The following is a 57,671-nucleotide window of genomic DNA, read 5'->3' as shown; positions in this document are numbered from 1 at the left end:
TTCATCCGAACAAAGTTATCAGGCAGGCTGCTGGCCTGCCACATCGTTTTATCACATTAAAAAGTGATTTTTATTACTTCTAAACCTTCGGGGTGAAAACATGAGTATAAGAGGGATCTTTCCGATAGACAAATGGGATTTCAAGAGTGAGTCGATACTCGCCAACCTGATGGAGGATGATTACAATATGCTAACTGCCAACAGCACCGAACACGTGTATGGCAAGGGTGAAACGATCTTCAAGGAAGGCTTCTACCCTACCGGCATCTATTATATCAAAAAAGGAAAAGTAAAAAAATATAAAGCCATCGAACGCGGCGGCGAACAGATAATATACGTTGCCAATACAGGTGAACTGATAGGCTATCATGCCATCTTATCTGAAGAACGGTTCCCTGATTCCGCTGCTGCACTGGAAGACTGCATCATCGATTTTATTCCCAAAGAGGATTTTCTGAAAACGATCCAACATTCAACTATACTGAACAGCCGCTTACTGAAAACCCTGAGCCATGAATTCACAGTTCTGGCAAACCGCCTGGCATTACTGGGCCAGCACTCAGTGCGTGAAAGACTCGCGCTTCAACTGATTGTACTTCGCGAAAAATACAAACAGAATTTTCAACCGGGTATGAGCGTAGAGATCAATCTGTCAAGGGAGGACCTTGCTAATTTTGTAGGAACAGCCAGGGAAAACGTTGTACGTATTCTTTCTGAATTCAAGGACCAGGGTATCCTGTCAACAAGGGGCAGGAAAATCGTGATACATGATATCAATAAACTGATCGAACTCACCAATTTCAAATAAGGCTAATTCAGGATGGTAAAAATATCCACTGTAGTAATTTAACCAATACTTGCGCAAAAATAACCCCGTCTTGCACAAGACGGGGCTCCTTTCATTCAAAGCTGGTTCCCGGCAGGAATACCGGCAACCGTACTAATCAATTCCAGTAACCTTACTTATCCTAGTTGAAAAAAATGACTGGTTGAGAAGGAGCCACCTAAAAAACTACGGGGTGCGCTCCGCAAATTTGCCCTGAACCGGTAGTTGCGATACCTCTAAAGGAACAAATTTGACAGGAGCGCACCCCATATTTGTGTTGCAAATATATAACGGGTGCGCTTACACTATCACTTGTCCTTTAGGAAAAAAACGCAACTTTTGTCCAGGCAAGTAAATAGCGAACAGCACAGGTTCGCATAATTACATTGAAGAAGGAACTCCTGAGAGTTCTCTTCAATCAGATCATACTACAGCATAAAAATAAAGTATTTCATAATTAAAGTACACTTTAATGAATTTTATTTTTGAATATTTATCTAATAGGCTGATTATAAAGGATTTTACAGACGGGGTTTATTAGGCAAATTCGTAGAATGGCACGTAAGGCAAAACAGAAAGTAGTTATTCCAACCATCACAGAAAAAGAGATTGACGCAATCCATCTTGCAATTGGCAAAATGCTGAAAGAAAGAAGGGAAGCGCTCAACGCTACCATTGACGATTTTGCCTACCAGATCAATATCTCCCGCAGCGGCCTCATCCGCATTGAAAAAGGACAGGACCTCACACTCAGAAGCCTGCTCAAAGTGGTGAGAGGCCTGGGCACCACTCCTGAGGAATTATTCAGCTCTATCCCCCACAAAACTTCCAAATAAGAAAAATATCAGCGCTTTATGAGAAAGTAAAGTTAAGATAAACAGATTGATAAAAGTGTCATATATGAATCTTTATTTTTGACCTCTCAAATAAGTGTCTCCAAACATAGGATTTTACAGGTTGTGTTATTTGGGCAAATTCGTGGTATGGCAAAGAGTGATAAACAACCGACTGTAAAACAATTGTCGGATAGTGAAATTGATCAGATCTTTTCCCGCATCGGAAAGATCCTTAAAGAGAAAAGGATACAGATGGAAATCTCACTGGACGATCTCGCCTATGAAAGCGGCGTGTCCCGCAGCACTCTTACACGTATGCTCGATGGCGAAGACGTGAACGTCCGCAACCTCCTCAAAGTGGTATACAGCCTCAATCTCAGCATCGACCAGGTGATCAGCTTTAAGAAATGACCTACCTGACTGCTGGCGAATTTAACCGCTTAAATTTTCCCGTTAATTTCTTTCACGCCTTTTGTTGACCGGAATCAAGAAAAACCAGCCGGCTTGATTGAGCGCTTATTTTGAAAGGATGATCTATTTGTTGGAATCTGCATTAGCCTGCGGCTGATAAGTACTCACCCCATAATGCTTCAGCGCTGTCACCTTCAGCTTGCTCCCTGTCACGTAAACCTTCTTGTATTCGCGGAACTGTTTGTCTTTATCCATAAATCCAATGATAGCGGAATATTTCTCTGGTCCTTTTTTGATCACAGGCTCAGGCATGACGCCAAAATTGGGCAGTCTCAATGTATCTTTTCCTTCGATGGTCTCAAATTCCAGCTTCATCAGGTAGTGGAAAGTTTTTTTCGTTTCAAACAATTCCACTCCAAAGAAAAAATCGTTCAGCGGATCATCCGTCCTTACACGATAACTGGCCACCGCTTCTTTTTTCACTTCTTTTCTTTCAGTAGGTATATTATCTGCGGGATTGACAACTTCTTTTGCTGCCGGAGCAGTTGGCTCTTCTTTCTTTCCGGGTGCGGATTCACAAGCCAAAACTAAAAAAGGGATAAGGACAATGAGAACTCTCTTCATACTGTAATTTGATCTTTATATTTCAATCTGGTTTATCCGGGGAAAACAACTTTATGTTTCGGGTAACGGTGGGCGTATTGATACACCAGTCCGCGTATATAGTCGTTCTCGGAATAGCGTGTGAGAAAATTCTTCAGGCTTTCCAGATCGTTTACGGCTGCATCACCAGGCAGGTAGCCCATTCCATAGAAGCGCCCCTTCTCCATCAGGATGCAGCTCTGCTCGTCACGGTTCTTTCCTTCCCCAACAACGGCAAAGCTGGGCAATAATTGTTCCAGGTAGGCAATGGCCTCTTCCACTCTTGCATTGTAAACATCCACGGGTTCTTTCTGTTCACAGGCGCCATTGCAGGGTTGCCCTTCCACGCCCACACAGGCGCTGTGATCGGTTTGAACAAAGCAAAGCTTTGGACAAAGATGATAAGCTTCCATCATCCTTCGCATAAGCCGGTGCCCTTCAATCAGGAGGTTGAAAGTGTACAGTGGCTGCAGGTGTTTTTTTTGTTTATCGATGGCCAGTCGGATATAACCATTCCTGTCTTCATAACGGTATAAGCCAAACGAAGGTGTGAATCTTTTCTGGCTGCGGTTGTATTCAGGCCATAACCGCTTTATCTCCACGCTTTCGAGAATGAAGGCCATCAGTTCTGTGCCGGTCTCTTCAAAACTGATATCATGGATATTACGGAGGAAATCCTGCCGCTGCCTTCCCGCGCCATTATGTGTGAAGTGGCTGCGAACGCGGTATTTGAGGTTCTTGGCTTTTCCAACATACACCACTTTGCCTTTGATGTCGTGAAAGTAATACACGCCGGGTGTATAAGGTAACCGGTCAACTACCTCTTTCGACAGATGAGGCGGGAGCGATTGTTCAGTTGATTTTTTACGGATAAATTGTGCAATATGCGGTCCGGCATTGTTCTGAAGTAAACGCTCGAACAGTTTTACGGTGGCATCGGCATCTCCTCCTGCCCTGTGTCTTTGTTCATTGCTGATCCCGAATTCCCGGCAAAGATTGCCCAGGCTGTAACTCGGCAAGCCGGGAAATACTTTCCGGCTGAGCCTTACAGTGCAAAGTTTCTGGGCGTCCAGGTTGTAACCGGCAGCGGAGAGATGATGTTTGACGAAGGAATAATCGAAATTAACATTATGTGCAATAAACACCCGGTCTTTCAATAATTCATGTACAGTGGCCGCCAGCTCTTCGAACCGTGGCGCATCGGCCACCATTTCCGTGGAGATGCCGGTGAGCGATTGTATATAGTATGGAATAGCTCTATCCGGTTTTACCAGACTTTCAAAGCGTTGCACGATCTTTTAACCATCGTGCAATACAATGGCAATTTCTGTAATATCATTGCCAGCAGCATGTCCTCCGGTAGTCTCTATATCAACAATGGCATACATAAGGGCTATAAAGGTAGCAAGAAGAAGAAAAAAAATGAGGCTTGCACCGGTAAAAACCTTGTACTAACTTTACATCCAACCCTTCCTGGAAAGACCCCGTATATCTGACTGTAGAAACCCCGGACAAAGACACAAAAGCCTGATTCGTTCTCCTGACTACGTATCCCATGAACACCGCTTAAACTTAAATTTTATCGGTTATGACTAAAAACGTGTTAGAAATGAAAAAACAGAATCAATTAGGGGAAAATCTAAAGGTTGCTCTCATTGCGCTGGGATTCCTGGCCCTGATCATGTTCCTGACCTACCTGTACTGGTACGGCCTCTAGGACCTCTGTTACACGCTTACTTGAATGTCCACTCAATGTATTACCGGTTTTCATCATCCGATGGGGCCGGTTTTTTCTTTTCCAGCCCCATAATGCCTACCTTTGCAATCCTTTAAAGATGCATTCACTGATATGGAATTAAGTAAGAATTATATCCCGGCTTCGGCAGAAGACAAGTGGTCTCAGCACTGGAAAGCAAAACGATATTTCAACAGCAAACCGGATGGTCGCCCGTCATTCACCGTGGTGATCCCTCCTCCCAATGTTACCGGCGTTCTGCACATGGGGCATACCCTCAATGAAACGGTGCAGGATATCCTCGTTCGCAAAGCCCGCATGAGCGGCTTCAATGCCTGCTGGGTGCCCGGCAGCGATCACGCTTCCATTGCCACCGAAGCCAAAGTGGTGCAGATGCTCGAAAAAGAGAAAGGCATCAAAAAAGCCGACCTCACCCGCGAAGAATTCCTCAAACACGCATTCGAGTGGAAAGAGAAATACGGCGGCATCATCTATCACCAGATCGAAAAACTCGGCTGCAGCGTAGACTGGGACCGTGTTGCCTTCACCATGGATACCGACTATTACCGGGCGGTGATCAAAGTGTTTGTAGACCTCTACAAGAAAGGTATGATCTACCGCGGCGCGCGCATGATCAACTGGGATCCCGCCGCCAAAACCGCCCTCAGTGATGAGGAAGTGGAATACCGCGATGTACAGGGCAAACTGTACTATGTAAAATATTTCGTGGCCGATGAAAATGGTAAACCTACTGCCGACTTCATCACCATCGCCACCCAGCGCCCGGAAACCATTATGGGCGATACCGCAGTCTGTGTAAACCCTACTGATGACCGTTATACGCATCTCCTTGGAAAGAAAGTGCTGGTGCCACTCGTGAACCGCGCCATCCCCATCATCCAGGATGATTATGTAGATAAGGAATTCGGTACCGGCGCCCTGAAAGTGACGCCGGCACACGATATCAACGACTATAACCTCGGCCTCAAACATAACCTGCCCACCATCGATACCCTCAATGCAGACGGCACCCTCAGCGCCGCTGCAGAGATCTGTGTTGGGCAAGACCGCTTTGAAGCCCGTATCAGCATCGTGAAGATGCTGGGCGATAACGGCCAGCTGATCAAAGAAGAGGAATACCAGACCAGGACAGGCTTCTCCCAGCGCAGCAATGCCGTAGTGGAGCCGCGCATTTCCACCCAATGGTTCGTGGCCATGCGCTCCCTGGCAGACAAAGCCCTCGACGCAGTTACCAGCGGCAATGTGCGCATACATCCCGGCGATAAATTCCTGGCCACCTACAAATACTGGCTGGAAAATGTTAAGGACTGGTGTATCAGCCGTCAGCTCTGGTGGGGACAACAGATCCCTGCCTGGTATGACCACAAAGGCAATTTCGTTGTAGCCGAAACGGAAGCCGACGCCAATGCCGCTTACCAGCAACAATTCGGAACGGAAGCCAAACTCACACAGGATGCAGATGTACTCGACACCTGGTTCAGCAGCTGGCTCTGGCCCATCGAAGTGTTCAAAGGAATCACAGAACCCGGCAACAAGGATATCAACTACTACTACCCCACATCCGTACTGGTAACCGGACAGGATATCATCTTCTTCTGGGTTGCGCGTATGATCATGGCCGGTATGGAGTATATGAACGAGAAACCATTCAGTGATGTTTACTTCACCGGAATGGTGCGCGATAAATTAGGTAGAAAGATGAGCAAGCAGCTCAACAACTCTCCCGACCTGCTGAAACTGATAGAGGCTTCAGGAGCCGATGCCGTTCGTTTCGGCATCATGATCTCCGCCCCCGCCGGTAATGATCTGCTGTTCGATGAAACTTCGCCTGAGCAGGGCCGTAACTTCAACAACAAGATCTGGAATGCACTGAAGCTGGTGAAGATCTGGGAAGCCAACCAGGCGCCCGGTGGAGAAATCACTGATCATTTCGCCATCAACTGGTTCGATAACCGCCTCCAGGATGCTAAAGCAACAATGGAAAAACTGTACAAGGACTTCAAACTGAGCGAAGCCCTGAAAACCGTGTACAGTCTAATTTGGGACGATTTCTGCAGCTGGTACCTGGAATGGGTGAAGCCTCCTTTCGGAGAGCCGATGCCTTCAGCAGTTTATGACAAAACTGTTGAGTTCTTCAGCGAACTGATGCAGTTGCTGCATCCTTTCATGCCATTTGTTACAGAAGAAGTATATCACCTGCTGGCAGAAAGAACAGATGATCTCTGCGTGAAGCAATTCACCGCCCCCGGTTCCATCAACGCCAATATCATCCGTCAGGGTAATATCCTCAAAGATGCGATCAGCGGCATCCGCGATCTTCGTCAGAAGAACCAGATGAAACCAAAAGACCCGATCACTGTATACATTCAAACCAATGAGCAGGCCGCATATGAAGCGGTGAAGCCTATTCTGGTCAAACAGGCAAACGCTACGGAGATGCAGTTTGTGAACGAAACTGTTGCCAATACCATTACCATCGTGATCGGTAAAGACAGGTTCTGCATCGCTACTGAAAAACCAATGGAAACAGGCAACCAGAAAGAGCAGCTTCTCAAAGACCTGGACTACCTGAAGGGCTTCCTCGTTTCTGTAGAAAAGAAACTCGGCAATGAAAAATTCGTTGCCAATGCAAAACCGGAAGTGCTGGCCAATGAACAAAAGAAGAAAGCCGATGCATTGGAAAAAATGAAGATCATCGAAGAGAGCTTATCGCATTTGCAATAAGTAGAAAAATAAACGAAGGATATCGGGAAGCTGCCAGTCGCTCGCCTCCCGGCGAGTGACTTCTATTTGTTCGCCTCCCGGCGAACACCGCGTCGGCAGAGGCGACTAAATAAAACTCACTCGCCGGGAGGCGAGCGAGTGGGCTCCCCGAAATTATAAAATGGTAGCTTTTTAATCAGCCCCCTAACCTCCTGCATTTTTAGTTCCCCCATGCCTTCCAGAATTATACATTTCGGGAAATTCAGACAACAAAACGGGAAGTACGGATACGGCAGCTACTTACTCCCCGCTTTATCTTCGTTATATGATTTCAAAAAAAAATTGTGCAACCAATCAAGATCGTAAAATGAGGATAAACAGAAAAAGTATCGCGCTCGTTGTAGCATTGTTTATGCTTTATTCAATGGGAACAATTCATGCACAGGTGAAAAATGGGCCCGTGGATAAAACGGAAATGAAACAGGGTACTAACACAATTCCACAAAAGCCGGAAGACATCAGTCCATTACTTTACGGAGAAAAGATCCCAGCTGCAATACTTTCAGATGCAGCGGGTAAAAGCTTTGACCTGAACAAGGCCATTTCCGCGAAACCTTCCATCCTGGTATTTTACCGGGGCGGCTGGTGCCCTTATTGCATTAAACAACTTTCAGCTTTACAGGAAGTACTTCCTGATCTGGAAAAGCTGGGTTACCAGTTGATAGCTGTCAGTACAGATGCTCCTGCAGGGCTCAATCAATCGGCAACAAAGGAAAAATTGAATTATACCCTGCTGTCCGATCCGGACCTTGCACTGTCCAGGCAGGTAGGCATCGCCTACAAAGCCCCAAAACCCTACTGGGAATTGCTCCCAAAAACAACCGGCGGTAAAGACGTGGACTTGCTGCTTCCCGTACCATCCGTATTTATCCTGGATAAAACAGGAACGATACAATTCGAATACATCAACCCGGATTTCAAAGAAAGACTAAGCCCGGACCTGCTGAAAGCGGCGGCAACCAGCATCAGGAAGGATCTTTAGGAACATGAATTAATGTAAGCCGTATTGCATTACTTTTATGATCCCCATGACGAAAGAATATAGCGAAAAGGCGACTTCTGCACGATTTGTTATGCACAGCGGCAACAAGTCATTAACGGGAAAGGGACTAGAAAATCCAGGCCCCTTTCCCGTTAATACCTTTGCTTATAACAAAGGAGAAGCACAGGAAGTGGTGATTGATGAGATCGTATATACCATGCCATCCCGGAGTATTCTCCCGTTGGTTTCCAATCAGCATTTTGTATTCGAGCGTCCAGAGGAACTCACAGCCTGGCAATTCAACAGGGAGTTTTATTGCATTCTTCATCACGATGCTGAAGTGGGTTGTGCAGGTTTTCTTTTTTATGGGATCAGGCACCCAATGTTCATTACACTGAACGAAGAGGAAGTCAGTGAACTGACCCACCTGGAAAAAGTGTTTTCCAATGAGCTGATGTTGAAAGATAAGTTTCAGGGAGAGATGTTGCGAACCTTATTGAAAAGAATGATCATAAATACAACCAGGATCGCCAGGCTCCAAAGCGAAAGCTACCAGCAATTTCCCGATGAAAAAATGGACATCGTCCGAAATTTCTCGATACTGCTCGAAGAGAATTTCAAGAACCGGCATGAGGTCAAATTTTATGCTGCTGCACTCAATAAATCTCCCAAAACCTTAAGCAATGTGTTTGCCATATTGAAACAGCCCGCACCGTCTGTTCTGATCCGCAACCGGATTGTACTGGAAGCCAAGCGCTTTCTTCATTATACGGAGAAGTCTGCAAAAGAGATAGCTTACGAACTGGGATTTGAAAGTCCGGCCCATTTCAGCAGGTTTTTCAAGATGTATTCCGGAACAAATATTTCAGATTTCAGGAATTACTGAGGCCATTAAGCAGAAGCGGTTGCTGATCTTTTGAACAAAGCAATTCGGTCTTTAAAACAAAGCTGCCCGGGATGCGGCGCTCTACTTTTGTATCAACAAAACAAAATCAAAATGATACAGAACAATTACCAGGGCGCTCTTCAACAGCCAATCAGGACAGGCTTCAATGCTCAATCCACCACTTCTGATGTAATAAAAGGAATTGACCTCACAGGGAGGACCGCCATCGTAACCGGGGGCAATGCAGGTATCGGTCTCGAGACCGCCAAGACACTGGCGGCAGCAGGCGCCACCGTGATCATTCCGGCGAGGGATGTGGAAAAAGCGAAAAAGAACCTGGAGGGGACCGCAAACGTTGAGATTGAGGCGATGGACTTTATGCAGCCTGCATCCATCGATGCTTTCGCGGAAAAATTCATCGCTTCACACAGGCCGCTTCACTTACTCATCAATAATGCCGGTATCATGTGGGTGCCTTTCCGCAAAGATGACCGTGGCATCGAATCACAACTGGCCACCAATTATATCGGGCAGTTCCACCTCACAGCCAAACTCTGGCCGGCTCTCAAAGAGGCCAACGGCGCAAGAGTGGTGAATGTTTCATCACTCGGACATCATATGTCGCCATTCAATTTTGAGGACCCTAACTTCCGGCATCGTACATACGAAACTTTGCAGGCATATGGTCAATCCAAAACAGCCAGCAATCTCTTTGCGCTGGAACTCGACAATCGCGCCAAACAATTCAACGTACGGGCTTATTCAGTACATCCGGGCTCTATTGGTGGAACAGAACTGGCCAGGGAAGCCCCGGTTGAATTATTCCAACAAATGGGCTTCCTGGATGAGAACGGCAACCTGCGACCGGAGGTATTGGCTTCCCTGAAGACAGTTCCCCAGGGCGCTGCCACAACAGTATGGGCAGCCACCAGCGCTGCCCTGAACAATATCGGCGGCGTGTATTGTGAAGATGGGGATATCGCTGAGCTCATCTCCTCCGATCCATCCATCCCTTCCAGAGCAAAACTTCACGAAAGCGGCGTACAACAGTATTCCTTAGACGAAAACAGCGCCAGGCGCCTGTGGGATCTCACTGAAACCATCACTGGCATCCGCTTCAGGCTCCAATAAATCAGTAACTTCGCATTATGCAATTACAGATCGACGCCGTACTTCTGGATATGGACGGCACCATCCTGAACTCTATCAAATCTGCTGAGCGCGTCTGGACCGCCTGGGCCTTGCGCAATGGCATCGATGTAGAAAGTTTTTTACCAACCATTCACGGTATTCAGGCTGTTGAAACCATTCGCCGCCTTGCTTTGCCCGGCATTGACCCGGTAGCTGAAGCAGCCGCGCTTACACTGGCGGAGATCGATGATGTGGCAGGTATTGAGCCCATCCCCGGCGCTGCGGCTTTCCTGGCAGCGCTTAGTCCTTACCGGTGGGCTGTAGTTACATCGGCGCCCAGGGAACTCGCCACACGCCGCATCCAGGCGGCAGGATTGCCACTGCCTCCATTGATGATCACAGCGGAAGATGTGCCCAACAGCAAACCTGCACCCGACGGCTTTCAACTGGCTGCCGTAAAACTCGGCACCTCTGCAAACAAATGCCTGGTACTGGAAGATTCTCCTGCAGGCATACTGGCAGGTGAAAGAGCCGGTTCACAGGTTCTTGTGATCACTGCTACCCATCACAAAAAAATGGAAAACGATCACCCGGCCATTGCCGATTACACCGAACTCACTACTGCAATCACCTCAGACGGAGCCTTGAAGATCAGCAACACCCGTCAGATCACATATCTCTTGAAATGAATAAAAAGCATTAATTACTGCCAGACATACATAAAACCGGCAATTTTCATTGCCGGTTTTGTCAACAACACCGGGGCATACGTATAAAGGGGTTACCAGAAGCTTCAATTGAGAATTTCCTGCTGCTCATGCACTTCCCTGTTCTTTTTCCACCGCCTCACCAACAGGATCATTTTATTATTCATGCTACCAAGTAGTCTTATCTGCTGAACTGTGGACCGTACTTCTTCCAACACCTGTTCTACCAGTAAGGGATGTCCGTATTTTCCAGGTGGAGCCGTGAAGAGATTGTCCAGGGAATTGTTCCTCCTGCCCATTGACCCTATCGTACTCTCCATAATATTTTCAATACCCGCTAACTGTTGTGAACTTATTTCCATTTTGGACACCCTATCGCTACTATTCAGCAACTGCTGTAATTCCTTCGCCATAGGCGTCAGGAGATCTAACCTGTACATCACCAATAATAAATGAAGTTTCTCTGTGGCATCCATTTGTTGCTTTAGCAAGGATTGATCGTAATCAGGCAATCCCGTGAGTTTCTTCAAAGCTTTTATGGTGAGGGCTACTTTTTTGATGGTCTTTGAGATAAATGGCAACAGTTTGGTTTTCAAGTCCCGCAAAATATCAACGGTATAATTCCTGTCCAGCACTTCCTGGTTGAACGGATGTTCCAGGAGTTGCCTGATGTATTCCTCCTTTGGCGAATACAATTTGTATACAAAACCATTGTAATGCTTCATATCCTGAACATACAGGGTATTGAAATCACTATAAAACTCCTTTTGTTTTTCATAGCAATACTTGTTGGCCCTCATACTCCTTGATTTTAATTATTGTTCAAATTTACCCCGCTGACAGGGCTATACCCAATGACGGTCATCAGGATGAGACTGACAAGGAGCAGCACTACCATCAAAAAACTATCGCCGGAAATTTCATGGTAAGTTTTGAGCAATTTTATTTATATTGGAATATCGAAAGCGTTTGCGGTTGAACGAATATGTAACGCGGAAGATATTCCCCAGCTCCCCGTTCAAAGGGCGGAGCATTTGCTCCAACAATTTAGTTGCGCATTCTTCAGGTAAATGAACCGGCATGCAGATATCACCTCAATTCAATAATGCGGACTTCCATTTATTACTCATTCAGGTGATCTCCCGGAACACCACTGCATTCCTTGGAGTTATCGATAAAGAGAGGGACCAGTATGTGTATGTGAACAAGCAGGGTTTGAGGATTTTTGAACTCACCGATACCGGGGAACTGAACAGCAACAAGAACTTTTTCTTCTTCAAAAACCACCTTACGGAGAAGGAGACCTCAGAGATAATATCAATTGCCGTGCAGCAGGGAACATGGAAAAGCGAAACTGAGTTCATTACCAGTACAGGTAAGACTTTTTGGGGAAGGATCGATATCAGTCCGTTTGAGTATGAAGGAAGGCAATTCCTTTTTGTTCAAATCGGGCATATGGACCGGTCGAAGCTGGCTGAGGATCGTCTTGCCGGTGAACAACAGCTATCCGTAGCATTCATAGATTATGCTTCAATAGGGATCGTGATAGGTAATATTCATGGCCAGATCGTGCGGATAAATCCTTTTGCCCTGCAATTGTTCGGGTATGCAGAACAGGAAGTACTGGGAAGGGAAATCGAATTGTTGATACCATCCAGATTTCATGCAAAGCATGTTAATCACCGTACCCGCTTTACAAACCGGCCGCAGAACCGGCCGATGGGAACCGGCATGGACCTGTATGCTGTAAGAAAAGATGGCACTGAATTTCCTGTGGAAGTGAGCCTGGGAACCTATAGCGTGAATGAAGAAAAATTCGTGATCGCTTTTGTAAGTGATATTACCATCCGAAAAAGCGCAGAAGTGGAGATCAAAAAACTGAATGATGAACTTGAATCGAAAGTGTTAGACCGGACCAGGCAATTGACCGAAGTATTGAGGCAACTGGAAGCATCGGAAAGTGAATTAAAAAAACTTCTGGAAAAGGAAAAGGAATTGGGTGAGTTGAAATCGAGGTTCGTCTCAATGGCCTCCCATGAATTCCGGACCCCGCTCAGTACGATCCTCTCCTCCGCTTATTTACTGGAAAAGTACGCTACAACAGAGAGTCAGCCGAATCGTGTAAAACATATCGAAAGGATCGTTTCCTCTGTTAATATGCTAACAGATATTTTGAATGATTTCCTTTCAGTAGGCAAGATCGAAGAAGGGAAGATCGTGGTGCGGCCTGTTACATTCAATATCAAAGACGAGATTCTTCAGATCATCGGGGGTTTGGGAAGCTTGTTGAAAACCGGGCAGAAGATCAATTACCGTCATACCGGCGCCGCAACGGTTACCAGTGATCTTTCTTTACTTAAGCACGTAATGCTGAACCTGGTTGCCAATGCAATCAAGTTCTCCCCGGAACTTTCCCATATCGAAATATCAAGCACATCTACACCTGAATGGCTGATCATAAGTGTACGGGATTATGGAATAGGTATAGCTAAAGAAGACCTCGAACATTTATTCGAACGCTTTTACCGCGGCGCCAATGCCGTGAATATTCAGGGTACGGGCCTCGGCCTGCATATTGTGGCGCGTTATGTAGAATTGCTGGAAGGTTCCATTCATTGTGACAGTGAGCTGGGAAAAGGGACTTTGTTCACTGTGAAAGTTCCGTTACCGCCCATTACAGAACCGTATAATGAAAATCAAAAGTAAACTGACCATAACTTTCTTCCCATGAAAAAAATCCTGCTTATTGAAGACAATAACGATATCCGTGAGAACACCGCGGAAATCTTGTCGATGGCCAATTACCAGGTGATCACAGCCGAAAATGGCAAATCAGGTGTGGAAAGCGCCCTCAGGGAAAAACCAGACCTGATCATTTGTGATATTATGATGCCTGTTCTGGATGGGTATGGAGTGCTCCATATGCTTCACAAACAACCCGGTGTTCAGCATACACCCTTCATTTTCCTCTCTGCCAAAGCCGAAAGGTCAGATATCAGGAAAGGTATGGAACTTGGAGCGGATGATTATATCACCAAGCCATTCACCGGAACGGAATTATTGAATGCTGTGGAAAGCAGGTTCAAAAAACTGGACCTGTCAAAGCAGGAATTGCCTGCCGATCTTTATGGACTGAATACATTGCTTAAATCAAGCAACGGCAAAGATCTGCTGAAGAATCTTTCGGAAGACAGGAATATCAACAAGTATAAAAAGAAACACCAGATTTACGCTGAAGGGTATACGCCTTCCAAATTATTCTTCATTCAGAAAGGAAAGGTACGCACCTTCAAGACCAATGAGGAAGGTAAGGACCTGGTAACTGGTTTATTCAATGAAGGTGAATTTTTAGGCTATCTGGCGCTATTGGAGGGCACATCCTACAAGGAAACTGCAGAGGCCCTTGAAGATACTGAGCTGGCCGTGATCCCCAGGGAAGATTTTGAAGAGCTGATGAACAACAACCGGGACGTGATGCACAAATTCATACAACTGCTGGCCAGGAACATTACTGAAAAGGAACAACAACTCCTGGGACTGGCATACAATTCCCTAAGAAAGAAAGTAGCGGATGCACTTGTGACATTGCAAAAAAAGTATAAGAGCTCGGGAGAAGAAACCTTCACAATCGACATCAGCAGGGAAAACCTCGCATCTATTGCAGGCACAGCCACGGAATCACTGATCCGGACACTCAGCGATTTTAAATCGGAGAAACTGATCGATATCAAAGAAGGAAGGATCACTGTTCTCAATGAAAAGAAGCTTGGGCAAATGCTGAACTAGCAACCTGCAAAAAAATAAGCCGGATAGACATCCGGCTTCAGGATTGCTCTGATGAGGTTATCTTATTAACCTATTCCACTTATGAAAAGTGCTGTTATGACATTGCTGTCAGGAACGTGTTGAATTTGAATTTTAGCGCGTTGAACTCTCTTTCCAGCTTTTCCATTTCCCTGTTCAACTGTTTATGTTTTTTATCGATCCTTTTGAATGTTGTTTCCTGCTCAAAATTTTCCCTCGTCAATAGTTGTTCCAGCGCTGCGATATCTCCCCTGGCTATATGGATCACTTCATCCTGTTGCGTAAAAAGGACCATGTATTGTTCAGCGTCTTCAATCAATGTAGCCGATGTGGTTGTGTCTTTAATGAACTCTCCCAGCCTCAGTTTTGATTCATTATTTTCATTTGTGAGGAATACCAGCATTCTTCTCCAGGTATGGATCGCCTGACGGTATCTTTTGATTCTTAATTGTATTCTGACCATTTGATTCCTTTTCCAAATAATGATTACAAAACGCGTACAGGCAAAAATAACAGCCGTGGACCCGGCAGGAAATGACAATGGTAAGGAATTTGAGTGACCGTGGTCAGTGAAAGAGAACCATGCCGCGTCCAGCATGGTAAGAGTTGCTATTTGCCAATTTGCTACTACATGCCTTTGGTTTTAGAAATGGATAATTGGATGTTTTCTTACGGTTTAACACAAGGATTATTGAACTGCAGTTACGGATTTCAAAACGCAAACTTACATCAGGCTTAAGCCAGGATCAATGACCTACGACCGCATTTTATATGATCGGGGTCAGCTTCCCGGTGACCACCATCAGTACCATTGTTGTAATGAAAATTTCTTATCCTGGCCTACCGCGCTCCCAGCAGGTTCACCGGCATGATGAACTCCCACTGGTTGGCTCCCAGTCCCTGTAAAGCTCCATCCTGCAGACGGCTGTAACGGAACCCGAAAGTTACATTGTGCTGGTTCCACCATTTTGTATCGAAATAAATTTCAGTACCATAGGAACGCAGCTCATTGGAGTACCTGGTGCCTTTGCTGTGAAAGCTTCCATTGGTATGATCGTAGAAAAGATTGGCGCGCACGCGCATGAAGTACACGATATTGGCGATCCCGAAATCAGGATACAATAATGGAATATGATAATTCACTCCCAGCTTCCACATCTCGGGATAGTTCACGCCATTGTAGCCACGCGAAAAAGGAAAACTACTGGAGAAGATATAATTCCGGAGCGTATCCCTTTTCTGAAAGCTGGTGTTGAATACGAGGTTATGCGTGGGTGCAAGACCCGGAAAATACCAGTAACCGGTTGCGAGGAACTGGTTGGCATCCAGCCTGCTCACAGCGCGGTTGTAACTGAGCCGGATATTCTGCCCCCAGCGCGGAAGGATATGCATCCTGGCAGTTTGAACCTGGTTCACGAAACTTACATACGGTCGGATATATGCGAAACCTTCCGTATCGAAAGTATCTTTATACATCCCCTGCACATATTGTTTCTTGTAAGCGATGTCTGCTCCAAAATTCAGCGAACGCAAGGACCGGCCCTTACTGAAGTTCAACGGAATGCTCAGTCCTGCATAGGTGTTCCATTCATTGAAGTAGAGTGAGCTTCCGTCATAATCAAATGGTCGGTCCATGATGAAATTGGAACCCAGCCTGATCCAGGGGAAGAGTTGCGCGTAGGTGAAATTCAATCCTACTTCCTTGTTCTTCTCATTGTTGTTGTAGTTGAAATAAACTTCCGATTGCAGGGTATTGAGCACGTTCTCACCGATCACTGAAATGGTGTAGTCGGGGTCATCCACAAAAGGGCGCCAGCTATGGATATTCAGAAGACGGAATCCTTTGGAGTAATGAGTCACCGGCAAGGCAGAATCCGGTCCCATAGCCGTGACGGGTTTGTATTTGTTCTGCGCTATTTCCTTTACACCCTGTGCGGATGCAGGCGTGGTAAAAACATTCGCATCAACGGGAATGATATTATTGGCGCTTATGCGTCCGAGTTGGAGCAGATCGCCGGCGGCTGTGAAAGCGGAATAAGTATACTGTCCGTATGCCACCTGCGCCTGGTATTGGCCGGTGAAGCCGGAAGCCTGTTCAGGCTGCAGGCGATAGAGCTGTGAGCCTGCGATCATGAAGAGCCTGTCGAGCGTTCCTTCGGATGCCGTAAAAACGATCGTGTCTTTATGCACTGCCGGAAACCCTATCACGTTATGCGAAAATGGCGTCAGGTATATCATATTCCCCGATCCAAGGTCTACTGAGCCCAGCGCCATCTCGCCTGCATTGTTGCGCACGGCGGTGATCACTGTATTATTGCCGGCAAATTTTGGAAAAGTGTAAAACAGTGTATCCGGATTGGGAAGGCTGCGCAGCAGACTGCCATCTGCACTGCTGATGAACTGCAATTCGGGATTGGCGCCCGGCTCCACTTTTACGGCTACGATAGTATTGCCGTCTTCACTGATATCGGGAGCAAATAATTGCGTACGGCGGGTGAGCGTTCTTTGTTCATTACTGGCCACATCCAGCCATTTGATCACGGAATAGTTATGCCAGCTCCAGCGGATATCAGGTTCATACGCAGCGTAAACGATCTTTCCGTTGCGGAGCGAGAAACTGGCATCTATTGAAACATCCTTTATACGTAATCTGGATTCATCGCCGGTAACAATATCCTTCTTCACAAATGCAGGTATTTGTTTGTAGCTGCTTTTTACATACACAAGCGTATGATCGTTCAGCCACTGCGGGAATTCAGCATTGCCGGAAAAATGTTTTTGTGAGTCAGCCCAGTCATCCACGGCAGTACGGTTACTATCATTGAATGGCTGCCGGAATTTTTCCAGGGCATGTTGTCTGAACTGCGCATAGTCTTCCCCGGTATATTTCTTTACAGCGCGTTGTAACGGGTAGAACAGCCCGCGGAAGCGAACGGCATCGCTGGTGATCTTCTGCCAGACATCTTCCCCGTATTTTTCGCGGCCATAGGCCACCATCATATAACCGAGACGGTAATGATCGGGAACGAAATCGCGCAGCGATCCATTGCGCAGTTTCATCCAGCTGTATTGTTTCTTACCGGCCCAGAGCGAGCGGTAATCATTGAAGAAAGCGGGTACCCGTCCCCTGCCCTGCGGGCTGAGGATCGTTTCCTGGTATACTGCATCCCCTTCGAAGAACCAGTTGGGAACGGCAGCGCTGTTCACCAGGTCCTGCGCCTGTTCCCCGAAAAGAAGGTAAGCAAGTTTGGAAATGCCTTTCCTGAAATTGGCGTATTGTTCAACATGACGGTATTCATGCAATGCCAGGCTCTGTTCCCATTGCAGGCTGCCGAGCTGAAAACTGTTCTGTGGTGGTGTAAGAAGGAATTCACTGCGCCAGGGGCCCAGTCCAACATAACCATTGGAGATGGTGGTATTCGGCTGCAGCACAATGCTGATCTTGCGAAGCCTGTTGCCCAGCAAGCCCTGCGGCTGCTGGCCTATGCGGTGAATGATACCGGCCACTTCCTTTCCGCTCCGCTCGAGGCCTGCCGGAAAGATCACCCGTACAGAGTCTGTATTTACCTGACGCCAGCGGGTGGAAGGGGGATGGCCTCCGAACTGTTGGGCAAATATTACGGAGCAGTTACTGATAAGGAAGGCCAGGAACAGTGATTTACGCATGAAAGGAAAATTAAGACATTTTGGATTTACACCATCGGCCCTTTTGTTTATTTTTGAATTATGGTCCTTTCTCTTCTGGCATTAGCGCTGGCGCCCGGACTGGCAATTGCATTTTTCATTTATTCCAGGGACAAATACGACAGGGAGCCGCTAAGGAACCTGGTGATCTCCTTTATGCTGGGGGTTGCCAGTACAATTCCGGCAATCATCTTCCAGACAAAGTTCCAGCCAGTGCTGGATGCAAGCTTCTCTCCCTATTCCATTTCTTATTATGTTGTTTTTGCATTTGTGCTGGTGGCATTTAGTGAGGAAGGCAGCAAATTCCTGATGCTCCGGTTCTACGCCTACCGGCAACCTGCATTCAATGAGCCCTTTGACGGGATCATTTACAGCGTGATGGTCAGCATGGGCTTTGCTACTTTCGAGAATATATGGTATGTGCTGGAAAATGGATTTGCTACCGGCGTACTGCGTATGTTCCTTTCCGTTCCTGCACATGCTGCCTTTGGGGTGCTGATGGGATTCCATGCCGGGCTGGCTAAATTCGATCACCACCGGCCGGTGCTTAGACTGCTGACCGGCCTCCTGCTGGCCATCGTTTTCCATGGCGGTTTCGATTTCTTTTTATTCCTCCAGAAGAATCCGAATGTTACCAGGTATGTGTCTAACGGCATACTCGCCTTCGGGGCTGTCGTCTGCTACTGGATTGCCATGAGACTGGCCTGGAGAGCCATTCGCATTCATCAGAATTTATCCAAAGAAGTTTTTGAAAATCCATAATATTGTCCTTATGAATACAAGTGCAGAACTGGTGATCCGCTTCGCCGATCTCGATGATATCCCCACTATCGGCTATCTGGCTCAACAGATCTGGCCTGTTACCTACGGCGAGATCCTCACTGAGGCACAACTGAATTATATGCTGGACATGTCTTACAGCCCGGAATCCCTGAACGACCAGATCACCAAACAACATCACCGCTTTCTCATTGCAGAAATGGATGAAGAAGCTGTTGGTTTCGCTTCTTTCGGTCCAATTGGGAACATGGGCATTTACAAACTCCACAAGATCTACGTACATCCCAAAACACAGGGACTGGGCGTTGGCCGTGCATTGCTTGACTTCGTTATAGAACAGATCCTGGATGATGGCGGACATACATTACATCTCAATGTGAACCGGCAGAACAAAGCCAAATCCTTTTACGAGAAACAGGGCTTCAAAGTGATTGAAGTAGTAGACATCGAGATCGGCAATGGATTCCAGATGAATGATTATGTGATGGAAAAGCTTTTATAGAGATCAGCCACTAACCTTCACGCATAGCTGCATTCTTCATATCCCGGGCAAGGTCCTTACCCAGATATCTTTCTATCAGTGCATGCACCAGGTAGATCACAGGCGTCATTACAATGGCGATGAGGAATTTGTAGGTATAATTGACGATGCCGATGGCAGTCACTTTTGCAAAAGAAAATCCCAGTGATATATAAAGATATAGATACAGCACCACGATAGTGTCTATCAGTTGCGACACCAGTGTGCTGAGTGTGGCGCGCATCCAGATATTCTTTTCACCGGTTAATTTTTTGATACGTTTGAAGATGGTGGCATCCGTTACCTGCCCGATCATGAAGGCAGTTAGCGATGCCACGATGATCATCATACCCTGCCCCAGGATCTGCTGGTAGGCAGCCTGCATATCAGGTACGCCATTCTTTTCCTGCGATGGGATCCACCAGTTGGCGGGCGTTGTTCTGATGGCAAAAAAGAAAACGAGAAAAGAGAACGCGATCAGTCCTGCTGCAATGAAGCTGAGGAACCTGATCCCCTTCACGCCATAGTATTCGTTGATGATATCCGTCATGATGAAAACGATGGGCCAGGTAAGCACGCCTACGGTAAGATCGAAACTCAGTCCGCTCTCTCCCAGCAAAGTAAAATTCACTTTCTCGAAACCGAGTGTTTCCTCCAATGAAAAAAGCTTTACGCCGATCACTTCGGCAATGATGGCATTGGCAATAAAAAAACTACCAAGAAAGAGGAAGAGACGGGTGGATTTATCACGGATAATATTATGGATCATGAATAAAGAAGGTTAATTGAAAAGTAAAATGACCATCTGTAAAATGAGAAAAAGAAAATTAGCGATTATCAGCCAGCGGGGGAATACTGACCAGTCCATTTTTTTCTGCAAAAGTGAAATAATTACAAAAAAGTTCACCACAATGTTCAATATCACCGCCAGTCCTGTTCCCAGCACCACGATGGTTGACGCAATATACCCGTGAGGTGATACAGGCAGGTATTGAATGAGCCAGGCCAACATGAAACAAATATTGCAGAGAAAGGCCACCCTGCAGAAAAATAATAGTTTACGCATATCCCAAGTTGGTGTAAAATTGCATAATTTTTGTTCAACCCGAATTCAATTTAGCGGATATAGCATGATAAAAGTGTTGAGCCTGGTCTCCTATCAGTTTTTACCTCCACGTATGGGTGGCCAGAAAGGGATCGCCCTTTTTTACAAGTATTTCTGCAAACAGGTTGATCTCACTATGGTAACCACGCAGAACAACGATCCTGCGCTGGCCGAAGAGTATGAATTGCTCAATGTACTTTCCAACAGTGCCACACGATACCTTAATATATTCTATTTTTTTACGCTTCGTTCAATCATACGCAGGAAAAAAATAACGCATCTCATTTTAGAACATCCCTATTACGGATGGCTGGGACTGTTATTGAAATGGTTCACCGGCGTGAAGCTGGTTGTGCATTCCCATAATATCGAAGGGCTTCGCTGGAAAACACTCAATAAATGGTGGTGGAAAATATTATGGCGGTATGAACGCATCGTTCACCGTGCGGCAGCGCATAATTTTTTCATCCAGGAATCCGACAGGCAATATGCGATCCGCGAATTCGGACTGCAGCCATCAAAATGTACTGTAGCCACTTACGGCATCGAATGGGACCAACCACCATCCCAAACCGAAAAGTCAGTATCGCGCGCATACCTGCAGCAACAGCATGGTATTCCCCAGGATCATTGCCTCCTCCTGTTCAATGGCGCGTTCAATTATTCACCCAACCTGGAAGCCCTGGACCTGATCATTGAAAAGATCAATCCCCTTTTGCAGCAATCATCTCTTAAGTATACCATTCTTGTATGTGGCAAGGATATTCCTGAACGCATTTCAAAAGCCGGTACGCCCAACCTGGTGATCGCCGGGTTTGTGAACGATATCAACCCTTATTTCAGAGGGAGTGATATATTCCTGAATCCTGTAATTTCCGGCGGCGGTATCAAAACAAAATTGGTAGAAGCCCTGGGGAACAATATGAATGCCGTGAGTGTGGAGAATGGCGCTGAAGGTGTGGATCCTGCCATTTGCGGCGGCAAACTGGTGGTGACGGGGAATACTGACTGGCCTGCTTTTACCAACGCCGTTCTGCAACTGGTTTCGAGACAGGATAATATACCTGCAGCCTTCTACCGGCATTTCTACTGGGGCACTATTACTGAAGATGCAGCCCGGGCTTTGAACCCGCTTTAAAACTCAGTGCCTGATCAACTTACCAAATAATTGCCTTATTTTGTCGCATCTTTTAACCATCCTGAAATAATGAACAAAACAATCTGGCAGCAGTTAAAGCCGCATGTTATCGCGATAGGGATTTTTCTGATCATCTCCATCCTCTTCTGCTTACCCGCGTTCCAGGGTATGATATTGAACCAGCATGATACTTTGGGCTGGAGAGGTATGATTGAACAATCCAACCTGTACAAGGAAAAATATGGGCACTGGCCTTTGTGGAGTAACAGCGCTTACAGCGGTATCCCTGCTTTCCAGATCGGGATCGAAGCCAAATACCTCGTTACACTTGCTTACCTGAACAATGTATTCTCACTATGGTTACCGGCGCCTGCCAGCTTTTTCTTCCTGGCCTGCGTTGGTTTCTACATCCTGACTGTAGTGCTGCGGCTCCGCAGTATGGTGGGAATATTCGGATCGCTCGGATATGCATTCGCGTCCTACAATGCCATCATTGCTGCAGTTGGTCATAATACGAAACTCATGAGCATGAGTTATGCACCTGCATTGCTTGCTGGCCTGATTCTGCTCAGTCAGCGAAAATATGTACTGGGCTTCATTGTTACTCTACTGTTCAGCACCCTGCTTACCTGGCAAAACCACGTACAGATATTGTATTACACTTTCCTCATTGCAGTATGTTTGGGCGTGGCAATGCTGATACGTGCCATTAAAGAAAAAGATTTCAAACCAGTTATCTATACAGCAGGCCTCGCCGCTGTTTCATTAGCGTTGGGAATTGCCAGTTATGCCGTGATATTGATGCCAACCAACTCCTACGCGAAGGAGTCTATGCGTGGCGGACGTTCCGAGCTAACTGTGGGGCCTGATGGAAAAAAACTGAATGAGAATAAATCAAAGGGTGGTCTCGATAAAAGCTATGCCTTTCACTGGAGTTATGGTATCGGTGAGACCATGACGCTGATCATGCCCGCATATGCCGGCGGCAGTGATGGTCCCCGTGAACTTCCTGAAGACGGCAAGGCCGTCCAGGCATTGCAGGAATCACAGCTGCCTCAGGAATTCGCCAATTATATTTATCCCGCACTTAGCTCCTACTGGGGCGCACAGCCCGGCACATCCGGCACTGTTTATCTCGGCGCTTTTATTTGCCTGTTCTTCATCGTTGGGATCTTTGTTGTAAAATCCTGGCATAAGGGATGGTTAATTGCAGCAAGCATCCTGGGTATCGTACTGGCCTGGGGCAGCAATTTCCAGGCATTGAACTATTTTCTATTCGACTATCTTCCCTACTACAATAAATTCAGGGCTCCAACAACTGCACTGGTAATTCCGCAACTTACGTTTGCCGTGCTGGCCTGCATGGCATTGGATCAGCTTCTTTTCGGAGAATACAACAAAGCAGAGATGCTTAAAAAACTGAAGGTTGCAGGTGTTGCAGTTCTGGCAGTAGTAGCCATCCTGGTGGGCACCTATTTCACCGGTAGCTTTAAAGCATCCGGAGACAACCAGCTTCGCGAAGGTATTTCCGGTGCTATCATGCAAATGGCCTCACAGGGCGGACAACCGAACGAACAGGTGCAGCAACAGGCGCGGACCATCTCCTCTTCCATCATGAATGGATTGAGCGCCGATCGAAAAACATTGTATGAAGGCGATATGCTACGCACCATTCTCTTCCTCGTGCTTGGCTCCGCACTGATCTGGCTCGGTGTTCAGAAAAAACTGAAACCAGAGTATATCATGGCTGCTCTCATTGTTCTCAACCTGGTTGACCTGCTTCCTGTTGACCGCAGGTACCTGAAGGATGAGAACTATGTAGCTAAAGATGATTTCCTGGCGCCTTATCAGGCAACAGCTGCTGATATGCAGATCAAGCAGGACACTACATTCTATCGCGTGTTTGATCAAACAGCCGGCAATCCGTTTGCTGATTCCAGAGCATCTTTCCATCATCATTCCATTGGTGGTTACCTGCCCGCCAGACTCGCCAATTATGATGACCTGATCACGCACCAGCTGAACAGGGGTAATATGGAAGTGTTCAACATGCTCAACACCAAATATTTCATAGCTGCCAACCCGCAAACCAGGCAGCCGATGGCCCAGATGAACCCCGGCGCTCTCGGTAACGTATGGTTTGTAAAAGCACTCAATTATGTTCCCAATGCAGATGCTGAAATGGCAGCGTTGAACGACTTCCACCCTGCAGACACTGCGGTTATTGATCAGCGTGAAAAAAACAAGGTGCAGTTTGAACCACAGTTCGATTCACTGGCTACCATCCGCATGACCAGCAACCTCAATGATCTGGTTTCCTACGAAAGCAATGCTGCCAGCAACCAGTTTGCAGTATTCAGCGAAGTATACTATCCCAATGGCTGGACTGCCACAATCGACGGAAAGGAAGCGCCAATCGTAAAAGTCAATTATGTTTTGCGCGGCTTGAGTATTCCTGCAGGCAAGCATACGATCGAATTCCGTTTTGCACCTGCTTCCTATACTACGGGCAATATGGTAACGCTGATCTCAGGCATTATCTCCATCCTGCTGGTGCTGGGTGGCTGCTGGTGGCTCTGGAAAAACAGAGCAACCGATGCGGATTCTTCATCTGGCCCCAAAGCGCAGTAAACGAAAAGAGAAAATGGTTATTGGAAATGGCCTCGTGGCAAGGAGTTTTGAAAGTTATGCGCAGAACGAAAGGTTCCTGATCTTCGCATCGGGAGTATCCAACTCAAAATCGGGTACAGAAGGCGATTATCTGCGAGAGGCCAATCTGTTGCGCCAGACGATGGAAGCCCATCCGGAAAAACTGCTGGTATATTTCAGCACCACCAGTGTGGAAGACCCAGACCTTCAGCAAACAACCTATGTTCAGCATAAACTGAACATGGAAGCACTGGTGCGTTCCAACGCCCACCGCTATGCGATCTTCCGATTGTCGAACCTGGGAGGCCGGTCAGATAATCCCAATACGATCCTTAACTATTTCTACCAGCATATCATGCAGGGCATTCCCTTTCAGATATGGCAGCATTCGGAGCGGAATATCATTGATGTGGAGGATGTTTTCAGGATCGCCGATCATATGCTGCAGCACCAGATGGCTACCAACAGAACATTGAATATTGCCAATACTGTCAGTTATCCTGTGACCTATATCGTAGACACGATCGAGGAGTTCTGTGGCAGGCAGGGGCTCTATACGTTGGCCGACAGAGGTGGTCCGGTGAACATCGATACCCATGAAATTGCTGAAGTCTGCAAATCGCTGGGCATTCAATTCGGAGAAGGATATCTTCAAAAAATCCTGCATAAATATTACGGAGCATGAGTCATCGAAAGGGAGTGTTGAAAAGAAGACTGGAGTACATCGGGATGTTCCCCTTTGTGCTGGCGGGTATCATTTATGGACGGCTCTTCCCCCTGAAAAAAAAGACCAGTACTTTTCTTTTTTTCCCTTCCGCTGATATCGGCGGCGCCATCAAGGTGAATGCTGATATTGCAGCCTGCATCAGGGACCAGAATCCGCTGATCATTTTTTCCAAGAAGCCAAAGAACAATGGCCACCTGGAGCTGTTCAGCAACTTCGATTGCATCGATCTTTCACAACAGATCGATAACAAGCTCTATCATTTTGTCAATTTCTTTTACCGCGGTGTACTGGCTTCATGGATCAACAGCGCACCCAATGCAGTGATCTTCGGAGGAGAATCGCTGTTCTTCTACAAGATGCTGGCCCATGTGGGCAATAATGTGCGTCGCATTGAACTTTGTCACCTCGATACATGGTTCCCCTACTCCATCGGCTTTATCGATCTTATCACACTTCGCATATTCAGCACCGTGAAACTGATGAAGGATGTGGAGGAACAGTACAAGCAATGCGGCGTTGATCCCTCCTGGGCAAAGCGTTTGCGTTTTGCAGAAAATATGATCCCCATTCCAGCTTACAGACCCGTACATAACAAGCAACTGGAAGTGGTGTTCATCGGCCGCGGAGCACCACAGAAGCGGGTTCCGCTCACAGCTGCTATTGCAGAGAAGCTGCACCAGTTAAATGCGCCTGTTCATTTTTCCTTTGTGGGTGACGTAGAGAACGTAATCGATCCTTCAAAATATCCTTACTGTACCTTCTATGGTAATGTTCGCGACGAAGCGAAGATGTTGCAACTCTATCACAATTCAGATGTACTGATCCTTACTTCGGCTTATGAAGGCCTTCCACTGGTAGTGATGCAGATGATGGCTCATGGCCGCATTGTGATGAGCACCGCCGTGAATGCCATTCCTGATTATGTAAGGCATATGGAAAATGGATTACTGATCAAATCCACCGATGAAACGGCAATTGTGGAAGAAGGCGTCACCATGCTGCAATGGCTGGTGGAGCATCCGGAAGCAAAGGAGGGATTCGGTAAACGCGGGCGTGAGATCGCCATCGAAAAATTCAGCGGGGAAGTGTTTTGCAGGGAATACAGGAAGTTCCTGTATACAGATAATGATTTCTGAAAAAGCTCAGCGGTTCAGCCACCAGCTCAGCAGCATCGATACTTTAGATGCAGGCCCCCACTTCAATATAACCCGGGGGAATATACGCTGGAAGCTCAGCATTTTTTTAATGGAAGCCGGTACGGGCACCGGCGACAATGATTGCAGCTCTGCCGCGTTCTTCACTTCATAGTTGCGCAGCAGGCGCCAGAAATGATCATATGCCTTCAGGTTATTCAAAAACTGCACACCGAGCTTATCCAGGAGCAAAAGGTTTTCCGGGACCACCACCTGTTTATCCGTAAAAACAGAGCGGGTGATCTGTTCTTCGTGCCAGCCGATATTGATGAGGGGCTCAACCGTGTAATTGAATGGAGCGGATTGCAGGTAACGAATATAGAAGTCAATATCCACCATCCATTTCATGCGCTGATCATACAGGATATCTTTTTGATTTCTGTGCAGCACCACGCTCGGGTGTCCTATCACGTTATGCTGCATCAGCAGTCTGGGATCCCGGCGAAGCCGCTTCACCCAGGCAGCGGATATGGCATGTGTTTCGCTGATCTGTCCGCCTTCAATAATATGATAACCGGAGAAAACGAAACCGGCGCCGTTCTGTGTAAGTTCATATAATTTACGAAGACTGTCAGGTCCGGCAAACGCATCATCATCATGCATGATCTTGATCCATTGCCCTTTTGCCAGGCGGATGGATTCATTCCAATTTTCCGGTGATCCCAATGCCTTTTCATTCCTGTAATAATACAAAGGAAAACTTGCAGCAAATTCCAGGCATAATTCCTGAACACTGCTATCGGGACTATCATCCGTAACAATTACTTCAAAATCCCGCAAGGTTTGTACCTCAATAGACTGCAGCAGTCTTTGCAGAAGCTCAACCCGTTTGTAAGCCGGGATACAGATCGAAATAAGAACCGGACTGCTCATTAAAATAAAATATTACATTAAATTCCTATTGGTATGCCGCAATATCTCATCAAATTAATACGCTACTGTCTGATAAACTGGTTTTGTTGATTTTTTTTCCGGGCAACAATGTATAATTTCCTGTGTATATTGCGCTTTCGCTCGCAAAAGTATAATAAGCGCGCAAATGTACCGTTGGTTTGCCAGAATTTACCTGAATTAAACCAGCTGTCAGAGGAATTACTCAGATAAACCAGTTACGAATTGAAAAGGCCATTTGTTTATTTGGTGCGCAAAAGAGCATTGGGCGACGTGCTTTGGATTGAGCCGGTGATACGCGCGCTGGCTGCACGAAATAAAAAGGTCATCGTGTTCACCACGGTCAATGAACTGTTTGCAAACTATCCTCTTTCCAACGTTGTTTTCAGGAACAAGCTGAGTATATTCGAAAAAGTATGCCGGACCATTGAGTCCTTTTGCAGATCTGCTGTCTTTTTCATCAATCTCGACAATGCTTACGAGGAAAAACCAAGGGAGCATTTCCTGCAAGCTTACCAGGAAAAAGCCGGATTGCCCCTGACCCGTGAGTATCCAAAACTTTACCTGAACAGCACTGAAGAAAAAAGACCACCCTTACCAGAAGGCAAATACGCAGTATTGCACCTGGAAAGTATGTCATCAAAAAATTACCGGAAGGTATATGGTGTGGATTGGGAACAAGTGGCGAACCATATTAAACAGAAAGGCATAACACTTTACCAGATAGGCAATAGTCCTCCGTCAATTCCCGGAGTGGTGCATATCAAATCCTCCATCAGGGAAATGATAAGGCTTATCAGGCACAGCTCCTTTTTCATTGGGCTGGACTCAGGCCCCAGCCATATTGCCGCAAGCCTTGGCATTCCTTCACTGATCTTCTTTGGCGCCGTAAAGCCCGAGCTAAGGCATTTTCCGGAATTGTTCAAAGGCTTTTTTTTGCAACAATACTGTGAGTTTGCCGGTTGCTATCACGAGGTAAAAAACAACCAGTCTGGTCCCGACTGCAAACTGGTGGGCAACGAAGGCATTCCGAAATGTTCCCTGCATACCAGCGGGTATGCAATGGAGCATATTGACCGATTGATAACAGAATATTCATTGATATGATCCAAAAGTTAATCCGGAAAATAAAGCGCAAGCTGGGCATTAAAGAAATGTATACCTCTGAAACCTCCAAGGTCCGTCACCTGGTGATCGGCTATTGCCAGGGAAATGGATGTGATATTGGTTTTGGCGGCGACAAGATCAGGAAAGAAGACTGCGTAGGTATCGATTATGAGCAACCTTATGCCTATACCGGAAAGGATAAAGTGGATATAGCAGTTGATGTGATGAAAGAAAAGATACCTGTTGCAGATAATACTTATGATTATGTTTATACCAGTCACCTGATAGAAGATTTTAAGAATACCACGCAGGCACTGGAAGAGTTCATCCGCATTTTAAAGTCAGGCGGTAATTTGATTCTTGTGTTCCCCGATCAGAAAGTATACGAAGCATATTGCCAGAAAACCGGGCAACCGTTAAATATCCACCATGTGCATGCCGATATGGGACTGGATTATATGACGGATAAAATTGCAGGGATACCTAACATCACGCACCAGATACTTTTTCAAAGTAATTGCGAGATCGACTACAATGTGGTAATGGTCATAAAGGTTTTAAAAAACTAAAGTAAGCTGTCCTTCATGAAAAAATTCATCCGCTATCTTTTAGGATATTTTGGATACGATATCATCAAAGTTGTTCCCACCTCCTTCTTAAAGAAGGAGCAACCTGTAAAAGTTGGCAACTATCTCATTACCCTTCCTGTACAAAACCCTCTCATTAAGACCTATGCCACTCAGAAGGATTTCGCCAGTGAGATCGGGAGGCTTGCAGGTTATGTTCTTCAAAAGTACCCAGATCTCATATTTATAGATATCGGTGCCAATACCGGCGATACCATAGCCACCGTCAAATCTGTACAGGATATACCCATCCTTGCAGTGGAAGGTGATGATTTCTCTTTCAGCTACCTCAAAAGAAATGCGGCACAGTTCAGGAATGTTCATCTTGTTCAGCAATTCCTCGGAGAAGAAACAGGTACCATCAAAGTTGATCTGCAGAAAAAAGGATGGAACACCACTATCATTCCTAATGCCGGCAACGAAGAAGTGACCATTAAAACGCTGGATACGGTAGTGCAGGAATCTTCCCTGAGTAAACATGCCATGAAACTGCTGAAGATCGACACGGAAGGTTTCGATACGGTGATCATCAGAGGAGCTGCTTCATTAATAAAGGAGACAAGGCCGGTGATCTATTTTGAATACAACCGCGACAACATGGGAGCCATTCACGAAAATGGCCTGCAAACCTTGCTGGACCTTGCACGGGAAGGCTACGAAAAAGTTCTCTTTTTTGATGACAGGGGCCGGTACATCCTTTCCGGCTCGCTTTCAGACCGGGAACTAATCCAGGATCTGCACGACTATTCCGATGGGAAAACCAGTCTGATCTATTACTACAATATTTGCCTGGTGCATAGCAGCGATGCAGACCTCGCCAACAGAATCATAACCGGAGAAAGAGGCTTCAGAAATGCCCAACAACCTTCCAAATGATCCCGTAGTTGCAATTTTGCTTTATCTTGCCTGATTTTAACCAGCACTTACAGCAGTGGGCATCATTCAAAAGCAAAGCATCAGGTCAAGTATAATAATCGTAGCAGGGTTTGCTATCGGGGCGATCAATATGATTGTTCTTAGCCCCCGGCTGTTGACCACGGAGCAACTGGGACTAACCAGGTTGCTGCTGGATACTGGTTCTACACTGGCCTATCTTTGTACTTTCGGTTGCCTGCCAATCATCTATAAATTCTTCCCTTTCTATAGAAGCTATCTTCCCGCCCGCAAGAATGACCTGCCGTTTATTACGCTTATAGTCTGTCTTGTGGGATTTGTTATCGTGAGTATCATTGGCATTTCAATGAAGGATATCATTGTGCGAAAATTCAGCGAGCGGTCACCGCTGTTTGTTGAATACAGTTATCTGGTATACCCACTCACTTTTTTTATGCTTATTTATTCCTGGCTGGAAGCATTTGCCTGGTCCTTCAGGAAAGGAGTTGTTTCCAATGCGCTGCGTGAAACCCTGGTACGGCTGGTTTTTACTGTTCTGATCATATTGCTGGCCGCTCAGATCATCGGAACGGATCAATTCTTACAATTATTCTCTGCTTCCTATTTATTACCTGTAATATTTCTGTTCATAGTGTTGCGGAAGACAGGTGGATTCGGATTCTATTCCACTCCCAGCACTGTTACCAGGAGGATGAAAGGCAAAATGATCAACTTCGGATTGTTCCTCTTCGGAGCGCAGTTCCTCAATCTTCTTTCCCGCACCGTTGACACCTTCATTCTTTCCGCAAAGTCGGATCGTGGTCTTACAGACACGGCAGTTTTCACCATCGCCACCTATGTGATAACCATTATGGAAATCCCGCAACGCAGTATGAATTCCATCACCATCCCGGTGCTTGCAGAGGCATGGAAAAACAAAGATCTGCAGCATATCAATCAGGTGTACACGAAAAGCGTTGCCAACCTGCTGGTCATAGGCCTAATGATCTTCTCGCTTACCATACTGAATGTACACAACCTGGCTACTTTTTTAGGAAGTGATTACAAGGGCATCGAGTGGGTGATCTTCCTGTTGGTCATCGGTAAACTCATAGATCTTGGCACCGGTTCCAACTCCCAGGTGATTGGAACTTCCAATTACTGGAAGGTTGATTTTATCACCAATGTGATCTATACACTCCTTGCGCTGCCACTGAACTATATCCTGATTTCCCACTATGGCCTGATCGGCGCAGCTTATTCTACATTGCTGTCACTTACTTTTTACAACCTGATGCGCTTCGGATTTTTGTGGTATAAATTCGGCCTTCAGCCTTATACCTGGAAAGACCTGCAGGCCGTTCTCCTTGCGGCATTGGTAATACCAGTTGTCTATTTTTTACCCAATGCCAGTTCCATTTACCTGGATGCCGCAATAAGAACAACGGTATTCTGTCTGCTTTTCGTGCCGGCAATTTATTTTTTGAAAGTATCTGTCGAGATCAACCAACTGATAGAAAAATATATCCCCTTCTTCAGGAAGAAGTGATGGAATTCCTGCCGGCAATTGTATGATAGCCGGCCTGTGCGGCTTGCAAAGCTTGGGTTATTGCATCAGGTAGTGGCGGACATAGGTGATAGCGTTCCGATCAATTCCAGGAACTTCGCCAAACCTTTTCTCTTCGCTTCATCCAATTCGTAGCTGATATTCTTTGTGTAATACTCGTGCAGATCATAAATGGGATAAGGATTGGCGGCCACCACTTCATCGATTTGCTTCAATCCTTCTGCATTGGCAGAATCAAAGGCCTTTAGAAAATCTTCAGGCAATGGTTTGTTGCTCACCCAGGCGGCAAACACGAAAGGCAGGCCTGTATGTGCTATCCAGGCTTCGCCCAGATCATAGATGTATTTGCTTTTGTGACGTTGCTCCAGGGCTCTGTCGCCTATCACAACGCCGGCAGTTGTACCGTTGATACGACTGCGATAATCTTCTTTCGTATCTGTGATCACCGGACCGATCTTCCAGTAATCACGCATCAGGATACGCGCCAGCGTTACGGAGGTGCGGCTCTGATAGTCGAGCAGCACTTCTTTTATCTCCTCTACCGGCACATCGCTGAACAGGCAAACACTGGCCACGGGCTGCGTACAACCAATACAGTAATTGATATCGATATAATGCTCTTTCATGCGTGGGATCACGGCCACTGGCACCAGTCCCATATCAATTTCATCTTCCAGGAGCATACGGGCAATATTCGCCGGATATTCGGGTACGGGCTCAATTGCATCAATCACCGGTGAATGCTCGATACCATACAATAATGGTTTGGTATTGAGATAATTCACGATTCCAACCTTAATCTTCTTCAATTGAATTAATTTTACGGCGCAAAGGTAAAGGAATATCCATTTTAACATCAACATTGTACCAGATCATGGAATTGAATACACTTACAGCCATTTCCCCAATTGACGGACGCTACCGCAACCAGGTGCAGCACCTCGACGAATACTTTTCTGAATTTGCACTGATGAAATACAGGGTGCTGGTTGAAGTGGAATACTTCCTGTTCCTGGGAGATAAGAAGTTCTTTTCCCTGCCCATTGCTGTAAGAAGAGGCCTGCAGGCCGCTGCCGGGAATTTCAGTCTCGCTGACGCACAAACCATCAAAGACACGGAAAAGATCACCAATCACGATGTAAAAGCTGTTGAATATTTCCTCAAAGAGAAACTGAAAGAACTGAAAGCAGAGCATCTTTCTGAGTGGGTCCACTTCGGACTGACCTCACAGGACATCAATAATACCGCCGTTCCACTTTCCTGGAAACAGGCCGTGGAATTCGAATATCTCCCCGCGGTGCTCAACCTCAATAAGCAACTGGAAATTCTCGCAGACGAATGGCGCGATATCCCGATGCTGGCCCGCACTCACGGACAACCGGCCTCTCCCACCCGCCTCGGTAAAGAGATCCAGGTGTTCATAGAACGACTCAGCAACCAGATCCAGCAATGCATCGAGATCCCCATCAGCGCCAAATTCGGCGGCGCCACAGGTAACTTCAATGCACACACGGTGGCATTCCCGAAAAAGAACTGGGTAAGCCTCGGCAATGATTTCGTGGAAGGCGTACTCGGACTGAGCCGCCAGCAATTCACCACACAGATCGAACACTACGATAACCTCGCTGCCCACTTCGACAGCATGAAGCGCATCAACACAATATTGATGGACTTCAGTCGCGATATGTGGACCTATATCTCCATGGACTATTTCAAACAGCGCACCAAAAAAGGCGAGATCGGATCATCGGCCATGCCGCATAAAGTGAACCCGATCGACTTCGAGAATGCCGAAGGCAATCTCGGCATCGCCAATGCGCTCCTGGAACACCTTTCAGCCAAACTGCCCATCAGCCGCCTTCAGCGCGACCTTACAGATTCAACCGTATTGCGCAATATCGGCGTGCCCTTCGCTCATATCATCCTGGCTACCCGCAGTATCGAAAAAGGACTGGCCAAGCTGGTATTGAACGATGAAAAGATCTATGACGATCTCGATAACAACTGGGCAGTAGTTGCCGAAGCGATCCAGACCATCCTGCGCCGCGAGAACTACCCCAAACCTTACGAGGCGCTCAAAGAGCTGACCCGTGGCAAGCAGGGCATCAATAAGCAAACCCTCCACCAGTTCATCGATAAATTAAAAGTTCCGGTAACCGTGCGTAAAGAGCTGAAGAAGATCACTCCGCACAACTATACCGGCATGAACCCCGACTTCTGAGTGAAGACGGTCCGCCACCAAAGCATATCGCCTTTCTGATCATATTGTTCAAACCCGTTCTTCTGCAATACGCGGATAGAGGCGGTATTGGTTTTGGCTGTCTCGGCCAGAACAGAGGATATGTCTTGCCTTTTTGAGGACCAGTGGATGATCGCCGCTACGGCTTCCGTCATGAAACCCTTGTTACGTGCGCCTTCCACCGTGCCATACCCGATCTCCACCACACCGGCAGGATTGGGTACGCCTTTGAAGCCCATCTCGGCCACAACAAGTCTAGATTTCTTTTCAATAACGAGCCAGAAAGTAAAAAAGAGGAAATGATCTTCCGGCGCTCTGCGCATACACGGAAGCGTGATTGTGTTCACGTAACGCTTCACATCCGTATGCACATTGCGATTGGTGAGTGTAAGCCCCTGCTCCAGTTCAAATAGATTATTGCCCTGCAGGTAGAGTTCCAGCGCAGGTACATCAAGCGGGAGGATATGCAGTCTTGAGGTTTCGAGCATGTCCTGGAAAATTTCGCAGCCGCCAGTCGCTCGCCTCCCGGCGAGTGACTTGTATTAGTTCGCCTCCGGCGAACACCGTGTCGCCGGAGGCGACGGAACAGAAGTCACTCGCCGGGAGGCGAGCGACTGGCCACAGCAAGATTATTAGCTGCATGCAAAAGATACAAACCTTATACCGTTTCCTTATGGATTTCTGAGGTGAAGTGGAATTCGATGTCTGGATTGTTGGTGCGCTCTGTATTCAAAAACCACTCACTCTGAGCGAGATACACCAGATGACCGTCTTTATCGGTTGCGATATTATTGCTCTTGAACCGGGTGAATTCATCCAGCTTCCTGGAATCGGGGCTGGTGATCCAGCAGGCTTTATAGAAAGGTTGTGAACGGAACTCCACGCTGGCGCCGTATTCCTGCAAAAGGCGATACTGGATCACTTCAAATTGCAGCTCTCCCACGCAGCCAATGATCTTTTTATTACCCCCAAACTGGGTGAAAAGCTGCGCAACTCCTTCGTCTGTAAGCTGCAATAGTCCTTTTTCCAATTGCTTGGTTTTCATTGGATCTTTATTCACTACTTCCTTAAAGATCTCAGGTGAGAAGGAAGGAATTCCGGTGAAATAGAAATTGGCTCCTTCGGTGAGGGTATCCCCGATCTTGAAGTTACCGGTATCGAAGAGACCTACCACATCGCCGGGGAATGCTTCATCGATCACATCTTTATCGCGGGCGAGGAAAGTGTATGGGTTGCTGAAGCGAACGTCCTTATCGAGACGCACGTGGTGGAAATATTTATTGCGCTCGAACCTGCCGGAGCAAACGCGAAGGAAAGCGATCCGGTCGCGGTGCTTGGGGTCCAGGTTGGCGTGGATCTTGAAGATGAAACCAGAGAATTTATCTTCATCCGGGCAAACTTCGCGAACGGAGGTCTGCCTGCATCGCGGGATGGGTGCGATCCGGATAAAGGTATCCAGCATTTCACGCACACCGAAATTGTTGATGGCCGAGCCGAAGAAAACCGGCGACACTTTACCGGCCAGGTAATCAGTCACATTCAGTTCTCCGTTCACACCGTCTACCAGTTCCACATCTTCCCGTAAAAGATTGGCATCCTTTTCACCGAGCTTGGAATCAAGTACATCACCATTCAGGTCGGTGATCTCCAGGCTATCCTCGTCATCAGATGCTTTGGTGTTGGCGGTGAAGAGAACAAGGTTTTTATCGTAGAGATTGTATACTCCTTTAAAGTCTTTACCGCTGTTGATGGGCCAGGTCATGGGGTGTAATGAGATCTTCAGTTCATTTTCGATCTCTTCGAGAAGGTCGAAGCGGTTCTTACCGTCGCGGTCCATTTTGTTGATGAACACGATCACCGGTGTGTCGCGCATGCGGCAAACTTCCATGAGGCGGCGGGTCTGATCTTCCACCCCGTTCACGGAATCCACTACGAGGATAACGCTGTCCACTGCAGTGAGGGTGCGGTAAGTGTCTTCAGCGAAGTCCTTGTGACCGGGTGTATCCAGGAGGTTCACGAGGATGCCTTTGTATTCAAAGCTCATTACAGAAGTGGCAACGGAGATACCGCGCTGACGTTCGATCTCCATGAAGTCAGATGTAGCGTGCTTTTTGATCTTATTGCTTTTTACCGCACCGGCAGTCTGGATGGCGCCACCGAAGAGGAGGAATTTCTCCGTAAGGGTGGTTTTACCGGCATCCGGGTGGGAAATGATCGCAAAAGTTCTTCTTCTCTGTATTTCTGCATTGTACTTCATGAAGGGATCGCTTTTAGGAAAAACGCCCGCAAAGGTACATTAATCCTTGCTCAATTTGTACTTTTATGATGCATGCGTTACAGACTTCGCCAATTCATTGTCAATAATTTCCTCCGGCACCGGAAAGACAACGGAGCGACCAATTCCCCAAGCCCTTACAAGATGGCGAAAAGCCTCTACCAGTTACGGAGAGCCGTACTGCAGAACTCCAGAGATGCGGTTTTGATCATCATCGGGATCCTGAGCGCGGGATTCGGGTTGAAGAGTTTTTTGCTGCCCGTGAAATTCATCGATGGCGGCGCCACGGGGATTTCCCTGTTGAGCAGCGCACTGCTCGGCTGGCCATTGGCGTTGATGATCGTACTGATCAACCTGCCGTTCATTTTGATCGGCTACAGGCTGATCGGGAAAGGATTCACCATAAAAGCGATTATGGCCATTGCAGGCTTGTCTATTTGTCTGGCCGTGGTGGACTATCCTATCGTTACTTCTGATAAGTTACTGGTGGCCGTGTTTGGTGGCTTCTTCCTCGGCGCAGGGATAGGGTTTACGGTGAGAGGCGGCGGCGTTTTGGATGGAACCGAGATACTGGCGATCTATCTCAGCCGGAAACTGGGCACTACCATCGGTGATGTGATCATGATGATCAATGTGCTGATCTTCTCAACGGTTGCTTATTTTTTGGGGATCGATAATGCGCTTTACTCCATGCTTACTTATCTGGCGGCTTCAAAAACAGTGGACTTCCTGATTGAAGGTATCGAAGAATATACCGGTGTTACTATAATTTCCCCGAAGAGCGAAGAGATCAGCCGGGTAATAACGGAGAAGCTTGGACGAGGGATTACTGTGTACAAAGGCGCAGGTGGTTATGGAAAGAGAGGATATGTACAGGAGGACCAGCATATCGTGTTTACGGTGATCACCAGGCTGGAGATCTCAAAACTGAAACATGAAATAGAGATGGTGGACCCGCATGCGTTTGTGGTGATGCATAGTATCAAGGATACGAATGGCGGGATGATCAAGAAGAGGCCGTTGAAGCATTAGATCTTGACGGCTAAAAACGAATTGTAATTCGCTTTATAACATTATTTCCGGGCAATTTTTCATAATTTTGCTTAAAAGCGAATTATAATGCGCAAAACAATACAATATTTTGGAGAAACGATACGTCAAAGGCGATTGCTCCTTGGTTTATCGCAAGACCAGCTTTCGGCGCATTCCGGGGTAAACCTACGGACTATCCAATTACTTGAACAAGGGAAAGGCAACCCTACGATTGAAACTTTATTGCAGGTGACAGAGCCATTGGGTATGAAATTGGAATTGAAAATAAAACAACCTAATATCAGCTTCGCATGAGATCAGCGCAGGTATTTTACAACGGAAAACTTGCGGGAATTATATCGAAATCCCGGACTGGTTACCAGTTCGTATACGACAAAGACTATCTCATCACTGAAGGTAGCAAACCAGTGAGCATTACATTGCCTTTACGCAAAACACCCTTCCACAGCCACACACTCTTCCCTGCTTTTATTAACAGGCTCAGTGAAGGCGCCAATAAAGCTATGCAGAACAAACTGCTGAAAATTGACGAGCAAGATTATTTCAGCTTGTTATTAGCTACAGCTGGCACAGAAAGTATAGGACCAATTACTATTAAAGAAATTCATGAGGATACCGAAGATTAAATATTGCCCCTGCACATTACAAGAAGGTTATGATACATATAGTCCACTTGGTCAGCAGCAACTTTTTGGCAGCCGGTCAAAGAAGGTATCTCACATCTTACCATTTGGTCCTCCAGGCAAAAGCACTGAGCTTACAAGGGAATATAATGAGAAAAGAAAAAGGATCAGCATTAGTGGAGTTCAGGAAAAATATAGCCTGCTTTTGAAAAGAAACACCCTTGAATTGACAGACAAAACCGGAACGCATATTTTAAAACCAATACCGGCTGAGCGACTGGAGTTGGTGAATGACTTACCTGCCAACGAGCATGTAACTATGCAAATTGCGAGGCATGTGTTTGGCATACGTACTGCAGACTGTGGAATGATCTTCTTTGATGACGGAAGCCCCGCCTATATCACCCGGAGATTCGATTATAGACCAAATGGTGATGGTAAATTTCAGGTAGAAGATTTTGCGATCTTACTGGGAAAGTCCCCGGAAATAGAAGGTGTAAATTTCAAGTACGATGCTTCTTATTTGGATATTGCAGAACAAATAGATGCAATTGTTGCCGCTTCCTCTCTGGCGATGGTGGAGTTCTTTAAATTGGTTATATTCAATTATCTGGTTGGCAACGGAGATGCACACCTGAAAAATTTCTCCCTGATAGAAACCATAGATGGAGATTATTACCTGGCACCTGCTTATGACCTGTTGTGTACATCGCTACATATCAATGACGGCAACCTGGCCCTCAGCGAAGGCCTGTACGAAAATGATTATGAAGAGGCCAGCTTTTCAAAATATGGCTATTATACCCAACACTCTTTCCTGAAATTTGCCAAACGGATTGGCATCAAAAAAGAGCTGGCCACGAAAACCCTGAATGATATGCTGGCTGCAGATTACCAGGTGCCGGAAATTGTGAACCGCAGCTTTATGAGCAAGGAAGGAAAAAAGAAATATTTAAGCGTGTTTGGGGAAAGGAAACAACGTTTGCGGGAAAAATAATATGTCAATTCGCTTATCAGTGAATCTGAACCAGGAGAAAACTATTTCAATTTATCCAAAACAGCGATCAACTTCTCATTTAAAGAAGTAACACTCTGAATCAAAGTCAACATCATTTTGGTTTGCTCGTCTGTCATAGACTGAACGTTATTGTAATAACCACCATTTGCACCAGAAGAATTAGGTGAATTATTACCACTATCGATGAAAGTTATGCCTTGTGAAGAAAGCAAACTAACCGGATCCACTTTATGAAATTCAGCCACCCTCTGAATTATGTCAACTGTGATCTTACTTTCTCCGCGCTCATACTTGGTATAAGCCGACTCACTGATCCCCAGATAATCCGCTACTTCCTGGGCTTTTTTATCGCGGATTTTCCGGTTTATGTACATGTTCCTTCCTACTGCCTTATTTTCCAACACAGAGAATTCTTGTTCCATATAACAGAGGTTTGAATTTGAAATCAATTATCAAGTTTTTGATAGCACTATACTATTCAAATATAAATAATCCCAGAAAGCTCTTAAAAAAAGGTACGCAACAAGCAGAAACCCTAACAACAGATATTAACCTATCCAGGGACTACACCCTATACCCCTCCAGGCAGTCCGGCATACCTCCCTCATACCTCCGGCAGCAACTAAACAGCAATCAGACAGCAATTAAAGTACAATTAACCGCCAACCAGGCACGCACAATCAATTGAAAACCAGCCAAATACCACAAGACAAAACAATATTTAACACTCAGACGCCTGATTATCAGTATTATACAAGAATCATTTTAATACTCAGTCCCGGTTCTTCTACTGCTCACCCCCCTTTCAGTACTTTCATACTACTGTCTCAGTACTATCTCAGTACTCTCCCCGTTTAAAAACCCATGTTTTCACTACTATCTCACTACTGTTTCACTACTTACAGACTCTGGCGTAACGCTTCTCTCACCTGAAATCAGCCTGATCTACATCTTCTTCTGCTCCGTTACTGCACTACCTGACCAGAAACAGTGATTTATGGAAAAGTGAAAAACTAAAATGATCAGCTCAACTGAACTTTCTTCACTCCTGCCCTTTTAGTGAATTTGTAGATCGGGCGGCCATCGACCATCACTTCTGAAATATCATACACGATATTATCATTCTTATAATCCAGGTCCAGCTCCTCGAAGAGCGTTCTGGCATTCAGGTAGAAATATTCACCGGCCTTGATGATCTTGAAGGTATCTTCCATAGCCATGGAAGAAATGATCACGTAGAGTGTTTTATCATCCGGGTTCTCTTCATCAAAAGCGATCCTGGCTCCTTTTCCTGCGGCCAGTTCCATCTTTTTTGCAGCATCGGCGCTGAATCCGAGTTTACCATTTTTATGCGCAGTGGCTTTAAGGGTTTTTGCTGCATCGCGGGGGTCAAAAAATTTCAACTTCATAGTTTACCATTCGATTCTATCCAATCTCCATCCCTATGCTCTCCGGTCCCAATTTATAGATTTTAGCATTATATCATTCCATTTTTTTACAGTATCCATTTAGAAAACGGACACCGTCCAGGTCCTCACAAAATTCTCCTCCGCTTCCAGTTTGTTGATCCCTTCTTTCTCTTCCCATAACTGTATCGCATCCACGCTGTCGGCAATGCCGCACCAGGGCTCGATGCAAAGGAAATCAGCTCCGGGGGCCGCCCATAGTCCCAGGAACGGGAAGCCGGGGAAGTCCATCGTAAGACCATGTTCTGTTTTACGGCTCAGCAAAGAGATCCTGGAAGAGTTGAGGTTCTTCAGCACCAGGGCATCGTTGGCAAACAAATCCTTGTTCAAGGGCAAATGATTTGTATCGTTCAGCAAGGGAGTGGAAGATGTTTTGAGTAATCCGCCTTCTGCTATGGGCCAGCGGCCGGTAGTTTCCGGCTGATCGAATTCCAGGTAATAATCGTCGTACGCCGTATCGGGGACCAGCGGCAATGCAAAGGCGGGATGACCTCCCACGGAGAAATACATCGTTTCCTTTCCTATGTTCACCACCTCATAGCTAACGGCAATGCTGCTATCCACAATGGTATAAGCGATCCTGAAATCGAAAGGGAAAGGGAATACTTTCAATGTTTCTTCACTCTGTTTCAGCAGGAATACGATCTTATCGAAGGCCTGCGATTCCACGGCAAATTGATGGTCGCGGGCAAAACCATGCCGGCCTAAGTGGTAAGGCTGCTCTTTGTAATAGTAAGTATTTCCCTTTAACGTGCCCACGATCGGGAAGAGTACGGGCGAGAATTTGCCCCAAACGGCGGGATCGCCTTTCCACATATATTCAATGCCGGATTCTTTCTGCAACAGGCTCTGCAATTCAGCGCCTTTCGGATGGATGCTGGCTTTCAGCAAGTGACTTTCGATCGTAAACATACAGCAAGTTAATAAAAAGGCTTATCAGCCGGATTGACCATTGAAATAAATCACAGGTTGCTGCGACAAATACCCGGGAACAATCACTTAAATTTGGAATATGCGTCGAGTCATCGAAATTTTAGGCAGTAGCCTCAACCTCACCTGGCAGGAGTTCAAATCGCACAAACTGCGCACTTTGCTCTCCCTTTCCGGCGTTGGGTTCGGCATCCTCTGTATCATTGGCGTGCTCGCCACGGTGAACAGCCTTGAATACGCCGTACAGCAGGATATCAAGGCGCTTGGCTCCAATACGATTTATATCGATAAATGGGATTATTCCGCTGGGGGTAACGACTACCCCTGGTGGAAATATGTGAACCGTCCCACACCCAAATACGATGAAGTGGAACTGCTGAAGCAGAAAGTTCCTGCCATCGGATATATCGCTTTCAACAATAATATCAACGCGCCCATCGAATACAATGGCAGCGTACTCACCGGTCTCAATTATTACGGAGTCTCAGCAGATTTCGATAAACTGCAGCCCGTTGAAGTGGGTGAAGGACGTTACTTCCAGCAAATGGAGTTCGAGCAGGGCACGGGCGTGATCGTGCTCGGTTACCTGGTTGCCGAGAATCTTTTCGGATCGGATGTAAAGAAAGGGATCGGACAGGAACTGAAACTGAAAGACGGTAAACGCGCTGTAGTGGTAGGCATTCTCAAGAAAAAAGGCAAGAGCATCATCGGTGGATGGGATTACGATAACAACGTGCTCATCACCCGCAATTTCATGAAAACGATGGCCAAGGAGGAATATACAAACCCGAGCATCCTCGTATCCGGGAAAGAACATATTCCCCTGGAACAGTTGAAAGATGAATTGCTCGGCGCTATGCGTTCCATCCGCAAACTTAAACCCACACAGGAAGACAATTTCTCTCTCAACGATATCAATACCCTCAGCGGCTTCGCCACCAGCATTTTCGATGGCGTGAACAAAGGCGGCTGGGCCATTGCAACCTTAAGTCTGATCGTAGGTATGTTCGGCGTGGCGAATATCATGTTCGTGACGGTCCGTGAACGCACTTCGCAGATCGGACTTAAGAAAGCCATCGGCGCCAAACGCATTACCATCATGACGGAATTCCTGCTGGAATCCTCCTTCCTCTGTATCATGGGAGGACTACTCGGATTGCTGGTTGTGGTGATACTTACTTTTGTTCTCTCGGCCATCTTTGGGTTCAGTGTGTTCATTGCTCCCGGCATCATCATGCTGGCCATTTCCATTTGTATTGTGGTAGGTGTACTGGCAGGGATCATTCCCGCTTCCATTGCCGCCCGGATGGACCCGGTAGTAGCGATCCGTTCCAAATAATCAGCGTGCCGGCACTCGCTCGCCTCTGGCGAGTGAGTTATATTTGTTCGCCTCCGGCGAACACTGCGTTGCCGGAGGCGACTAAATAAAAATCACTCGCCAGGAGGCGAGCGACTGGCCACACCCTGAGAATACTTACCTTTACCGCGACTATGAGCGTTACCATTCTTGCAATTGAATCCTCCTGCGACGAAACATCCGCCGCAGTCTGTTCAGACGGAAAGATCCTCTCCAATTTCATTGCCAGCCAGGCAGTGCATGAGCAATACGGCGGCGTGGTACCCGAGCTCGCGTCCCGCGCGCATATGCAGCATATCGTGCCGGTGGTGGACAGAGCCCTGAAAGAAGCCCGCAAACAATTATCGGACCTCGATGCCATTGCCTTCACACAGGCGCCGGGCCTCATCGGCAGCCTGCTCGTAGGCGCACAGTTCGCCAAATCGCTGAGCCTGGCGCTGAACAAACCACTCATCGCCGTTCACCATATGCAGGCTCATGTACTGGCCAATCTCATCGACGATCCCAAACCATCCTTCCCCTTCCTTTGTCTCACAGTGAGCGGTGGACATACACAAATTGTGCAATGCAACAGCCCTCACCAGATGCACATCATCGGCGAAACCATCGACGATGCCGCCGGCGAAGCATTCGACAAATCAGCCAAATTACTCGGACTGCCCTATCCCGGCGGCCCATTGATCGATAAATACGCGAAGACCGGCAACCCCGATCGTTTCAAATTCCCCGAGCCACAGATACCCGGACTGGATTTCAGTTTCAGCGGACTCAAAACCGCTATCCTGTATTTCCTGCAGGAAAACACTAAGACCAATCCCAAATTCGTGGAAGAGAACCTGGCAGATATCTGCGCTTCCATTCAGCATCGCATCATCAGCATCCTGATGAACAAACTGAAGAAGGCCACACTTCACACAGGCATCAAAGATGTTTGCATCGCAGGCGGCGTATCCGCCAATAGTGGCCTCAGGACCGCACTCAAAGAAGCCGGGGAAAAATATAAATGGAATACCTTCATTCCCGCTTTCCAGTATTGTACGGATAATGCTGGTATGATAGCCATCACAGCGTATTATAAATTCCTGTCGGGAGAATACACCGCCCTTACAGTCAGCCCCTCCGCCAAAGCCGAATGGTAACCCAAACCAGTAACCGAATTGTACAACTCAAAAACTGCAAATGGCTAACGGCTACTTTCAATTCAAACAGTTTACCGTTCAACAGGACCAGTGCGCCATGAAAGTGTGCACAGACGCCTGCATCTTCGGAGCCTGGTTTGCCGCCAAGACTGCCGACTACACCACTGTTCTCGACATCGGCGCAGGAACAGGACTGCTCTCGCTCATGCTTGCCCAAAAATCGAATTCAGAGATCCACGGCATCGAACTGGACCTCGGCGCTTTCAAACAACTGAAAGAAAACATCCAGCAAAGCATCTGGAAAGAACGCATCAAAGTATTTCCAGGAGATGCGCGCACCTACTCCTTCCCCATCAAATACGATTTCATCATCACCAATCCTCCCTTCTTCGAAAATGATCTTCCATCTGCTTCGGAAGAAGAACAGATCGCCAAACACAGTAAGCAATTATCCCTGGAAGACCTGATCAGTGTGATCAGCCGCAACCTGGAACCGCATGGAGGTTTCGGGATCTTGCTGCCCTATCACAGGTGGGAATATTTCAATAAACTGGCTACCCAAAATGGATTTTCACTGGTAGAGAACCTGCTGGTGAAACAAACGCCACAGCATGATTTCTTCAGGAGTATTTTACATTATTCCAGGACCAATGATCAGTTCAACCCAACGTTTGAATTGACAATAAAGGGAGACGACGGAAATTATACAGAAGAATTCACAGAGCTGCTGAAGGATTATTATTTGTATTTGTAACGCGGTTATTTAATTCCTTTTTCGCAACAATTCATTTTGTAAGGAAACTGCTTTGCTGAAATTATCTTCGAACAATGAGATCTGGCGGTATGACCTTAAACGTTTTATGAGCAGGGTATACTGAAGCTTCCGCAGTATGCGTTCATCTGCAGGTTTACCGGCAACAGGTTTTGTAAAGAACAATGCGCCCATCTTCCTGATATGGTACCAGAAACTTTTGAACAGTTCCCAGCGGAACCTGACCATGGAACTGTTTTTTGTTTTCAACAGGATCTTATATGGCTCCAGTACTGAAAAACAATGAGCGCTTTCTTCTATATAAGTGAGATAATAAGGCAGTGTAAGGCGGTTGGCGGTGATATAATGATCAAAGCGCAGCTTATCTTCATACCAGATCGAATAACCTGCCAATGCCAGTACATAACACAACTCATGATCGCCACCGGAACTTAAACTCATTCCCTGGCGGTCCGTCAATGCAGGCACAAAGCCACTGGCGCAAATCTTTTCATAGGCAGATTTTCTAAGAACGGCGCCCGCTCCATATACGAATTCCTCGTTCACTTTTCCACTTTCTTTGGCCTGTTCTCCCCCTGCATAGAGATTGCACCACAATAACCAGGCTGGTGCAGGTTCTTCAAAAACAAAATTGCCTTTACCTCCTAATATTCCAACATGAGGCAGGCTTTCCATCACGGCAAAAGCGGTCTTTACATAATCCGGCGCCAGCCAGTTATCATCATCGCACAAAATAATATAATCATACTGTGCGGCGGCAAAGCCGCTGTCCCTGGCAAAGGTTAGTCCTGGCTTTGCTTCTGTGATAATATGAAGATTGATTTTTGTATTGTATCGTTGCCATTCCTGCTCAATGACCTCCAGGCTATTGTCTGTAGAAGCATTGTTGACCACCAGCAGTTCACAGCCCATACCGGCAGGGACCTGTTGTTCCGCGATACAACGAAGCGTTGCCGGCAGGCGGTCCGCTCCGTTATATGTGCAAACTAGAATGGTCATACCTGCCTTCATACAGTTTATCATTTTTTACTTCGGGGAATAAATGAAGTGATGTTCAACGCCATCTTGGTATACAGTTTTGTGATCTTCCAGTACATCAGCCAGTCGCGATGCATACGCAAAGCCTCCGCTACCTGCACTTTGGCGCCCTCGCGGTTTCTCAGACCGTACCAGAGATCATTTGCAATCTTGATACCATAATGCGCATAGAATTTCATGGACTGTTCCATCACCCTTGCCTTTTCTGCTTCCGGCATATATTCCTGAATGCTTCGCATTACCCACTGGAGGTCTTTGAGGTTCCTGGCAGTGGCATAGGACTTCCCGGAAATAGAGGAATCATGCAGGCGATAAGAAGCCAGCGTCCGGGGCGTATAGGCAATTGGATAATCACGGGCAATGCGCACCCACATTTCCCAGTCCTCACCATACTCAACGCCGAAAAAGGCGCCCAGCTTTTCATAGACCTCTCTTTTTACAGTGACGGTGCAAAACTGAAGCCGTTGCCTCACCGCCAGCAACAGCAGGGCATCAGGAAGAATTCCTGCTTCTTTCATTTCTTCATCGCGATAATACAAGCGCTTGCTGCTTTCTCCTATATATTCATAACGGCAGAAGGCGGCGCCAGCCTCCGGATAGCGATCAAACAATTCATCCATTGCCTGGTAATAGCCAGGCTTGATGAGATCATCGCCATGCAATAAATGAATGAGATGGCCGCTTGCCCGGTTGATGCAGGTTTCGAAATTGCGAAGGCTGCCCTTATTTTCAGATTGCCTGAAATAGCTTATCCTTCCCTTGCCTGCTGAAAGCACCAGCGCTTCTACATCTGCATCTGTACTATGATCATCCACTACTTCTATCTGCATATCTTCCTGTGGTAAAGCCTGCGCAAGCACTGCTTCCATTGTTTCTTTCAGGAAATTGGCACAATTGTATACAGGTATCATCACAGACCAGCGCGGTCTGCGCGCACCGCCGGGGACCGGTGCGATCGTTGGAGGGGATAACGGAATTCTGTCCAAAACAAATCAGCTGTTTATAGTTCTGCCTGTTTTATTACCGGTTCAAACCTGAATGGAAATTGTGGACGCACAGCTCCTTTCCATTTACCAAACCAGGTAGTGTTCTCACGAAAATCAGCTACTTCAAAATGAAGCCCTGCTTCATAATAGAATAAGGGAATAGACGTATCCTGCACAATGATGAGTGAAATATAATACGCGCCATCATTGAGAAAGTTGCCCGGAATACGGCATTCACCCTGTACTGTACCGGCTTTGCACAATACAGGCTGCGAAGCTACATCGAAAATACATTCACCTGCATAATTGAATAAATGAAGCCCTGCATTCAATAACACATTTTCCTGCATGTTCCGGATAGTGAATTTAACTGTCAGCGCAGTTCTGATATCGATCACATTGCTTTCAGACCTTAATTCTGGCGCCAGTTCCATCGACAGGACCCGCACGTATTCATTACCGGGAGCTTCAGTAATATCATTCCATGTTGTATGGAATTTATTTTGCTGCAAGCTGCCTACGTATTGCTCCACGATATGGTTGGTATTGCCTATTGCCCTGATGGCTCCCTGCTGCAGCCAGATCGCTTTGCGGCAGAGATGGTTTACCGCCTGCATATTGTGACTTACAAATAATATCGTTCTCTGGCTGTCGTTAGCCACCTGCTGCATTTTATCGAGACATTTTTTCTGGAACTCGATATCGCCCACCGCCAGCACTTCATCCATGATAAGGATATCTGCATTTAAATGCGCTGCCACTGCAAAAGCAAGCCGCACATACATTCCGGACGAATAACGCTTTACCGGCGTATCTATGGATTTTTCCAGGCCCGAGAAATCGACGATGGCATCAAACTGCCGCTGTACCTCCGCTTTCTTCATGCCCAGCAGATAACCACTGATATAAATATTTTCCCTTCCGGAGAGCTCCGGATGAAATCCCGTACCCACTTCCAGCAGGCTGCCTACAGTGCCTCTGCCTTTCACATAACCACTGGTGGGCTGAATAATGCGGGAGATGATCTTGAGCAGGGTTGACTTTCCTGCCCCGTTGGGGCCTACAATGCCCCAGGTTTCGCCCTGATGCACCTGGAAACTGATATCCTTCAGCGCCAGGAACTGGTCAGTTACGGCATTATCCTCATAGAAGAATGCATTGTTTTTCTGCCCCGCGGTTTTGTTCATCCAGCGTTTAACATCCTGCCGGAAAGAACCTGTACCAATGGCGCCACGCCTGTAAACTTTGGAGATGCCTGCCGCTTCTATTACAATTCTGCTCATACCGGTTATGCAATATCTATTAGCCTTATGGCCTGTTTATTGAACCAAATCAATGCTATAAAGAAAGTAATGATGATGAATATTGTACTGTAAAGTAATTGCCACATCGTGAATTCGCCCTGGCCCAGCAAGGCATAGCGAAATACTTCAAACAAGGCTGATAACGGATTCACCTGCGCAAACCAGCGGATGCCGGAAGGCACCAGCGATAAAGGATAGATCACGGGAGTTACAAACATGCTCAGCCTGATGCCCAGGTGAACGATATTGCCAAGATCACGGTACCTGGCCGTGAGTACACAAAAGATAAGTCCGAGCGCCAATGCAAAGAGTGCAGTCAGCAAAATGGACAATGGCAAAGTCAGCAGCCAGAAATTTAATGGAAAACTGAAATCCCTGAAAACTGCATAGAAAACAAAAATGGCCACCAGCAACAGGAACTGGATCAGGAAACGCAGCAGATGAGTACCTGTTACAGACAGTGGAATGATAAGCCTTGGGAAATATACTTTAGTGTAAAGCGAGCTGTAATGCGTGAAGATGAAAGCAGTGCCGGTAAAGAGATCGCTGAACAGACCCCATAGCAATATACCGCAGAGATAGAACAATACAGGAGGCGATGCGCCCGTATCCACTCCCATCCACCGGCCGAAAACCAGCACATACACAATCAGCGTGAGGATGGGCTGCAATACAACCCAGAGCGGGCCCAGCAGGGTTTGCTGGTAGTTGACCAGAAAATCACGTTTGATTAACCTGAAAAGCAAATTGCGGTATGCCCATAATTCCTTCCCCGCCCAGTTGCGCCAACTGCTTCGGTTACTGTTCTCCCAGTCCCAGGGTTCATTTCTGTCTGCGGTGAGTGGCATGAGCAGCGATTAAGCATTAAAGATACTGAAGGATCCAATAAAATGACTGACGAGGTTTGACGGAGAGCTGCCAGTCGCTCGCCTCCGGCGAGTGACTTGTATTTAGTCGCCTCCGGCGACGCGGTGTTCGCCGGAGGCGAACAAATATGAATCACTCGCCAGAGGCGAGCGATTGCCGGCACACTGATTATGTTCCTGCAGCGTAATCAGCAAGGTAGTTGTAGCGCGGGGTCAGCGTGCCATTCTTCACCATGGTAGCGCGTTCTATCACATCCGACTGATTGTTCTTCACCAGGTCTTCCAGCACATATTTAATGAGTTGTTCTCCAAAATACCGGCTGGCATCACGCGGCAATTCATTGGGGAGATTGCCCACAGCCATTACGTCTATGCTTCCGGGTAAGTAAGGTGCTGTTTTTTCGAAACTGGTTTTACTCACACCATAGATGGGATCTTCAATGGTTTGATCTCCCAGGTTGATGGGCACAGAGCCAAAAGCATCATCGGTAATATCAGCAATGGTATGCAGGCGCCAGGCAGCATCCTGTACGGCATCGCGCTCAAACAATCGTGGCATGGCGGTATCCCAGTAAATGCCATTCATGAGAATATCCGACTGCATGGCATATGGCAGGAATTTGCAATTGTATTCAGACGGATGGTCATGAAAATGTACGCGGTTATATGTTCCGTCTGACTTGCGTTCGTAGAGATCCGCTCCTTTAAGCTGCGTATATACGGGGTATGAATATTTCTTACCCAGGTAATCCTCCGGTTCCACTTCCACCACGCCCATGAGGTTCATGATCTCGAGGATCCCATGCGCCACACGGCCGCTACCGGTAACAGCTACTTTCACCGCGGGAATGCGCAATCCGAAATAAGTATGGATGAGCTCGCGGAAACTTCTCTGTTTGTACACACGTACAAGATCATACGCACCGGAACGATGACCATAGCCCATCATCCCGTTATGTGCACCCACCACTCCTGCAAAAAAACCGAAACCGAGAATGCGCTGGCCATCCTCATGCTCCAGGCATTCATAATCGATCAAAGTGATCTTATCTGCGATGATCTGCTGGAACAGCTTCTGATTATAGGATTGTTTTTTGCGCGTATGAGAGAAGAAAAGATAGGTCTTGTTGGGGATCAGCTGACTTGCCGGCACTTCCTTGATACCAAGCAGGATATCGCAATCGCTGATATCGTCCACCACTTCTATTCCGGCCATCCTGTATTCCTTGTCGGAAAAGCAGCGACCAGCTGAGGATTGCGCAAATATCCGAACTTCTTCCGAGTTCTTGTGGATCCACTTGCATTGTGCAGGCGTAAGCGCCACCCTGTTGTCTGCAGGGGTCTTTCCTTCCCTGATAAGCCCGAGTTTGATCATTTTCGTAAATTTGCTTTATAAATGTACGGATCGATGCCCAATACCACCCTACTGAACAGGTTCTGGCAGGTTTTCAGAAAGATCTTCTTCCCGAAGAAAAGCTGCTGCAAATAAGTCTTAAACCCCCATAAATTCCCAGGCGCTCTTGTAAGCTTCCTGCTGTTCTGCGTAAGCGATGAACCCTGCGTAATAATCGTGCTGGCTCAGGGTGCTGCTGTCTCCTATCACCACCAGCTTTTTCCTCGCTCTTGTCATGGCCACATTCATGCGCCTGATCTCGGATAAGAACCCGATGCGGTTATCATTGTTGCTGCGCGTCATACTGATAAGCACCATATCGCGTTCCTGTCCCTGGAAACTATCGATTGTATTGATGGTGATTCGATGCTGAAAAGGCAGCAGCTCCGGTGTTTGCTGTAACATTGCTTTCAACTCATCAATCTGCCTTCTGTAGGGCGAAATGATGCCCACCGTTGGAAAGGCGGATCCCCACTGCTTTTCAGTCGCCAGCTGTTTCAGGTAACTGATACAGAATGCAGCTTCTTCCGGATTGGAAATGGCATTGCCGCTGGTCTTCTCTTCAAAACCACATCCTGCCGTATCGATGAATTGCAGCGGATGCTCATCATTGTTGAGCGTATGATTTTCCACGGAAGCATGCGCCTTCAATCCGTTCTCATAGAACGTAGCTGCGGAATAGCCCATGATGAGGCGGTTCATGCGGTATTGTTCGTTCAGCATCACTACCGATTGCGGATAGCGCTCCACCAGCTTTTCCAGCAAAGTGAGGGTGAGCCCATTCTTCGCTGCTTCATTGGATTTAACGGTGGGGGGTAACTGAAGATGATCACCGGCGAGGATCAGTTTGCGCGCCTTGATCACCGGTACCCAGGTGGCGGGCTCCAGCGCCTGTCCGGCTTCATCGATCACTACGGTATGGAATTTCCGTTCGCGCACCAGGTAATGATTGGCGCCAATCAAAGTGGCTGTGATCACATCGGCTTTTGCCAGGAGATCGTCCACAATATATTGTTCCGTTTTCTCCACCTGCTTCATGATATTGCGGGCTTCATCGAAGAGGGCTTTGCGCTGGTCGCGCTCGGCCTTGCCGAAATTCCTTTTGTATTTATGGGCCATGTCTTTGAACTCACTGGCCTGTTTCTTCAGTCTTTTGATCTCCTTGTTGGCGGTATGTTCAGCCATTTTATGGTCCATGGTGAGACTGAGCAGCCTGTCGGATACACGGGCGGGATTACCAACGCGGAGCACGTTGAGACCTGCATCGGAGAGTTTCTCACTGAGAAGGTCAACCGCAGTATTGCTGGGCGCCACCACCAGCACCTGTTGTTTGTCTTTCGCTACCAGCGCTTTGATGGCCTGTACCAGCGTGGTGGTCTTGCCGGTACCGGGAGGGCCGTGTACGATGGCCAGGTCTTCCGCGCTGAGAATTTTATTTACCGCTTCCTGTTGCGAAGGGTTCAGCGAAGGAAAGGGAACGGGCGATACATAATTTTCGAATACAGGTTCCTGTGAGCCCGTGAGTATGCGCACCAGTCTTCCTTCTTCCCTTTTTTCGTTCAGCGCGATGGCCTGGCGGAGGGCCTGCTGCATTTCATCGTAACTATTATCATCAAAGAGGAGGTCTACGCCCAGCTTGCCATTGCGGCTCCATTCGGGCAGTTCATCTGTACGGAGTGTGATCTTGATCTTGTTGGCCCCTACGTAGTTGACTACGCCTTCCACCCTGTCCTGCTCCCTGTTATGATTGCTGAACAGGGCGGCGCTGGCGCCGGTGCGGAACTGGTGGGGAATGTCCTGGTTGGTAGTTCGTTCCAGCTCCACCGTTATATAGTCGCCCTTCGTGGGCTCAGTGCCGCGGATGGCCACAGGGTACCAGCTGAGACCCGCTTCCCGCCTGTCGTTCACAGAAAGGGAGGAACTGAGTTGGCGGTACATTGCTTCATCTTCCTGCCGCTCTGTTTTCAGGAGATCGAGCAGCTTCTTGAAATAATCCATCGGGCAAAGGTACGTCGCCCAACCCGTACCGGGAGAAAAGGTGCATTTCAGGTGCACAACTAATGCGGACCAAATTCCCCGTTTTTCAAATCGTATAAGTATTTTTATGATATTCCTGACTTTAAAAATCAATATCTATGGTACAAAAATTTACGGCTGAGTTCTTTGGCACTTTCTGGTTGGTGTTGGGAGGTTGCGGCAGCGCTTTATTGTCTGCAGCATTTCCTGGTGTAGGTATTGGCTTACTGGGTGTAGCCCTGGCCTTCGGTTTAACGGTACTCACCATTGCGTATTCGCTGGGCAGGGTATCCGGAGCGCATCTCAATCCTGCAGTGAGCATCGGGCTCTTTGTAGGCGGAAGGATGCCGGCCAAAGACCTGCTTCCCTACATCATTGCACAGGTGCTGGGCGGTATTGTGGCCGCGGCAGTACTGTACGTGATCGTAACGGGGAATGGCAGCAGCATCGGTACATTTGCAGCCAATGGCTATGCAGAACATTCACCCGGCGGGTACGACATGAAAGCGGCATTCCTCTGCGAAGCGGTAATGACCTTCATGTTCCTGATCGTGATCCTGGGAGCCACAGACAGCCGTAATTCAAACGGCGGTTTTGCAGGACTGGCCATCGGCCTCACCCTCACCCTGATCCACCTGATCAGCATCCCCGTCACCAACACTTCCGTGAACCCGGCCAGAAGTATCAGCCAGGCAGTTTTCGTAGGTGGATGGGCGGTAGAACAGCTCTGGCTCTTCATCCTCGCCCCCATTGTTGGTGCAGCCCTTGCAGGAATAGTGTATAAAGCCCTCTGGAAATAGATTTCTTTTTGAACCATGATAATAGTACATTACAGTTAGCCCCTGTGAAAGCAGGGGCTTTTGTAATGTTAGACCTGCAGTCATTCCCTATGATCCCTCCTTCCGGACCTTACTGTCAGTTCACCGGACTACAGAGAAATGCCGTTCCCTCTTTAAACTTCCATCATTGCGCTCTCATTTTAATAAACAATAAAAACCTAAGCAATGAATCCAAACAAAGCACTTTGGGAAAAGGGCGACTTCACCAGGATCGCTGAAAGCATGCGGCAGAGCGGCGCCGGGCTTGTTGCTCAATTAGGCATCGAAGAAGGGATGGATGTACTGGACCTTGGTTGTGGCGACGGAACAACGGCTATTCCCGCTGCAAAACTCGGCGCCAATGTATTGGGGGTAGATATAGCATCCAACCTGGTTGCAGCAGGCAACCGGAGGGCAAAGGAAGAAGGACTTGACAATATCCGTTTCCAGGAAGGCGATGCAACAAACCTTGAAGGGCTGAACGATCAGCAGTTCGACCTGGTAGTTTCCATCTTTGGCGCCATGTTCGCACCCAAACCAATGGACGTGGCTAAAGAACTGGTGCGCGTTACACGCCCCGGCGGAAGGATCATAATGGGTAACTGGATCCCGGGCGACCCAACCCTGGTAGCGCAGATCTTAAAGATCAGCTCGGCTTATACACCACCGCCACCCGAAGGATTCATCAGCCCCATGTTATGGGGCCTGGAAGATCATGTGACCGAACGTTTTGGAGCCGCAGGCATTGAGCAGGATGATATATCCTTCAGCCGTGATACATTTAATTTCAAGATCGCCACCAGGCCTTCCGAATTCCTCGAAAGGTTCAGACAGTACTACGGCCCCACCATGAATGCTTTTGAAGCAGCTGAAAAAAATGGAAAAGAATCAGCTTTGCAACAGGAACTGGAAGAACTATTCAACAGGCAAAACCAAAGCGGCAACAACGATACCACATCTATCCCGGCCACTTTCCTGAAAGTAACTGTAGCACGCAGGTAAACCAATACCCCTTACAGCCAACTCATGATAAAAAGTACATTACAGAAAGCCCTTGTGGAAACAGGGGCTTTTGTAATGTAACAAGTCTACATAAGAGAAGACACAATATTACTCTCCTCTCCGGTCCGGCAATCCCAGGGAAGAATGAAGAGCAAAAAAACCTTCTTGAACTGTGGAAATAATCATCATAATTCATCATAAATTCGCAAACGAAACGTTACTCATTCCGCCGGAAGTAAGTTTCCTGCGCCGCCCCGGCAATGGAACAGCCCACTTATCTCCCAAGACATATCCAATAATTAAAAGTGGCTAATCGCCTCAAACCCTTCACGCACATGATGCAAACCCATCCTGTTGCAGGTGGCACAAAACTATCTGCGCCTGTAGCCCCCAAAAATGCGGGCTGGATTTCCCTGTTACTCCTGCTCCTGGTTTCCGTCTGCCTCAACGCCCATGCACAACCGCCCCTGGTAGAATGGCGCAATGCTGTAGCCTTGCCGGAAGACATCAACCAGGCCGAAGCCCTCGCAAGAAAATACCCGGACGATCCTTCAGCCATCCGGTTCATCCACCAGACCTTTACATTCGACAAGGGCGTGAACAGCTATAAAGACAAAGTAGTCACCGTTCGCGAAACCTCAGAAATGGAGCTCATCGCCCTGCAACACAGGGCCAGGGCCTGGTACCCGCAGTACTATAACAACTTCGTGAAGATCATCAGCCTCAGGGGTACCGGCAGCACCAAGGGCAAACAACTGCCCGGACTCTTCTACCAGTGGGAAGACAGATCGGTTACCGATGATGGCATCTTCTTCGACGATAACCGCATGCGCTTCTCTGCCTTCAGTTTCAACGGCCCCGGCAACCTCGGCCAGATCAATGTGGTCAAAGACTATCTCGATTCAAAATATTTCACCCGCATCTTCTTCCATGAACATTATCCCCTCCTGGAAAAAGTGATCACCTTCAAGGTCCCCGAATGGCTCACCATCGATATCAAGCCTTTTAACATGACCGGCTTCAAAGTGGAGAAATCAGAAGAAACAAAAAAAGGATACACTTACTATACTTATAAGGTCGCCAACCTGGAAGCATCAAAATCAGAAAGCAGGCAGATCGGTCGCGCCTTCTCCGACCCGCATCTCGTGATCAGGGTGAAATCATACGAACATAAAGGAGACCTTATCAAAGGTTTCGATAAAGTGGACGATGTATACAACTGGAACAACAGGATGTACACGATGGCTAAAAATGATCCTGCTAAACTAAAAGCCACCGTAAGTAAGATCATTGCCGGAAAGAATACGGACGAAGAAAAGATCAAAGCCATCTACTATTGGGTGCAGGACAAGATCCGGTATATCGCTTATGAGGATGGCTATTCCGGCTTTATCCCCTCCAACGCACAGGATGTGCTGGAAAGTAAATTCGGAGATTGTAAAGGCATGGCCAACCTGCTAACGGAAATGCTCAAACTACAAGGATATGACGCACGCTTCACATGGATCGGCACCAGGCAGATACCTTATTCACAATCATTGCCCGCACTCTGTGTGAACAACCACGCCATCACCACGCTCTACTTCAAAGGCAAAGCTTATTTCCTGGACGCTACCGAAAAATTCGTGCCCTTTGGAGAAGACGCTTACCGCATTCAGGGCAAGGAAGCGCTGGTCAGCAAGGGAGATAAATTCGAGATACTTCCCGTTCCACTTACCGATGGCAAAGCCCATAAAGTGAGCACCAAAGCAGACTTCACGCTCAACGCACAAAACATGAAAGGGAATGTGCAGGTAACCCTCACCGGTAATGAACGCACAGATTTCCACCAGCTTTACCAGGACCTCGCATCGGTTGACCGCGAAAAATTCTTCAAAGGCTTCCTGCAACTGGGCAACGACAATATCGAAGTGTCCAATATCACCAACAGCGATCTCTCCAACCGCGAGATCCCCGTTCAGCTCAGCGGCACAATCGACCTTTCCAACCATGTTCACAAGATCGATAAAGACCTTTTCCTGAACCTCGACTTCTTCCCAAAGACCCTCGAATCCTACATGCCAGACGAGAAAAGGAAAAGAGGATACGAGTTCAATTCCGTTCTCACATATGAAGATGAATTTTCTCTCACCATTCCTGCCGACAGAAAATTCACGGATGTGCCGGAAAAACTGCAACTCAATTTTCCGGGATATGAATTCAACGGGGAATATGTAGTGAACGGCAACAGGATCACGCTGAAAAAATCGCTCACCATCAGCAACAGCACCATCGATAAAGCTGATTTCGATAACTGGAAGAAATTCCTGAAGTCCATTAAATCTTTCAACAGTTATTATTTCAGCATCACCCAAAAATAAGGTCCGATGAAACTCAACATATACACTATAGCAACCACGCTCCTGCTGGCGCTGCCTTTCAGCCAGGCAAACGCACAGAGCTATATCACGGAGAAAGTGATCAAATCCCTTGCAGAGAACTCCGCAGAAATGCTGAAAGATATGCCAGCCCCATTCAGGGTAACTCAAACGCCTTCCAAATGGGACAAGGAATCTGCCGTGATCATCGGGTATTCCCGCAATATTGTGATGGATAAACAGAACCGCAGCGCATTGAGCTCCATTAAATTCCTTTACTTTTTCGAGAAAACGAGATTCCGGATCAAACTGCAGGACAACAACGCAGTAAACAAATTTTCGGAGGTCTATTTCCGTTATTCCAGCGCTGATGATGGCTTCACGCTTCGTCTCATCAAACCCGGCGAGGCGCCCCGCGTGATCGAACCGCAGAAAGCAGTTGCCTGCCCCCGCGGAACAGAGATCCCTGAATATTTCCAGAGCTTTATCAATTCCGCAACAGGACAGGATTATTCCTATTACAAACTTCCTGTGCACAACCTGGAACCGGGTGATATCCTGGAATACGTTTCCACCACCAAAAGCTCCATCGAAGTGAGCTTTGCCGGTTACCTGGAACTGGCCCCGCAATATGAGATCTGCAGCAAGGAATATCCCCTTATGTACAATGAGATCGGGATCGATACTGATAACAAAACTTTCTTCAAATCACTCGCACTGAACGGCGCACCTGCTTTCAAAAAAGAAGCAGGCGCTGAAAAAGGATTCTTCCGTTTCGTATTTGTAGACAAGGACCGGGACCGTTTCAAAGACGTGAATTTTGTTACGCCACTCATGCAGTTCCCAATCGTGAAATTCCAGGTAAACTACGCGAAGAGTGAAGATGCCAGGGGCGCTTTCATCGGACAGATCGGTGAGCTGAAAAGCAATTTCAGCAAGGAAGAGCTGGCGCAGAAAGCATGGGACGATATCGAAAAACAAAAGAGGTTCTACTTCGGTGAAAACAATATAACAGTAAATGCCCTGCTGGCTAAACTGCGCGGCCTCAATGCAAAAAGATGGACAGAAGATGAATACATCAACCGCTGCTGGTACCTTATCAGGAACAAGGTACTGTACCAGAAATCATATTTGTCTGACAAGGAATTTGTATGTCTCTTCAATGGTGTGCTGGAAGACAGGAAGATCAAGCCTGAACTGGTGATCTCCGTCAGTAATACAACGGGCAAACTCAATGATATCCTGTTCGACAGCGAGATCCGTTATATGCTGAAACTGGGCGACAAATTCTATTTTAATCCCAGCGACTACTCCAACCCGGGAGAATTAGTGGAGTCACTCGCCGGCAATGATGCTTATATCGTTTCCGAACCGTCCGGCCGCAATGCCCCTCCCGGCATCAAAGCCATTAAACT

The 57,671-nt window shown here is 47.1% G+C and carries 52 protein-coding genes; 32 read left to right on the top strand and 20 right to left on the bottom strand.

The window, feature by feature from the left end; genetic code table 11:
* The first annotated feature begins 100 nt into the window (after positions 1-100).
* The 3 genes from D9Y29_RS10085 to D9Y29_RS10075 all read left to right on the top strand — a co-directional run bounded on the left by D9Y29_RS10085 (position 101) and on the right by D9Y29_RS10075 (position 2,073).
* Positions 101-808 carry a Crp/Fnr family transcriptional regulator gene (locus D9Y29_RS10085; RefSeq protein WP_127127628.1) on the top strand — a complete coding sequence of 236 codons (708 nt, stop codon included), beginning with the start codon at positions 101-103 and terminating at the stop codon, positions 806-808.
* Positions 809-1,380: 572 nt separating this feature from the next.
* Positions 1,381-1,662 (top strand): helix-turn-helix domain-containing protein, encoded by a 282-nt coding sequence (locus tag D9Y29_RS10080; protein WP_127127626.1) that lies wholly within the window; start codon positions 1,381-1,383, stop codon positions 1,660-1,662.
* A 147-nt stretch (positions 1,663-1,809) separates the two neighbouring features.
* Positions 1,810-2,073, top strand: coding sequence for a helix-turn-helix domain-containing protein (locus tag D9Y29_RS10075; protein ID WP_127127624.1), 264 nt, complete (start codon positions 1,810-1,812; stop codon positions 2,071-2,073).
* A 123-nt stretch (positions 2,074-2,196) separates the two neighbouring features.
* On the opposite strand, the gene D9Y29_RS10070 is transcribed toward D9Y29_RS10075, so the two are convergent.
* Complete coding sequence (locus tag D9Y29_RS10070; RefSeq protein WP_127127622.1) at positions 2,197-2,697, bottom strand: hypothetical protein; 501 nt, start codon at positions 2,695-2,697, stop codon at positions 2,197-2,199.
* A 32-nt stretch (positions 2,698-2,729) separates the two neighbouring features.
* Complete coding sequence (locus D9Y29_RS10065) at positions 2,730-4,007, bottom strand: exonuclease domain-containing protein (RefSeq protein WP_241237890.1); 1,278 nt, start codon at positions 4,005-4,007, stop codon at positions 2,730-2,732.
* 527 nt (positions 4,008-4,534) lie between these two features.
* Here D9Y29_RS10065 and D9Y29_RS10060 point away from each other — a divergent pair.
* The 5 genes from D9Y29_RS10060 (at position 4,535) to D9Y29_RS10040 (ending at position 10,922) form a co-directional block, all read left to right on the top strand.
* Positions 4,535-7,195, top strand: coding sequence for a valine--tRNA ligase (locus D9Y29_RS10060; RefSeq protein WP_241237889.1), 2,661 nt, complete (start codon positions 4,535-4,537; stop codon positions 7,193-7,195).
* A 403-nt stretch (positions 7,196-7,598) separates the two neighbouring features.
* Positions 7,599-8,216, top strand: a complete 618-nt coding sequence (locus D9Y29_RS10055) for a peroxiredoxin family protein (protein ID WP_241237888.1) — start codon at positions 7,599-7,601, stop codon at positions 8,214-8,216.
* 46 nt (positions 8,217-8,262) lie between these two features.
* Positions 8,263-9,102, top strand: coding sequence for an AraC family transcriptional regulator (locus D9Y29_RS10050; protein WP_127127618.1), 840 nt, complete (start codon positions 8,263-8,265; stop codon positions 9,100-9,102).
* A 111-nt stretch (positions 9,103-9,213) separates the two neighbouring features.
* Positions 9,214-10,233 carry an SDR family NAD(P)-dependent oxidoreductase gene (locus tag D9Y29_RS10045; protein WP_127127616.1) on the top strand — a complete coding sequence of 340 codons (1,020 nt, stop codon included), beginning with the start codon at positions 9,214-9,216 and terminating at the stop codon, positions 10,231-10,233.
* Positions 10,234-10,250: 17 nt separating this feature from the next.
* Positions 10,251-10,922 carry an HAD-IA family hydrolase gene (locus tag D9Y29_RS10040; protein WP_127127614.1) on the top strand — a complete coding sequence of 224 codons (672 nt, stop codon included), beginning with the start codon at positions 10,251-10,253 and terminating at the stop codon, positions 10,920-10,922.
* Between the two features lie 104 nt (positions 10,923-11,026).
* Here D9Y29_RS10040 and D9Y29_RS10035 read toward each other — a convergent pair whose 3' ends face one another.
* A complete protein-coding gene (locus D9Y29_RS10035; RefSeq protein ID WP_127127612.1) occupies positions 11,027-11,740 on the bottom strand; it encodes a hypothetical protein in 714 nt (237 codons plus the stop codon).
* A gap of 280 nt (positions 11,741-12,020) precedes the next feature.
* On the opposite strand from D9Y29_RS10035, the gene D9Y29_RS10030 reads away from it, so the two are divergent.
* Positions 12,021-13,646 (top strand): sensor histidine kinase, encoded by a 1,626-nt coding sequence (locus D9Y29_RS10030; protein WP_127127610.1) that lies wholly within the window; start codon positions 12,021-12,023, stop codon positions 13,644-13,646.
* A 21-nt stretch (positions 13,647-13,667) separates the two neighbouring features.
* On the top strand, positions 13,668-14,726 hold the full coding sequence (locus D9Y29_RS10025) for a response regulator (protein ID WP_127127608.1): 1,059 nt from the start codon (positions 13,668-13,670) through the stop codon (positions 14,724-14,726).
* A gap of 94 nt (positions 14,727-14,820) precedes the next feature.
* On the opposite strand, the gene D9Y29_RS10020 is transcribed toward D9Y29_RS10025, so the two are convergent.
* Both D9Y29_RS10020 and D9Y29_RS10015 read right to left on the bottom strand, forming a co-directional pair.
* Positions 14,821-15,207 carry a hypothetical protein gene (locus D9Y29_RS10020; RefSeq protein ID WP_127127606.1) on the bottom strand — a complete coding sequence of 129 codons (387 nt, stop codon included), beginning with the start codon at positions 15,205-15,207 and terminating at the stop codon, positions 14,821-14,823.
* A 377-nt stretch (positions 15,208-15,584) separates the two neighbouring features.
* Positions 15,585-18,410 (bottom strand): TolB family protein, encoded by a 2,826-nt coding sequence (locus D9Y29_RS10015; RefSeq protein ID WP_127127604.1) that lies wholly within the window; start codon positions 18,408-18,410, stop codon positions 15,585-15,587.
* A gap of 60 nt (positions 18,411-18,470) precedes the next feature.
* Between D9Y29_RS10015 and D9Y29_RS10010 the strand changes: the two genes are divergently transcribed.
* Both D9Y29_RS10010 and D9Y29_RS10005 read left to right on the top strand, forming a co-directional pair.
* Positions 18,471-19,190 carry a PrsW family intramembrane metalloprotease gene (locus D9Y29_RS10010; RefSeq protein WP_127127602.1) on the top strand — a complete coding sequence of 240 codons (720 nt, stop codon included), beginning with the start codon at positions 18,471-18,473 and terminating at the stop codon, positions 19,188-19,190.
* A gap of 10 nt (positions 19,191-19,200) precedes the next feature.
* A complete protein-coding gene (locus D9Y29_RS10005) occupies positions 19,201-19,710 on the top strand; it encodes a GNAT family N-acetyltransferase (protein ID WP_127127600.1) in 510 nt (169 codons plus the stop codon).
* A gap of 10 nt (positions 19,711-19,720) precedes the next feature.
* Here the strand turns inward: D9Y29_RS10005 and D9Y29_RS10000 are convergent, their stop codons facing one another.
* Together D9Y29_RS10000 and D9Y29_RS09995 are read right to left on the bottom strand one after the other, a co-directional pair.
* Complete coding sequence (locus tag D9Y29_RS10000; RefSeq protein ID WP_127127598.1) at positions 19,721-20,497, bottom strand: queuosine precursor transporter; 777 nt, start codon at positions 20,495-20,497, stop codon at positions 19,721-19,723.
* A gap of 12 nt (positions 20,498-20,509) precedes the next feature.
* Positions 20,510-20,794 (bottom strand): hypothetical protein, encoded by a 285-nt coding sequence (locus D9Y29_RS09995; protein WP_164735347.1) that lies wholly within the window; start codon positions 20,792-20,794, stop codon positions 20,510-20,512.
* 64 nt (positions 20,795-20,858) lie between these two features.
* On the opposite strand from D9Y29_RS09995, the gene D9Y29_RS09990 reads away from it, so the two are divergent.
* The 4 genes from D9Y29_RS09990 (at position 20,859) to D9Y29_RS09975 (ending at position 26,483) form a co-directional block, all read left to right on the top strand.
* Positions 20,859-21,971, top strand: a complete 1,113-nt coding sequence (locus tag D9Y29_RS09990) for a glycosyltransferase (protein ID WP_164735346.1) — start codon at positions 20,859-20,861, stop codon at positions 21,969-21,971.
* A gap of 69 nt (positions 21,972-22,040) precedes the next feature.
* Positions 22,041-24,602: a YfhO family protein gene (locus D9Y29_RS09985; RefSeq protein ID WP_127127594.1), complete on the top strand. Its 2,562-nt coding sequence runs from the start codon at positions 22,041-22,043 to the stop codon at positions 24,600-24,602.
* Positions 24,603-24,615: 13 nt separating this feature from the next.
* The gene (locus D9Y29_RS09980; RefSeq protein WP_164735345.1) at positions 24,616-25,305 is read left to right on the top strand and encodes an NAD-dependent epimerase/dehydratase family protein; all 690 of its coding nucleotides are present in this window, start codon (positions 24,616-24,618) and stop codon (positions 25,303-25,305) included.
* The gene (locus tag D9Y29_RS09975; RefSeq protein WP_127127591.1) at positions 25,302-26,483 is read left to right on the top strand and encodes a glycosyltransferase family 4 protein; all 1,182 of its coding nucleotides are present in this window, start codon (positions 25,302-25,304) and stop codon (positions 26,481-26,483) included. The genes D9Y29_RS09980 and D9Y29_RS09975 overlap by 4 nt, the downstream gene beginning before the upstream one ends.
* Before the next feature lie 6 nt (positions 26,484-26,489).
* On the opposite strand, the gene D9Y29_RS09970 is transcribed toward D9Y29_RS09975, so the two are convergent.
* Entirely contained in the window at positions 26,490-27,413 is a 924-nt protein-coding gene (locus tag D9Y29_RS09970; RefSeq protein ID WP_127127589.1) for a glycosyltransferase family 2 protein, read from the bottom strand.
* A 243-nt stretch (positions 27,414-27,656) separates the two neighbouring features.
* Here D9Y29_RS09970 and D9Y29_RS09965 point away from each other — a divergent pair, with 243 nt between their 5' ends.
* The 4 genes from D9Y29_RS09965 to D9Y29_RS09950 are packed head-to-tail and all read left to right on the top strand — an operon-like array spanning position 27,657 to position 31,586.
* Positions 27,657-28,538 carry a glycosyltransferase family 9 protein gene (locus D9Y29_RS09965; protein ID WP_127127587.1) on the top strand — a complete coding sequence of 294 codons (882 nt, stop codon included), beginning with the start codon at positions 27,657-27,659 and terminating at the stop codon, positions 28,536-28,538.
* On the top strand, positions 28,535-29,107 hold the full coding sequence (locus tag D9Y29_RS09960; protein ID WP_127127585.1) for a methyltransferase domain-containing protein: 573 nt from the start codon (positions 28,535-28,537) through the stop codon (positions 29,105-29,107). Before D9Y29_RS09965 ends, D9Y29_RS09960 begins: the two co-directional genes overlap by 4 nt.
* A 15-nt stretch (positions 29,108-29,122) precedes the next feature.
* Entirely contained in the window at positions 29,123-30,040 is a 918-nt protein-coding gene (locus D9Y29_RS09955; RefSeq protein WP_127127583.1) for an FkbM family methyltransferase, read from the top strand.
* Between the two features lie 55 nt (positions 30,041-30,095).
* Entirely contained in the window at positions 30,096-31,586 is a 1,491-nt protein-coding gene (locus D9Y29_RS09950) for a polysaccharide biosynthesis C-terminal domain-containing protein (RefSeq protein ID WP_164735344.1), read from the top strand.
* A 65-nt stretch (positions 31,587-31,651) separates the two neighbouring features.
* Here D9Y29_RS09950 and D9Y29_RS09945 read toward each other — a convergent pair whose 3' ends face one another.
* A complete protein-coding gene (locus D9Y29_RS09945) occupies positions 31,652-32,413 on the bottom strand; it encodes a menaquinone biosynthetic enzyme MqnA/MqnD family protein (RefSeq protein WP_241237887.1) in 762 nt (253 codons plus the stop codon).
* A 65-nt stretch (positions 32,414-32,478) separates the two neighbouring features.
* Between D9Y29_RS09945 and purB the strand changes: the two genes are divergently transcribed.
* On the top strand, positions 32,479-33,825 hold the full coding sequence (purB, locus tag D9Y29_RS09940; RefSeq protein WP_127127579.1) for an adenylosuccinate lyase: 1,347 nt from the start codon (positions 32,479-32,481) through the stop codon (positions 33,823-33,825).
* Here the strand turns inward: purB and D9Y29_RS09935 are convergent.
* Positions 33,798-34,331 (bottom strand): GNAT family N-acetyltransferase, encoded by a 534-nt coding sequence (locus D9Y29_RS09935; RefSeq protein ID WP_127127577.1) that lies wholly within the window; start codon positions 34,329-34,331, stop codon positions 33,798-33,800. The two genes, purB and D9Y29_RS09935, sit on opposite strands and share 28 nt — an antisense overlap.
* Before the next feature lie 170 nt (positions 34,332-34,501).
* Positions 34,502-36,100 carry a peptide chain release factor 3 gene (locus D9Y29_RS09930; protein ID WP_127127575.1) on the bottom strand — a complete coding sequence of 533 codons (1,599 nt, stop codon included), beginning with the start codon at positions 36,098-36,100 and terminating at the stop codon, positions 34,502-34,504.
* 72 nt (positions 36,101-36,172) lie between these two features.
* Between D9Y29_RS09930 and D9Y29_RS09925 the strand changes: the two genes are divergently transcribed.
* From D9Y29_RS09925 to D9Y29_RS09910, 4 genes are all read left to right on the top strand, one after another.
* On the top strand, positions 36,173-37,150 hold the full coding sequence (locus D9Y29_RS09925) for a YitT family protein (RefSeq protein WP_127127573.1): 978 nt from the start codon (positions 36,173-36,175) through the stop codon (positions 37,148-37,150).
* 87 nt (positions 37,151-37,237) lie between these two features.
* Positions 37,238-37,465: a helix-turn-helix domain-containing protein gene (locus D9Y29_RS27025; RefSeq protein WP_127127571.1), complete on the top strand. Its 228-nt coding sequence runs from the start codon at positions 37,238-37,240 to the stop codon at positions 37,463-37,465.
* Positions 37,462-37,797, top strand: a complete 336-nt coding sequence (locus D9Y29_RS09915) for a HipA N-terminal domain-containing protein (RefSeq protein ID WP_127127569.1) — start codon at positions 37,462-37,464, stop codon at positions 37,795-37,797. Before D9Y29_RS27025 ends, D9Y29_RS09915 begins: the two co-directional genes overlap by 4 nt.
* Complete coding sequence (locus D9Y29_RS09910; protein ID WP_127127567.1) at positions 37,778-38,791, top strand: HipA domain-containing protein; 1,014 nt, start codon at positions 37,778-37,780, stop codon at positions 38,789-38,791. The genes D9Y29_RS09915 and D9Y29_RS09910 overlap by 20 nt, the downstream gene beginning before the upstream one ends.
* A 41-nt stretch (positions 38,792-38,832) precedes the next feature.
* Here D9Y29_RS09910 and D9Y29_RS09905 read toward each other — a convergent pair whose 3' ends face one another.
* The 3 genes from D9Y29_RS09905 to D9Y29_RS09895 all read right to left on the bottom strand — a co-directional run bounded on the left by D9Y29_RS09905 (position 38,833) and on the right by D9Y29_RS09895 (position 41,190).
* Entirely contained in the window at positions 38,833-39,234 is a 402-nt protein-coding gene (locus D9Y29_RS09905; RefSeq protein ID WP_127127565.1) for a helix-turn-helix domain-containing protein, read from the bottom strand.
* A 600-nt stretch (positions 39,235-39,834) separates the two neighbouring features.
* Positions 39,835-40,221 (bottom strand): hypothetical protein, encoded by a 387-nt coding sequence (locus D9Y29_RS09900; protein ID WP_127127563.1) that lies wholly within the window; start codon positions 40,219-40,221, stop codon positions 39,835-39,837.
* A gap of 99 nt (positions 40,222-40,320) precedes the next feature.
* A complete protein-coding gene (locus D9Y29_RS09895; protein WP_127127561.1) occupies positions 40,321-41,190 on the bottom strand; it encodes an aldose 1-epimerase family protein in 870 nt (289 codons plus the stop codon).
* 100 nt (positions 41,191-41,290) lie between these two features.
* On the opposite strand from D9Y29_RS09895, the gene D9Y29_RS09890 reads away from it, so the two are divergent.
* The 3 genes from D9Y29_RS09890 (at position 41,291) to D9Y29_RS09880 (ending at position 44,458) form a co-directional block, all read left to right on the top strand.
* Positions 41,291-42,547 (top strand): ABC transporter permease, encoded by a 1,257-nt coding sequence (locus tag D9Y29_RS09890; protein WP_127127559.1) that lies wholly within the window; start codon positions 41,291-41,293, stop codon positions 42,545-42,547.
* 152 nt (positions 42,548-42,699) lie between these two features.
* Complete coding sequence (gene tsaD, locus D9Y29_RS09885; RefSeq protein WP_127127557.1) at positions 42,700-43,704, top strand: tRNA (adenosine(37)-N6)-threonylcarbamoyltransferase complex transferase subunit TsaD; 1,005 nt, start codon at positions 42,700-42,702, stop codon at positions 43,702-43,704.
* Between the two features lie 40 nt (positions 43,705-43,744).
* Positions 43,745-44,458 carry a tRNA1(Val) (adenine(37)-N6)-methyltransferase gene (locus D9Y29_RS09880; protein WP_127127555.1) on the top strand — a complete coding sequence of 238 codons (714 nt, stop codon included), beginning with the start codon at positions 43,745-43,747 and terminating at the stop codon, positions 44,456-44,458.
* 9 nt (positions 44,459-44,467) lie between these two features.
* On the opposite strand, the gene D9Y29_RS09875 is transcribed toward D9Y29_RS09880, so the two are convergent.
* The 6 genes from D9Y29_RS09875 to D9Y29_RS09850 form a co-directional block, all read right to left on the bottom strand.
* Positions 44,468-45,475, bottom strand: a complete 1,008-nt coding sequence (locus tag D9Y29_RS09875) for a glycosyltransferase (protein WP_164735342.1) — start codon at positions 45,473-45,475, stop codon at positions 44,468-44,470.
* A gap of 20 nt (positions 45,476-45,495) precedes the next feature.
* Positions 45,496-46,500 carry a glycosyltransferase family 2 protein gene (locus tag D9Y29_RS09870; protein ID WP_206513756.1) on the bottom strand — a complete coding sequence of 335 codons (1,005 nt, stop codon included), beginning with the start codon at positions 46,498-46,500 and terminating at the stop codon, positions 45,496-45,498.
* Positions 46,501-46,514: 14 nt separating this feature from the next.
* Positions 46,515-47,783, bottom strand: a complete 1,269-nt coding sequence (locus D9Y29_RS09865; protein WP_127127551.1) for an ABC transporter ATP-binding protein — start codon at positions 47,781-47,783, stop codon at positions 46,515-46,517.
* A gap of 5 nt (positions 47,784-47,788) precedes the next feature.
* Positions 47,789-48,652 (bottom strand): ABC transporter permease, encoded by an 864-nt coding sequence (locus D9Y29_RS09860; protein ID WP_206513755.1) that lies wholly within the window; start codon positions 48,650-48,652, stop codon positions 47,789-47,791.
* Positions 48,653-48,839: 187 nt separating this feature from the next.
* Complete coding sequence (locus tag D9Y29_RS09855) at positions 48,840-50,045, bottom strand: NAD(P)-dependent oxidoreductase (protein ID WP_127127549.1); 1,206 nt, start codon at positions 50,043-50,045, stop codon at positions 48,840-48,842.
* A 117-nt stretch (positions 50,046-50,162) separates the two neighbouring features.
* Complete coding sequence (locus tag D9Y29_RS09850; protein ID WP_127127547.1) at positions 50,163-52,061, bottom strand: AAA domain-containing protein; 1,899 nt, start codon at positions 52,059-52,061, stop codon at positions 50,163-50,165.
* Between the two features lie 137 nt (positions 52,062-52,198).
* Here D9Y29_RS09850 and aqpZ point away from each other — a divergent pair, with 137 nt between their 5' ends.
* From aqpZ to D9Y29_RS09830, 4 genes are all read left to right on the top strand, one after another.
* Positions 52,199-52,879, top strand: coding sequence for an aquaporin Z (aqpZ, locus tag D9Y29_RS09845; RefSeq protein ID WP_127127545.1), 681 nt, complete (start codon positions 52,199-52,201; stop codon positions 52,877-52,879).
* A 204-nt stretch (positions 52,880-53,083) separates the two neighbouring features.
* Positions 53,084-53,899, top strand: a complete 816-nt coding sequence (locus D9Y29_RS09840; RefSeq protein ID WP_127127543.1) for a class I SAM-dependent methyltransferase — start codon at positions 53,084-53,086, stop codon at positions 53,897-53,899.
* 335 nt (positions 53,900-54,234) lie between these two features.
* Positions 54,235-56,259: a transglutaminase-like domain-containing protein gene (locus D9Y29_RS09835; RefSeq protein ID WP_127127541.1), complete on the top strand. Its 2,025-nt coding sequence runs from the start codon at positions 54,235-54,237 to the stop codon at positions 56,257-56,259.
* Between the two features lie 6 nt (positions 56,260-56,265).
* Positions 56,266-57,671, top strand: a 1,406-nt coding sequence (locus D9Y29_RS09830) for a hypothetical protein (RefSeq protein ID WP_164735341.1), incomplete at its 3' end; no start/stop codon positions are given.

It is taken from the genome of Pseudoflavitalea rhizosphaerae (assembly GCF_003991355.1).
Lineage (GTDB): Bacteria > Bacteroidota > Bacteroidia > Chitinophagales > Chitinophagaceae > Pseudobacter > Pseudobacter rhizosphaerae.
This window is presented reverse-complemented; position numbering and strand designations above follow the sequence as displayed.

Excerpts from the sequence above, each read along its gene's own strand:
- D9Y29_RS09890 (WP_127127559.1), top strand. The coding sequence starts at position 41,291 with ATGCGTCGAGTCATCGAAATTTTAGGCAGTAGCCTCAACCTCACCTGG.
- D9Y29_RS09910 (WP_127127567.1), top strand. The coding sequence starts at position 37,778 with ATGAGGATACCGAAGATTAAATATTGCCCCTGCACATTACAAGAAGGT.
- D9Y29_RS09985 (WP_127127594.1), top strand. The coding sequence starts at position 22,041 with ATGAACAAAACAATCTGGCAGCAGTTAAAGCCGCATGTTATCGCGATA.
- D9Y29_RS09960 (WP_127127585.1), top strand. The coding sequence starts at position 28,535 with ATGATCCAAAAGTTAATCCGGAAAATAAAGCGCAAGCTGGGCATTAAA.
- D9Y29_RS09980 (WP_164735345.1), top strand. The coding sequence starts at position 24,616 with ATGGTTATTGGAAATGGCCTCGTGGCAAGGAGTTTTGAAAGTTATGCG.
- D9Y29_RS09915 (WP_127127569.1), top strand. The coding sequence starts at position 37,462 with ATGAGATCAGCGCAGGTATTTTACAACGGAAAACTTGCGGGAATTATA.
- D9Y29_RS10070 (WP_127127622.1), bottom strand. The coding sequence starts at position 2,697 with ATGAAGAGAGTTCTCATTGTCCTTATCCCTTTTTTAGTTTTGGCTTGT.
- D9Y29_RS09995 (WP_164735347.1), bottom strand. The coding sequence starts at position 20,794 with ATGCGTAAACTATTATTTTTCTGCAGGGTGGCCTTTCTCTGCAATATT.
- D9Y29_RS10000 (WP_127127598.1), bottom strand. The coding sequence starts at position 20,497 with ATGATCCATAATATTATCCGTGATAAATCCACCCGTCTCTTCCTCTTT.
- D9Y29_RS10055 (WP_241237888.1), top strand. The coding sequence starts at position 7,599 with ATGGGAACAATTCATGCACAGGTGAAAAATGGGCCCGTGGATAAAACG.
- D9Y29_RS09895 (WP_127127561.1), bottom strand. The coding sequence starts at position 41,190 with ATGTTTACGATCGAAAGTCACTTGCTGAAAGCCAGCATCCATCCGAAA.
- D9Y29_RS10040 (WP_127127614.1), top strand. The coding sequence starts at position 10,251 with ATGCAATTACAGATCGACGCCGTACTTCTGGATATGGACGGCACCATC.
- D9Y29_RS10025 (WP_127127608.1), top strand. The coding sequence starts at position 13,668 with ATGAAAAAAATCCTGCTTATTGAAGACAATAACGATATCCGTGAGAAC.
- D9Y29_RS27025 (WP_127127571.1), top strand. The coding sequence starts at position 37,238 with ATGCGCAAAACAATACAATATTTTGGAGAAACGATACGTCAAAGGCGA.
- D9Y29_RS09990 (WP_164735346.1), top strand. The coding sequence starts at position 20,859 with ATGATAAAAGTGTTGAGCCTGGTCTCCTATCAGTTTTTACCTCCACGT.
- D9Y29_RS10075 (WP_127127624.1), top strand. The coding sequence starts at position 1,810 with ATGGCAAAGAGTGATAAACAACCGACTGTAAAACAATTGTCGGATAGT.
- D9Y29_RS10030 (WP_127127610.1), top strand. The coding sequence starts at position 12,021 with ATGCAGATATCACCTCAATTCAATAATGCGGACTTCCATTTATTACTC.
- tsaD (WP_127127557.1), top strand. The coding sequence starts at position 42,700 with ATGAGCGTTACCATTCTTGCAATTGAATCCTCCTGCGACGAAACATCC.
- D9Y29_RS09925 (WP_127127573.1), top strand. The coding sequence starts at position 36,173 with ATGCGTTACAGACTTCGCCAATTCATTGTCAATAATTTCCTCCGGCAC.
- purB (WP_127127579.1), top strand. The coding sequence starts at position 32,479 with ATGGAATTGAATACACTTACAGCCATTTCCCCAATTGACGGACGCTAC.
- D9Y29_RS10085 (WP_127127628.1), top strand. The coding sequence starts at position 101 with ATGAGTATAAGAGGGATCTTTCCGATAGACAAATGGGATTTCAAGAGT.
- D9Y29_RS09875 (WP_164735342.1), bottom strand. The coding sequence starts at position 45,475 with ATGACCATTCTAGTTTGCACATATAACGGAGCGGACCGCCTGCCGGCA.
- D9Y29_RS09880 (WP_127127555.1), top strand. The coding sequence starts at position 43,745 with ATGGCTAACGGCTACTTTCAATTCAAACAGTTTACCGTTCAACAGGAC.
- D9Y29_RS10050 (WP_127127618.1), top strand. The coding sequence starts at position 8,263 with ATGACGAAAGAATATAGCGAAAAGGCGACTTCTGCACGATTTGTTATG.
- D9Y29_RS09840 (WP_127127543.1), top strand. The coding sequence starts at position 53,084 with ATGAATCCAAACAAAGCACTTTGGGAAAAGGGCGACTTCACCAGGATC.
- D9Y29_RS09930 (WP_127127575.1), bottom strand. The coding sequence starts at position 36,100 with ATGAAGTACAATGCAGAAATACAGAGAAGAAGAACTTTTGCGATCATT.
- D9Y29_RS10005 (WP_127127600.1), top strand. The coding sequence starts at position 19,201 with ATGAATACAAGTGCAGAACTGGTGATCCGCTTCGCCGATCTCGATGAT.
- D9Y29_RS09970 (WP_127127589.1), bottom strand. The coding sequence starts at position 27,413 with ATGAGCAGTCCGGTTCTTATTTCGATCTGTATCCCGGCTTACAAACGG.
- D9Y29_RS09905 (WP_127127565.1), bottom strand. The coding sequence starts at position 39,234 with ATGGAACAAGAATTCTCTGTGTTGGAAAATAAGGCAGTAGGAAGGAAC.
- aqpZ (WP_127127545.1), top strand. The coding sequence starts at position 52,199 with ATGGTACAAAAATTTACGGCTGAGTTCTTTGGCACTTTCTGGTTGGTG.
- D9Y29_RS09860 (WP_206513755.1), bottom strand. The coding sequence starts at position 48,652 with ATGCCACTCACCGCAGACAGAAATGAACCCTGGGACTGGGAGAACAGT.
- D9Y29_RS09955 (WP_127127583.1), top strand. The coding sequence starts at position 29,123 with ATGAAAAAATTCATCCGCTATCTTTTAGGATATTTTGGATACGATATC.
- D9Y29_RS09865 (WP_127127551.1), bottom strand. The coding sequence starts at position 47,783 with ATGAGCAGAATTGTAATAGAAGCGGCAGGCATCTCCAAAGTTTACAGG.
- D9Y29_RS09900 (WP_127127563.1), bottom strand. The coding sequence starts at position 40,221 with ATGAAGTTGAAATTTTTTGACCCCCGCGATGCAGCAAAAACCCTTAAA.
- D9Y29_RS09850 (WP_127127547.1), bottom strand. The coding sequence starts at position 52,061 with ATGGATTATTTCAAGAAGCTGCTCGATCTCCTGAAAACAGAGCGGCAG.
- D9Y29_RS10045 (WP_127127616.1), top strand. The coding sequence starts at position 9,214 with ATGATACAGAACAATTACCAGGGCGCTCTTCAACAGCCAATCAGGACA.
- D9Y29_RS09935 (WP_127127577.1), bottom strand. The coding sequence starts at position 34,331 with ATGCTCGAAACCTCAAGACTGCATATCCTCCCGCTTGATGTACCTGCG.
- D9Y29_RS10020 (WP_127127606.1), bottom strand. The coding sequence starts at position 15,207 with ATGGTCAGAATACAATTAAGAATCAAAAGATACCGTCAGGCGATCCAT.
- D9Y29_RS09975 (WP_127127591.1), top strand. The coding sequence starts at position 25,302 with ATGAGTCATCGAAAGGGAGTGTTGAAAAGAAGACTGGAGTACATCGGG.
- D9Y29_RS10080 (WP_127127626.1), top strand. The coding sequence starts at position 1,381 with ATGGCACGTAAGGCAAAACAGAAAGTAGTTATTCCAACCATCACAGAA.
- D9Y29_RS09855 (WP_127127549.1), bottom strand. The coding sequence starts at position 50,045 with ATGATCAAACTCGGGCTTATCAGGGAAGGAAAGACCCCTGCAGACAAC.
- D9Y29_RS09835 (WP_127127541.1), top strand. The coding sequence starts at position 54,235 with ATGATGCAAACCCATCCTGTTGCAGGTGGCACAAAACTATCTGCGCCT.
- D9Y29_RS10035 (WP_127127612.1), bottom strand. The coding sequence starts at position 11,740 with ATGAGGGCCAACAAGTATTGCTATGAAAAACAAAAGGAGTTTTATAGT.
- D9Y29_RS10015 (WP_127127604.1), bottom strand. The coding sequence starts at position 18,410 with ATGCGTAAATCACTGTTCCTGGCCTTCCTTATCAGTAACTGCTCCGTA.
- D9Y29_RS10010 (WP_127127602.1), top strand. The coding sequence starts at position 18,471 with ATGGTCCTTTCTCTTCTGGCATTAGCGCTGGCGCCCGGACTGGCAATT.